Below are 57,671 nucleotides of genomic sequence, written 5' to 3' on the forward strand. Positions count from 1 at the left end.
GAACCACTATTTGGTGGAGTTTCTGTAGAGCCATTATTCGAACCGCCCGAACCATTCTCTGGAGGTGTTTCTATAGATCCATTGTTGGAGCCATCTGAACCACTATTTGGTGGAGTTTCTGTAGAGCCATTATTTGAACCGCCCGAACCATTATCTGGTATTTCTGGTGTACCATCTCCAGGCAGTTCATTTGTACCATCTCCTGGATTTTGTGGCAGATTTGATGGCTGATCATTTACAGAATGGCTTTCCCCTCCACCCCCACATGCAATCAACATTGCTGAAAGCGTACAAATTGTTAAATATTTAAACCTTAAGTGCATCACAGATCTTCCCCAATATTTATAACGACTTATCTCTATCCATGTTTTTTGAGACAAAATTGAAATATTATTTAATTTCAATAACTTAAATATAACACACCAATTTAAATTTCATCATTTTTTTATCATTAACCGACGAAAAACCTATCACAACAGCAAAAGACGATTGTGCTTGTCATCTAGAGTAGTGATTAATCTGAATAGAATACAATTAAGTTTATAATTTTAGTCATCGTTATATTGGCTTTACTACAAGCTTAATCAACGATCAAGTAAGGCAATAATAATCAACCATTTTTTATTATATTATTGTTGAAAATCACGTATCAATAATTCACCTCTTTCGCCACGCCAAATCCATTTTAAATGGCTATCCACAAAGCGCTCTCCCTCAAACCAAACAAACAACCCTTCCATCATTTCAGGCCAATCACTTTGATCAATTTGAGTACGTTTCGAAATCACAGCAATAATTGCAGCAAGAATCGTGTCATGGCTTACAGCTAAACTAATACCATTGCTTACTGTTGGATGTGTTTCATAAATCAATTCAAGCACATCAACTACCCCACGAATTGGATGTTTCATTCCCGGTAGCGCATTATTCACAAAACTATTAATAAAACCGAGTGCACCTTGCTTACGAAAGTATGGCGCAGCTTGCTTAATATCCAGCACGAAACTCCCGGGCTCAACCAATAAACCTTTTTCGATAATTTCAATATGATGGGTATTGGGTTGCGGTGAAACACCATCTGCACCCTGAATCATCAAAGCTGCAGTATCTACACAACGTTGAATCGGACTTGAAATACAATGCTGAATCACACGATCTGTATGATCTATTAAATAAGAGCCCCAAGCATGCGCTAAGTCACGCCCCTGAGTTGTTAATTGTAAATCATAGCCAGCCAAGCCCTGTCCATTGACAACCTCACGAATTGAATGACGTGTAAACAAAGTCACGGGGGTCTGCGCATCTGGCAATAAATCTATTGCTTTCAGCATACTTTTCGGCAATAAATCTAACGCCATATCGACTCAAAACTCTTTTTATACAGGTTTACTATAACATAACTAACAAAGCGTTAAATCATCTATAAAATAGATATCTATATCATCTTAAAAGCTAACATTACCGAGCGCATCTAAAGCGATTTGTTTGGTTTCTTCGTCACGAAATGCAATAAAACCTTCATTTAATACAGTACTTCGTTGATTATAAGTAAACGGTACTGCCGCTAAGCTGACCAATCCACCACCAATACTTTCAAGCAAGCCTTGCCCTGCACTAGTGTCCCATTCCGAAGTTGGATGGAAGCGCGGATAAATATCAATTTCGCCTTCCAGCATCATACAAAATTTATAAGCACTGCCCGCTTCACGCTTAATAACAGGCGACTCTTGTTCTATATAATCAATATACTGCTGATATTTAGGATTTTTACTGCTATGGCTTAAACCAATTTGGATTGCATCTTCTTCAACTTCTTTAAACTTGCAATAACGCTCCCATGTTCCCTGAGTAAATGAATACTTATATGGAAGTTCCGTTAAGTAACCTAAATACATAACTTGTTCAGTCGGCACAGCAATGATGGAAAATATGGTTTGATGATTTTGAATAAGACTTAAATTGATGGTGAACTCATCACGTTCATGAATAAATTCTTTGGTTCCGTCTAAAGGGTCTAGCATCCAGCACACATGCCAAGCATGACGTTCTGAATAGTCACTTTCTTCAGACAACACAGGAATTTCGGGCGTAACTTGTGCCAATTGTTCAATTAAATAAGCATTAACTTTTAAATCAGCTTGGGTTACTGGAGACTGATCATCCTTTTGATCAATATTAAATGCTCGCCCAGCACAATAGTTTTGGTATTCCTCAAGTAAAATTTGACTTGCTTTGGCCAAAACAGGAACCAATTTTGAAATTTGGTCATCTTGTGGTGCTTGAGTAGTGATAAACATTGATCTGACCTGTAGGATGTCTGATTTTTGTGCTTAAGCCTATCATTTTTTTATGTTGAGTGCATGAAAACAGTAGCTTTTAAACAATTAATTGTACTTTAAAGAGATGATATGCTTTTGAATATCATCATAGACTTTTACGTATTTATTTAATTGACTAGACTAAGCTGTCTCTAAAAACTTGAAAAATTATATTCTTACCAAACCAATGATCTTTCAAAATAGATTGATAAAAACACAATAAGCTTCTTTCATAAGTCGTTTTTAATACCATAAATCAACATTAAAGCCCCTGCACCTTAACCTTCTCCCGAAGGGAGAAGGTACTTTCAATCCCCCATATGATTCGGACCACATGATCATTTTTTTGACTCATAAAATCGATCTAATATATTGTTTTATATTTAATTTAACAGAGGAAAACCGTTCTTAATTATATTTGAATTCACCAGCAATAAGTGACTATATACTTCATTCATGAAAGAAAGGTCCTTGAGCGCCTCATTACTCATCCCCAATTAATTCTATTTCAGCCTTAATAAAGTATTCACGCAAATAATCATTCATCATAGTAGAAGCTTCAGATTCGCTCAATTCATCTACGATCCAAAAAATGTATACATTTTTTTTGATGTGAATTATTTTTCTATTATATTTTACTATTCTCTGTAATTTATTATCTTTAACTTTAAAAGATTTATCATGGGAATCTCCCAATAACTTGCATCCATTCCACGGTCCACCAATACAGATGTTCATTTTAATCCATTTTAGCTAAAAATTTGTCTAAATTAAAAATGGTCTACATAACAAAATAACATGTACCATCACACAAAAAACTCCAGTAAAGGAGATAGAAAACACATTAGCAGTCTCTAAGAAGGATTTTCTATTCAAAATACTTTTATCACATTGGCAGAATATGACTATTTCAATTTTTTTCTTTTAAATCAATATTTAAAATTAGTTTATCTAAATAAACTATTTAACTGATATTTTAATTTCAAAGACAAAAATACCCAGTGATGAAGCAAGTTAGTATATGAAATTTAAAAATTGTATGGATTGATCCTAAACAATAGAGTGGACAGTCGATCAATGTTCATTTTTTAACACATTTCTGTGTTTACATTGAAATTCAAGTCTTAATCGAAGCTTATGTCCAAATATCTAAACCTTAGACTTCTCCATTAAAAAGACAGCAATATTGAAAGGCTATTTTCTCTTTGACGACATATGCACAGACACCAATAAGCGATCACGAACAATGATGATTTCAAATCTATCTCTATCATCTCTATCTCTGTTTTTCCATTGTTAGATTTTAACCAACGTTTAGTGAATCCCATGATTTAAGAATTCAAATCTCTTATACTTGGTTGTCATGAGATTTGTTTTTAAATATATGTACACATATGTACATAATTTTTCTTCAAACATACATAACTTTATACGGCTTTAAAAATTTTTAAATCTCTTTAATCCTGAATTATAGAGTTAAAAAATTTAGTATTTTTACATATTATGATGAGCTTTGATGTACTTTAAAAATCTTAGGAGTTTCTTGAATGCAAAAACCGATCATCTTTTTTGACATGGACGGTACGCTCCTCGATTTGGCTTTTGACGATCTCATCTGGAACACCAAACTCCCTGAGCGTCACGCACAAACACATCAATGTAGTTTAGAGCAGAGCCAAAACACCCTGAATACATTTTATCAGCAACATAATCACACACTGTGTTGGTATTCTTCAAAATACTGGTCGGAAAAAGTGGGCGTAGATGTTTTAAAATTACAATATGAATATAAAGACAAAATTGCAACTCGACCAGGTTGCTTTGAACTACTGAAACAATTAAAAGCACAAGGTTATCGTTGCTGGCTACTTACCAATGCAGATTGCGCAGGATTGCAGCTTAAACTTGAAAATATCGACCTAAGCCCTTATTTTGAAGTGATGATCAGTAGTGAAGAAATTGGATATTCCAAAGAGTTTGTCGAATTCTGGGAAATTCTTCAGCAGAAATATCCTTTTGATCCTCAAAATGCTTGTTTGGTTGACGATACTACTCCTGTACTCAAAGGTGCTGAGAAATTTGGTATACAACATTTGATTACGATTACTCAACCATCAAGTGGTCGTGCAGCACGTCATGTCCTTGAGTTGGAATACCCTGCAATTCATCATTTAACTGAGCTTTTACCATTACTCACCAAGTTAAACTTAGAAAATAAGGATGTCGATGTCAAAACAGCCTGAGAAACAACAACTTGAAACAATGCGTGTAGACAAGTGGCTTTGGGCTGCACGTTTCTTTAAAACACGCTCGATTGCCAAAGATGCAATTGAAGGCGGCAAAGTTCATCACAATAATGAGCGTGTCAAAGTTTCTAAAGAAATTCGTGTGGGCATGGAATTAACCATACAGCAAGGATTTGATCGAAAAACAGTGGTGATCAAAGCATTGTCTGCAATTCGTGGCGGTGCGCCTATTGCACAACAACTATATGAAGAAACAGAAGTCAGTGTGGCACGTAGAGAGTTGATTTCAACCCAAAGAAAATTGCATAATCTAGCGCGACCTGATCATCGACCGAGTAAAAAAGATCGACGACAAATAAGCAAATTTAAGCAAGAAAATGATCAGCAATTTGACCAATCTTGGTCCTATGATGATGACTGAATTCGTTTAAGTTAAGTACGACAAAATATGTCGTACTACTGTTTTTAAAGATAGAACCATTTTTAATTTTCTGTCACTATTACTCCTGTGGACGAAAGATCAAATTTAATGACATCCACTTAAGATATTAGTGATATTACATCGTTTGAGGTTTACGAGATGGATGATAACAAAAGCAAGGCACTGAACGCGGCACTTAGCCAAATTGAAAAACAATTTGGTAAAAATACAGTCATGCGTTTAGGGGATAATACTGTACAAGCTGTTGAAGCTGTTTCTACTGGCTCTTTAACACTTGATATTGCACTAGGAATCGGGGGCTTACCCAAAGGACGTATTGTTGAAATTTATGGTCCTGAATCTTCTGGTAAAACCACAATGACTTTACAGGCAATCGCACAATGCCAAAAAGCGGGTGGAACTTGTGCCTTTATTGATGCCGAACACGCTTTAGATCCACAATATGCCCGTAAACTTGGGGTTGATATTGATAATCTTTTAGTTTCACAGCCAGATAATGGTGAACAGGCACTTGAAATTGCCGATATGCTTGTTCGCTCAGGTGCGATTGATCTGATCGTTGTCGACTCTGTAGCTGCATTGACTCCTAAAGCTGAAATTGAAGGCGAAATGGGTGACTCTCACATGGGTTTACAAGCACGTTTGATGAGCCAAGCATTGCGTAAAATCACTGGTAATGCAAAGCGTTCAAACTGTATGGTAATTTTCATTAACCAAATCCGTATGAAAATTGGTGTTATGTTTGGTAGCCCTGAGACCACAACTGGTGGTAATGCATTGAAGTTCTATGCTTCAGTACGTTTAGATATTCGTCGCATTGGTCAAGTCAAAGAAGGCGATGAGATCGTTGGTTCTGAAACCAAAGTGAAAGTTGTTAAAAATAAAATGGCTCCTCCTTTCCGTGAAGCGATTTTCCAAATCATGTATGGTAAAGGTGTTAATCACTTGGGTGAGTTGGTTGATCTTGCAGTTGCTCAAGAACTGGTTCAAAAAGCAGGTGCATGGTATTCTTACCAAGGCGATAAAATCGGTCAAGGTAAAAACAATGTCATTCGCCATTTAGAAGAAAATCCTCAACTGGCGCAAGATCTTGATCGTATGATTCGTGAAAAGCTCTTAACTACAGCAAATGCTGCACCTGTTGAAGAGAAAGAAGAAGAACCTGACTTTTTAGATGTTTAATCTGATCTATCAGTTCTTTATTTTTCCTAAGCGCCTTTCGAGGCGCTTTTTTATACAAATTATTGAATTGAAATTGATTGTGATTTCTAATAAATTTCAGTTATAACTGATTTAAAATGATATTCAACATCAAATACATTTATTCTTATGCAGACAAATATTATAAGATTGGCTGAGTTTTTATTTTTTCAAGGTCCAAGAATTACTCAAGCAAAAATAGATCAACATTTTAAAAATAAGACGATTCTCATTACAGGTGCCAGTTTTGGAATTGGTGAAGCATGTGCGAAAGGTTTAGCACATACTGAATGTACCCTGATTTTAGTTGCGCGAAGTACTGATAAACTTTTACAGCTAAAAAATGAATTAGAACGTGGTCACTGCCATGTTGAAATGGTCAGTGCAGATTTATATGAACTGGAAGCAGCTGAAAATATATTTCAAAGTCTGCAAAATAAAAATTTACACGTTGATATTCTGATTCATAATGCAGGTAAATCCATTCAACGCTCGATCTGGGAGAGTTTAGATCGACCTCAAGATATTGATCGCTGTATTGCAATTAATTACATCAACCCTGCTCAACTCACTCGTTTATTATTGCCAGACTTAAAACTGAAATGTGGGCAAATTTTGGTTGTTTCTACCATTAATGCCAAACTATTCGCTCCCCCACTTTGGTCAAGTTATCAAGCATCTAAAGTTGCTATGCAACAATGGATCCTTGCCATCCAACCCGAACTTGCTATTCAGCAAATTGATACTAGTATCATTTATTTACCATTGGTACGCACACGTATGATTTTGCCAACCAAACACTATAATCACATGCCTGCAATGCAGGCACAAAGTGCAGCAAATGCAATTTTAGATAGCCTGATTGGACATAAACGGCAATGGCAGCCATGGTGGTTAATTTGGGCACAAGTTACATCAAGTCTATTCTCAAGACCAATTTATTATTTTTATCGCTTTATTCTTGGACGGAAAAAGTAAAATGTCATGGCGATTCGTAATCAAATGGTGTCTTAGTCTGTTATTCAGTGTTATGAAACATGGTGTGCATCTATACAGTATTTTAGATGCGCAAACTCGAATTAATAAGAATAAAACGGCATTGATTATCGATGGCGTAGAGGTGAGTTTTCAAGATTTAAAACATCGTACTGATCAACTTATTTGTGAATGGATAAAACCAGAATATCAAAGTCAATTTCCAAATCAACTTGCACTCATGCTTGAACAAGATTTAGATAGCCTGGCTGCTTTATTTGCTTTAAGTCGTTTAGGCAAGGATATTGTGATCATTAACCCCAATTTAATCGAACATAAACTTCAAACGCTGCTGGATCAGAAAAAATTTTATTTGATTAGGCATTTAGCGCGATTAAAAAAAATTAAAGTTCAGCATTATTCAGATATTCCACCACAACACGACTCACAACATTTTCATATCAAACGCTATTTTTTTAACAAAATTAGTGTCTGTTCCTCAGGGTCTACGGGTATTCCTAAAGTAGCAACACGACATTCAAATCCACTACAATGCCTGCCTTTACTAGATCTCATGCTTAGACAATTAAAGTTCTTTAAAATTAAACGGATTTTTGTCATGACACCGATCTGCCATGCTGCTGGCTTAACTGCAGGTTTAATGGCTTTAAGCTTTCATAAGACCGTCATCTTGCAAAATCGCTTTGATGTACAAAGTGCCTGTTTATGGATTAAACACTACCAAATTGATTGTCTAAACTTAGTACCCACAATCTTACATCGACTGATTAAGTCTCGCTCAATGCTCAGCTCGGTCCAGCATATCATTACAGGAAGTTCGCCTTTAAGTGCTCATTTGGTTCATCAAGTTCAACAACACTACCCTTACATTCAATTATTCAATCTATATGGAAGTTCAGAAACTGGGATTAATATGATCGCAACCCCTAAGGATTTAAAAACACATCCGGACAGTATTGGTAGAGCTATTCAAGGTGTAGAGTTAAAAATTACTGATCTATCAGGAGAAATTCTCGAACACGGTCAAATTGGTACTTTATGGAGTAAGTGTGCGTGGTCAATTACCCCTAATCAATGGATTGAATGTGGTGATTTAGCTGTCCGAGATTCGCAAGGGTATTATTATTTAAAAGGTCGACGTGATGATATGCTAATTTGTGGTGGTATCAATGTTTATCCAATTGACTTAGAAAATATTTTATACCAACACTCCCTCATAGAATATGCTCAAGCATATGCGGTAGATGATGTAGATCTAGGACAATGTTTAGCAGTTAAAATCATCCTTAAACAATATTTAGATCTCAATCAATTACAAGATTGGATCAGTCAAAAGGCACCACGATATTTACGACCAAAATCGATTTTTATCATCGATCAGATTGAATCAGACAGTATTGGTAAGCCTATTTAGTAAATTGAATAATATGCCTGACATGACAGTTCACCTATTCATCTATCTGTACAGCTTATGCGCTGTTAAAACCCCAAATAGGCGCTACACTATGACAAATACCAACGAAAGTTATTGTTATTAAAGATATGAGCCAAGCTAAATTTCCTAAGATGCTAGACTACGAAAAACTAAAGCAGCAGTTTGGCGAGGATGAAACTGCACCTCTTCCTCCAACTAGCACAATAAGCAATGAGGTCAATAATGAGCATGCCTTTATCGCTAATCAAGATTGCACACCAGCACCACAGGGCTTAACGGGAACACGTTTACGATCATATGCTTTTGCAGTCTTAACCCGTAAAGAATATTCCAAAGCAGATCTTATTGAAAAACTGATGACTTTGGCACAAAGCCGTGAAGAAGTTTTAACATTAGTGGACGAATTATCTGAAAATAACTATCAAAGCGATCAACGTGTCGCTGAAATGACGGTTCGTAGCCAAGTTCGCAAAGGCAAAGGACCTAATCGAATCAAGTTAGCCTTGCGTGCTAAACATCTCGATAAAAGCTTAGTACGAGAAGATATTGCTGAAATTGATTGGTATGAACAAGCTTATCAACTTAAAGTCAAAAAATATGGTTTTGAGGTAAGCAAAGACCCTAAAATCAAAGCTAAACAAATCCGTTTCTTACAATATCGTGGCTTTGAAATGGACGTGATTATGAAAGCGATTTCTAGAAAAGAAAATGAAGATGGATAATAAATATCTAAAATGAGTTATAGATAAAGTAGCTAGTGATTGGTGGAATAGAAGAAAAAATTATATTTTGGATAATTATTAGATTTAGAAAATCTGGTGGCAACCCTACTAGCAAAATTTCGGCACATCATAGTTCTGATACCGTTGCTACCTTCCGGTCCTGGCGGGGTTTTCAGAGTACAATTGCGAAACCACCAGCAGGGCTACCATTGCAAGAACAGAGTATAGAGATTTTTTATTTTCTTGCAAGCCAAACATTGTGATTTTCTCAAGTTATTCATTCGTTTGCTTATTTCGTCATCAATGTGGTTATTTTTTGCAAAAAAACCATAAAAAAAAGCCATAAAAAAAGTTGAGTGGACTAGACTCGGGCTTTATGGCTTGAGGGGGAAACTTAATCATCATTAAAACGTGTTATGACTTACTCATATTTAAGGATTCACCTGCTCTCTTTAAAAACGATATCCAATGCCTAAATAGCTCATCAATGGATCAATCTGAATTTTAGTTTTGGCATAAATCAATTGTTTTCCAGTATTGTCATTCAAAACTGAAATGGTGGCTGTATTGTCAAGTTTTGCATATGATACAGATGCCGTAGCAAACCAATTCTCTTTAAAGTCATAAGTAAACCCTGCAGAAAAGATCGGAGCAAAAGCATCATTTGCATCTGCTTTAACTCGCATTTTACCTGTTGAAGCTTTACCTTCCAAAGCGGCACCTGCTTTCTGATCATCAATATTTTGAATCATATACCCCGCTGCAATTAAATCATTTTTAACGCCAGCATTGATTTTAATCTCATTGAAATAAGCATACATAAAGCCAAAACCTAGAAATGGTCTTAATTTATTAATACCAGGTCGCCCAAAATAATATTGTGCTTGTAATGCTGGTGTCCAAGCTCGTGCTGAGGCGGCATAGTTATATTGATCTAAATTTGTAATTAACAAATTATTTTTTAAGTATAAATTTCCGGAATCCCCGCCGAATGGTTGTGAGGTCGCTGAAAATGGTGCATATATCTGCCCTTTTCCTTTTAAATCTACAGTAGGTGGAATACCCCCCATCAGCTGAATCGAAACATGTTCATTGATGTTATAATTAAACATTAGCCCAGCCGTATTGACGTTTTTAACTTCCAATCCTGCATTTGCCGTCCATGCACTTAAGCCATTAATTTCAGCGATACCTGTAGCATATTCAAGCGCAGCTTCAGGATTCTCCGCATTTGGTATCATTTCCAAAATATAATCAAGCACATATTTCCCTGTCGTAGGGTCTTGCATATTGACCAAACTAATCAGTTGCGGGTCCATTTGATTGATTCGAGCTTGATCTAAATTTTTAGCAACAGCAGCCCCTGAAATCATCCCTACTTTAGACATTGTTTTTTCAGCAACAGAAGTATTAATCCTGAAAGGTTGAGCATCTCCTGTTGACCGCACATTCAGCCAACCCGCTGAAATGGAAAATCTTTTAAAATCTTGAGCATATACCATATGACTAGCAAATAAGTATGATACGCCAAGTACAATGTTTACATACAATAGCTGATTTTTCATACACTCATCCTTAAATATAAATTTATTTTTACTAAATAATTCACATTAAGAATGTATACAAAAAAACAATTTTGACATTTAAATTCAGACGAAGTGAAAATGATTAATTATAAAAATCTATATATCATTATTATAAAAATTCAAAAATATAATTTAAAATGATTCAAAAATAAAATCATAAATTTATTAAAAATTAAAAACACTTCAATAATTTATCGTTTTTAAAAATATAATCAAAGCATCAACTTCATCAAATATAAAAAAAGTTCACAGTCCCAATATAATACACAAAATAATCATACACTCTCAAACAAAAATGTATTTCTTTTTGTACATAATGATTAAATTTGTGATCTAGACATAAATAAAACTTAAAAAATAATATTAATATTAAAAATTTAATATCAAATATGGAGTAATACACATAAAAATCAAGCTAGCATATTTATATAATGAAAATTTCATAGAATAGCTCACCCTCTTTTCACTTTTTCTCAAAGTTTGACCGATCTCGAAGCTTCCCTATTATCAAAGATAAGAAAGAATACTCAATATGATTAACCAATCATCATTTTTAACAAATATAGTCAAACCGCCTATTTACATACAAGTGATTCATCTTCAATCAACTTTATGCTTTTTATATGAATTTTTAAAAGTTTTGCTTAAACAGTTTTTGTATTTTTGATTTACTGATTGTTTTGCTATCGCGAAGCGACATGGATGGTCGCCATGTTGAGTGGGGATATATGAGCAAAAAAAAAGCACTAGTTTGTTTCCAGCGCAAGAGTGAAACACCATCTACACAAAACAATTTAAACTTTAAATGTAAAACGTGGCATTGCAAGCTTTATATCAGTAAACAATATATTTATCGCATTGATTTTATTGATCTAGAAATTATATTTACTGTATGAGTTTTTCAACAGATTGACTATAAAATGATAAATAATACCTACTCGCACTTGTTCTATTAAATTTAAACATTCGTCAATGCCTAACAAAACTGTGACATCGATCCAGAAACCCATACTGGTTTTGATATAATCGAGAATTCAGACATTTTGATGAGACTTAATTAACAAACTTTACCTTTTAAAATTAAATTGCTTTATCCATAACAAAGATTCAGCGCAACCATGATAAATAAAATGTACTCAATAAATAACAATGGCTTGATTGCAACCACAGTCATTAGACAAATTGCTGTAACACATTCGTCATCTCAAAAGCTTAATTCCCCATTGATCAACGGATTTATTACAAAAAGCCTTCACATTCCACTAGAATTATCTGAACATTGTAAAAGCACCTTGCAATTCCGCTTCTAGCCGTTTTTAATGATCACATTTACTGGTTTTCAAGCAACTTTATTCCTTATTTGGGAAGATTTTGACTTTAATGGATTTTCAATTATGCTAAAAAAGCATGCTCTCTTTTCGATTGCCTTACTCAGTTCAGCATCTTTATATGCGATTCCAATTGAGTCTCGTGGATTAAGCAACGCGTCCTCAGGAAATGATATAGCGAATTCCCCTGCTCCAATTACTGGAAATATGAATTGGGATCTTATTCAAAAGAATCAGCAACTCGAAAATCAGATTCGTGAATTACGTGGCAAAATTGAAGAACAAGATCACGCTATTGATCAGCTCAATAAAGAACTAAGCAATCGCTATACCGACCTCGATCAACGTCTTGAGTTATTGAACCAAAAGTTAGAGCCAGACAATAATTCTCAAGAACAACAAACACCTGCTGAAAATGCACCGACGACAAATCCTACTGTCGAAAATCCAGAACAGACCACACAGACAGCAGCACCGAATCAAACAGCCACACAACAGCAACCTGCAACACAAACAGCTCAAACCTCAGCAACACCTACAAACAGTAACAATACCAGTGATCCTATTGCGCTTGAAAAAGCCGCCTATACTGTTGCTTTAGATGCTTATAAGAAAGGTGGTGCAAAACAAGCCATTGCGCCAATGCAAAATTTTATTAAAAATTATCCAAACAGTATTTATACAGGAAATGCTTATTTTTGGTTGGCTGAGTTTCAATTGGCAATTGATCCACCGAACTACAATGAAGCTAAAAAGAATTACGAGATCGTCGCTGCTAAATTCCCTAACTCGTCAAAAGCACCACGTGCTTTATACCAACTTTATAGTATTGCAAAAGATGTCAATAAAAATACGCAAACAGCAAATGTCTATAAAAGTAAATTGTTAAGCACCTACCCTAAGTCTGAAGAAGCAGGTTATTTCAAAAAGGGCTAAAAACAAAGTCATTGTGTTAGTTATAAAAAATGCCTCATCGTGAGGCATTTTTTATATTTAGCTTTTTATCATGAAATGATTAACGCACAATACCACGTTTAGATTCTAATACAGAATCTATCAGCAATTGTGCTTCTTCAACTTCAGGAAGAATCTCTTGGCGAATGCGTTCAATTGCCTGTTCAGTCGTTAAATTTTCTTTATAGATCAATTTAAAAGACTCTCTTAAGCCTTGAATCACGTTCTTAGACCAGCCTTTACGACGCATTCCTTCAACATTCATACCATATGCATGTGCAGGATTACCAGAAACCATCACATAAGCTGGTACATCTTTTAGAATGAGTGATGCTCCGCCAATCATACTGTAAGAATCAATCTTACAGAACTGATGGATACCCGAGTTTCCACCAACGATAACAAAGTCACCAATATGAACATGACCAGCAATACCAACATTATTTGCAAAAATATTGTTATTTCCAATCTGGCAATCGTGTGCAATATGCGTATTGACCATCAGTAAGTTGTTGCTACCCACTTTGGTTAATCCATGATCTTGTACAGTTCCACGATGTAGACTGCAATGTTCACGAATCTTATTGTTGTCACCGATTTCCAACCAAGTTTCTTCACCTTGATATTTTAAATCCTGACAAACTTCACCGACACTCGCAAACTGAAAAATTTCGTTGTTTTTTCCAATTCGGGTAAACCCACCAATCACAACATGTGAATGGAGTTTGGTACCAGCACCAATGGTCACTTGAGGTCCAATAATACAATAGGGACCAATTTGAACATCAGGTGCTATCACTGCAGAAGCGTCAATAATAGCGGTTGGGTGTATTAAATCGTTACTGCTCATGCCTGCTCTAATTTCTGATGAGAAATGATAATTTCAGCTGTCGCTGCTACCACGCCGTCAACACTGGCAGTACATAAATACTTGTAAATGCCACGTTTTTGCATGAGTAATTCAGATTTTAGCACGAGTTGGTCACCTGGTACGACTTGTTTTTTAAATCGTATTTTTTCAGCGCCAGCGAATAAGAACAACGAACCAGGTCGAGGTTTTTCATTATTCATGATAAAACCAAGCACACCAGAAACCTGTGCCATCGCCTCAACGATCAAAACACCCGGCATAATTGGATAGCCAGGGAAATGACCTTGCATAAATTCTTCATTAATTGAAACGTTTTTGTATCCTACAATCCCATTCTCTGTAACTTCAGTTACACGATCTACAAGCAAGAACGGATAACGGTGAGGAAGATACTCACGAATCGTTTGGGTTTGCATTGGTAATTCAGGAACCGTAAAAGGTAGAGATTTAGACTCAGTCATAATTATTTACGCGACTTTAAAGTTGATTCAATGGACTCGATTTGAGCCTGCATATGATCTATTTGTTTCACCAATTTGGTCAATGGCACATCTGCTAATTGTCTTAAGCGAACAACTGTTCTTTTCCAATGATTTGTTTCAAATTGTCCAGTTCCTGAAGAATAAGAACCTGCTTCAGAAATACTTTTTGTGACTATTGACATTCCAGTAATCGTCACATTATCGGCAATTTTTATGTGACCAACCACCCCAACAGCACCAGCAAAGATACAGTTTTTGCCAATAATTGTGCTGCCGGCGATACCACACTTCGCAGCGATAGCCGTATTCTCACCAATCTGAACGTTATGCGCGATTTGCACAAGATTATCAATAATCACACCATCATGGATAATCGTATCATCCAAAGCACCACGATCCACGCTACAGTTTGAACCGATCCGCACATCATTTCCAATACGGACAGAACCCAACTGCGCGATACGATTCCATTTTCCTTGATAAGGTGCAAATCCGAAACCTTCGCCACCAATTACAGTATTGGCATGAATTCGAACACGGTCTGCAATCTTGGTCTGACCAGTCAGTGTGACTTGAGAATCAATAAAGCAGTCTTTACCAATCTCAACACCATCATCTATTCGAGTATTAGATTGAACAATCGTATTGGAACCGATGACACAATCTTCACCGATCACCACATAATGCCCAATATAAGCATCGTCAGCAATAATCGCAGATGGAGCGATCTGAGCAGTACTTTCAATCCCACGTTTGGTCACTTTAATCTCAAATTGATGCGTAAGCATTGCAAAAGCAAGATATGGATTTGCAACCACAACGAAATTCTGGTGATTGGAAAGTTGCTCTTTTAACGCAGCTGTCACAATTAAAGCACCAGCTTTAGAATTCTGTGCTTCAGCTAAATATTTATCGCCATTGACGAAAGCAATATGATGAGATTGAGCCTGTTCTAAACTCGCAAGTCCACTGAGTAGCAACTTTGGTTGACCAATTAGCTCACCTTGAACAAGTTGAGCTAATTCATCGAGATGAAATTGATTTGATCGCATTGATTATTTAATTGCATTAACCTTTTGGATCATTTTAGCAGTTAAATCATTCTTTGCGTCATACGCAAGTGCTGAATTTTTATTCAAAATAAAGTCTAAACCTGCTTCTTGGCGCAATTGTTCAGCAGCTTGCTTTACGCGCGTTTCAAAAGTCGTATTGGTATTTTGAATTGTGCTCTGAACTTTTGCCTGAACACCTTGCTGAATCGTTTGGAATTCATTTACTTTAGCTTGGTATTGCGCATTGATTTGCTGAACATTTGCACCTTGAGCTTGAGCTTTTTGCTTCAACGCTTCAATATCTTTAGTGATTTGTTCTAATTTAGTGGTTTGCGGTTTAACAGATTGCTCTAAACTTGCATTTTGCTGTTTTAAGAACGTACTACTCTCTACAACTTTTTCCAAGTCAACCACGCCAAAGCCCGCTGCTTGAACCAGTCCAGCAAACCCTAAGCCTAAGCCCATCACCATCATTTTCATTGTTTTCATATGTGTTCCTTATCGTCTTTAAATATTAAAGAAAGATCGCACTTAGAAAGTACGACCAATCTCAAATTGGATATTTTTAGTTTGATCGCCTGGTTTATCGTTCAATGGGTATGCATAACTCAATGAAAGTGGTCCAATCATGGTGATCCACGTAAAGCCTACGCCAACACTATAACGCATGTTGCTTAAATCAAAGTCATAGTTGTCTTTACAATATTGTTTTGCATCTACACCTTGATCTGAAGCCCCACCATTCCAGTACAGTTTTCCAGTTGCCGTACTACAGTTGGTATCAAATACTTGTGCGCCTTCTGCAAAAATCACTGGACGAATCTGGCGTGCCCAGTCCCCTTTGAATGGTACAGGAAGAGCTAACTCAGTACCGAACTGCACTAAAGCATTACCACCGACTTCTTCAGGATCATAATCTTTTGTAAGATTTTCATTATATGTTACACCAGGATATTTGGGACCCAAAGTACTGTTGTCATAACCACGTACCGAACCAAAACCACCTGCATAGAAGTTTTTATAGAATGGTAGATCATTACCATAACCTAACTTACCATAGCCACGTAACACAAAATCACGCCCTAATGGGAAATACGCCTGAGTATCATAAGTGATCTTTTGATATTCAACATCACTGCCAGGTAATGCTATTTCAGCATTCACTCGATGTGCTGTACCACTGGTTGGGAAAATCGGACGGTTTAAGGTGTTGTATGACCAACCTAAATTTAAATTATAGGTTAAATAATCACCCTCAAATGCATTTCCAAAAGTTACAGTTTGCCCTTCTGGACATATTTTCGGTCCATCTGGGTTACTCGGATCTGTAATCAGATCAACAGCACAGCGTGTTCCATAACCACGTGTCTTACCACCATTTTCTAGTAAATAGTCACGAACATAGGTCGAAACATAAGCACCAGTCGTTACCTTGGTTTTATCAATATTTAAACCTGCACTGATGTTTTGATTTTCATCAATTGGATAACCAAAGGTGAGTCCACCACCAATACTGTCAGTGACATAGTTGTTGACGTTATAGTTGTCATTCAGTTTGGTTTTACGATAATACATGTTATAGCCACGGCTTACCCCATCAATGGTAAAGTATGGATCTGTAACACTTAGATTATAATAATCTTGAGTTTCTGAACGAGATAAATCAATTGCAACACGGTTACCTGTACCCATAAAGTTGGTTTGGCTTAACCCTGCTTGGAATGTGATACCACCGTTTTGAGAATAACCCACAGCCAATGTACTGGTCCCTGAATGTTGCTCTTCAACATCAATATTCAAGTCCATTTGATCTGGTGTATTCGGTACACGCACAGGTTTAATATCAACTTTACTAAAGAAACCTGTACGCTCTAAACGCACCTTAGACAAGTCAATTTTTTCATTGCTTGCTAAAGCACCTTCCATTTGACGCATTTCACGACGAAGCACTTCATCAGCAGTTTTGGTATTCCCTGTAAAATTGATGCGTCGAACTGTGACTTGTTGACCTGGATTAATATAGTAGTTTAAATCCACCACATGGGTTTCATTATTGATTTCAGGGACAACATTCACTTCCGCGTAGTAATAACCCGCATTACCATATTTACGAAGTAAGAGTTGTTTCACCGCATTGACTTTTTCTTGTGAATAGGTTGTGCCATCTTTATAAATTTGCAATGCTTTAAGTTCATCAGGTTTATATAACGCATCACCCAAGAATTTAGACTCACCAAATTTAAATTGCTCACCCTCATTGACCGAAACTTCAATAAAGATATGTTTTTTGTCTTCGCTCAAATTGAGGTTTGAACTGTTAATATCGAAGTTGATATAACCTCTATTCAAATACAATGCACGTAGCGACTCTAAACTCGCAGACATCTTTTCACGAGCATAGCGGTCATTACGAGAAATCACAGAAAGCCAACCACTTTCTTTTACAGCAAATGCTTGCTTGATATCATCATCACTAACGACAGTATTACCAATAATATTGATATCAAAAACTTTAGCAGCTTTTCCTTCATTAAAATTGATATTCAGTTCAACACGGTTGTTTGGACGTGCAATTTGTTCAACTTTAATGTCAGCATCATAACGACCTTGCTGAGCATATTGTTGCTCTAATTCAGTTTCCAAAGTTTGTAATGCTGATTTTTTCAGCACTTCGCCTTCAGCCAGCCCCATTTTCTTTAAGCCGTCTGTTAAAGCTTCTTTCGGAATGAGTTTGTTGCCTTTAAAGTTAATCTTTGAAATAACAGGACGTTCAACAACTTTGAAAACCAATACATTATCTTGATTTGAAGCTTGAATATCATCAAAAAGATTTGATGCATACAAAGCACGAATAGACTCTGCGATAACTGGATCACTAACACGGTCACCACTATTTATTGGTAAAAGTGCAAGGACATTTTGTTGCGTTAAACGAACCAATCCATCTACACGAATATCACGTGCAATGAACTCATCTGCCGCGTGTACTTGCTGTACAGCTGCCATTGCACTAACGAGTGCCAATGGCATAAATAAATGTGAGTGCTGCATGCCTATTATTTTCCAGTAAGTTAATCCAGTATCGCGTTATAAACGCATAAAATCATTAAATATTGCAAGAAGCATCATGCTACCGAGCAGTACCATACCAATTTTTAACCCAACCAATTGTATTTGTTCAGAAACAGGCTTACCACGAATTGCTTCAATAATGTAGTAAACCAAATGTCCGCCATCTAACATTGGAATAGGTAATAAATTTAAAATCCCCAAACTTACACTCATCAAAGCCATAAAGGAAATAAAGGTTTGCCACCCCATTTCAGCACTTTGACCAGCAACTTTAGCAATGGTAATTGGACCAGATAAATTATCTAATCCAATTAAGCCACGTACCATTTTGACCATAGAATTCAAAATCATTGCTGAAAGTTGTCCTGTTTTTTCAACAGCAACAACAAATGCTTCAGCAGGATTGTATTGAATGGTTTGCTTATATTCAGCAGGAATAGACAATTTATCGGTCTGTGCTTGCACACCCAACATACCTGTCACATTCCCCATGTTGTCACGTTTACCTTGAGGCATCACTTGTAAATGTACAATTTGCCCTTGGCGTAACACATCCACATTGAGTAACTTTTCAGGTGATTTTTGTACCACATCTACCACATCAAACCAATCTTTCATTTTCACTTGATTGATCGAAATGATTTGATCACCCTCTTTCATCCCTTGGCGAATTGCAGCACCATCTGAACTTAACTTATAGACAGTGGCAGGAATATGCGGTCGATAAGGAGTAAAGCCAAGCACATCAAATGGTGACTGACTTTGATCTTTTAAGAAATCTTTAATGGGTAAAGCAAAACTTTGCGCTTGCCCATTACGCTCCACTTGTACATCAATATGACCCGTTTCGCCAACACGATCAACAATTGCGTAATTCAACTTTTCCCAGGTACTTGCTTGTGTACCATCAATCGCAACAATTTTATCACCCACTTGCATCTGAGCAGTCGCTGCAGGCGTATTCGGTAAAACAGCACCGACACGTGTATTCAGTTGTTCCTGTGCTGGTAAAAATAAAATCCAAAATAATAAAATTGCAAAAATCAGGTTAATAAATGGTCCTGCTGCAACAATGGCTATGCGCTTCCACGGAGATTGACGATTAAATGCAAAAGGCAGATCTTCTGCACTCACATTGCCCTCACGCTCATCCAGCATTTTGACATAACCACCGAGCGGCAAAGCTGACAGTTGATATTGAATACCTGATTTTTTAGAGGTCCATTTTAATAAAGTTGGACCAAATCCAATTGAATAAACAAGGACTTTTACACCAAGCTTTCGTGCTACCCAATAATGTCCAAATTCATGGATTGCAATCAATGGACCCAATAGCAATATCGCAGCGACAATGATAAATAGTACACTCATGATCAGCGTCCCAATTGTATAATGCGTTGTGAAGCAACTTGGCGGGCAAGTTGATCTGTCTGCAAAATCGTTTCAATCGAATCTGCTGAACCATTTTGAACGTGATTTAAAGTATGTTCAACCACTTGTGAAATTTCCAAGAAAGCAATCTTTTCCTGTAAAAAAGCTGCAACAGCGATTTCATTGGCTGCATTCAGAATTGATGGTGCAAGTCCTCCAGACTGCATGGCTTGACGAGCCAACTTAAGTGCTGGAAAACGAACAATATCTGGTGCTTGAAAATCAAGTTGCGAATGGATGAATAGATCTAAAGGTGGGACATGTGTTTCAATCCGCTCAGGCCATGCTAGTGCATGTGCAATCGGGGTACACATATCTGGATTACCCATTTGAGCCAAAGTCGAACCATCCACATACTGAACCATTGAATGAATGATACTTTGTGGATGAACAACAACTGTAACAAATTGTTCTTTAATTGAAAATAAATGACACGCTTCGATTAATTCCAAGCCTTTATTCATCAATGTTGCAGAATCAACAGAGATTTTTTGCCCCATTGACCAATTTGGGTGCTTACAAGCTTGTGCTGGTGTTACGGTTTGGAGTTGTTCAAGCGTATGATTCAAAAAAGGACCGCCTGAAGCGGTCAATAAGATTTGCTTTACCCCTAACAACGGTTCGCCTTGACGCTCAATCTGCAAATAATTTTGTGGAAGGCACTGAAAGATCGCATTATGCTCAGAATCTACAGGCAACAATAAAGCACCATGTTCTTGAGCTGCTTGCAACATCAGATCCCCCGACATCACCAAGGCCTCTTTATTTGCAAGCAATACACGCTTACCTGCTTTTACTGCAGCTAATGTTGGGAGTAATCCTGCAGCCCCAACGATTGCAGCCATCACCACATCCACATCAGGATGTTGTGAAACTTCAATCAAACCTGCTTCATCACTCAAGATTTCAATATCTGTAATCTTGTATGTAGTTAAGCGTTGTTTTAATTCATCAACTTTACTGAAAGGTACAACCACATACTTCGGTCGATACTGTTTGCATATTTCACTCAGTTCTTCTATTCGACTATATCCAGTCACAGCAAAAACCGAATACTGATCTGGATGCTGTTCTAAAATTTTTAAAGTACTGCGCCCAATAGAACCTGTAACACCTAATATACAAACAGATTGTGACATCTATAAATCTACACCAATAAGTTTTAAAACATACATTCCTGCTGCAAAAATAGGAGCTGCAGCAAGCAATGAATCAATACGGTCAAGTACCCCACCATGCCCTGGAAGGATACGACCTGAATCTTTAATTCCAGCGCGACGTTTGATCATAGATTCAAACAAATCGCCTAACACTGAACTAAATACCGTCACAATAGACAGAACAAGGAAAAGAATATGTTGTGAAAGCGTTAAATGTAGGTAAATCGATTGAACAATGACAATAACGATAGCAACTGTGATAATCCCGCCAATTAAACCTTCAATAGATTTATTTGGACTCACATCTGGTGCCAATTTACGCTTACCAAATTTACGACCAACGAAATATGCACCACTGTCCGCACCCCAAACCAGTAAAAACAGGTACATCAGCCACCACGGTGAACTCTTCCACACTTCAAAAATAGCGGTAACAGCAGCACTGATCAGCACCAATCCAACGATATTTAAAGTAACATTGTACCAACCATCATATTCAGGATAATTTTTAACCCAATACAGGCTACACAACCAAGTGAGGATAGATGCACTCCAAAGGATAAGTGCCAAATCATTAAAATATAATGCTAAACCAGAAAAGATAGCGGTGAGTAAACCAAATCCAGCAGCTTTTAACTTGTTTACAGAGTCAGATTCATGTGGCATGAGTTTAAACCACTCATAACCTGCCGCCCCAGCTGCGATAATCATTAACACTAACATCGGATATTGTGATTTTGTTGCAAATATGCAACTCAGCACGACTGCAACCAATACCAATGCGGTTATAATCCGCTCTAACATTATCAGTTCTCTATATGTTCTTGTTGAATTTGTTCAGATGTTTTTCCGAAACGTCTTTCTCGCCCTGAAAAAATATTAAACGCATGATCCAACTCTTGTACCGTAAACTCAGGCCACAAAGTCTGAGTGAAATACAACTCAGCATACGCAGCTTGCCACAATAAAAAGTTAGATAAGCGGTAATCACCGCCAGTACGAATCAACAAATCTACAGGTGGCAAATCGCCCAAACTTATTTGTTGTGCAAATAATTCAGTATTGATTTGATTCACATCAATTTTTCGATCTTTGACTTGTTGCGCAAGCTTACGTGCAGTATCTGTAATATCCCACATACCACCATAACTCACAGCAATTGTTAAAGTCATGTTACTGAACTTAGCAGTCCTTTGTTCAGCATGCAACATTAATTCACGTAGCTCTGGAGAAAGCCGACTACGATCACCAATAAATCTCAACGCAATTTCGAATTTTTCCATACGGGGAATTTGCTCATGAATTGTTTCTTCCAACAATTTCATTAACAAATCAACCTCATACTGTGGTCTATTCCAATTTTCACTTGAAAACGCAAACACAGTCAGGGCTTGAACACCCACTTTGCGGCAATGCTCTACAATTGGGTCAAGGACATTTTTACCTTCACGGTGCCCATCACCTTTTTGTAGTTGTTTCTTTTTAGCAAAACGATTGTTGCCATCCATAATGATGGCAACATGTTTTGGAAGATGGTTGTCTTCAGATGCGGTCATTATAAATCTTAGACCTTCATCAATTCAGCTTCTTTAGCAGCAAGACGTTTATCTACTTCAGCAACAAACTTGTCTGTAATTTTTTGGATATCATCACCTGCACGGCGCTCATCATCTTCAGAAATTTCTTTATCTTTCAATAATGCCTTAATATCACCCAAAACATCACGACGAATGTTACGAATCGCAACTTTGGCATTTTCAGCTTCATTACGTGCAACTTTTTGCATGTCTTTACGTGTTTCTTCAGTCAATGCAGCCATCGGTACACGAATTGCATCAGCAGTTACTGGGTTTAAACCCAAGTCTGATTCACGAATCGCTTTATCAATTGCAGATACCATTGAACGCTCAAATGGTTGTACCAACAAAGTACGTGAATCTTCAACACCAACGTTTGCAACTTGGTTTAATGGCACATCAGAACCATAGTAAGGAACCATAACACCATTGAGGATTGATGGATGCGCACGACCTGTACGAACCTTTGCAAAACCATGTTCCAAAGACTCCAATGATTTATTCATACGGTCTTCAGCGTCTTTTTTAAGATCGTTAATCATATGATCTTCCTTACTTATAAATGTGTATAACGTAAAATTGCAGTAGTATAAAGAGCTTTATCCCACACGTACATTAGTTTGTAACGTGTGTCCCTTCTTTTTCACCCATTACTACAGAAAGTAATGCACCTGATTTGTTCATATCAAACACTTGAAGTGGTACATTATGGTCACGACACAAACAAATTGCAGTTAAATCCATCACACCAAGTTTCTCATCCAATACTTGGTCAAAGCTTAAATGATCATATTTAATTGCATCGTCATATTTACTTGGGTCTTTGTTATAGACACCATCTACTTTTGTTGCTTTTAAAATAAGATCAGCTTCAATCTCAATACCACGTAAGCACGCTGCTGTATCAGTAGTAAAGAATGGGTTACCCGTACCTGCAACAAATACACAAACTTCACCTTGAGTAAGATGACGAATTGCATCACGGCTTGAATAAGACTCTACTACTGCACCAATTGGAAGCGCAGACATTAAACGTGTTTTAATGTTACGGCGTACCAAAGCATCACGTAATGCCAGACCATTCATGACAGTCGCAAGCATACCCATTTGATCGCCTGTTACTCGACCAACAAGCCCATCTTTTTGCAGTTGACTGCCGCGATATAAATTACCACCACCAACAACAATACCGACTTGCACACCTAAACCGACCAAGTGAGCAATAGATAAAGACATTTGATCCAACACAGGAGCATCAATCCCCATGTCTTTATTACCTGCAAGCGCCTCACCCGAAAGTTTGAGCAAAATTCGCTCATAGCGCGGCTTTTTAGAATCTAACATCACAAAACTCCAATACTTATATCTACAATTTTATTCGTATTCAATCAATTTGAAATCAATTACTTTTATGCCGATTTAATTTTAATCAACTTTGCAAATAAATCGTATTCATCTGCATCTGTGATTTCGACTTCAAGTAAGTCACCTGCTTTAATCAATGATTTATCGATATCTTCAACAAATACGTTACCATCAATTTCAGGTGCATCCGCATAAGAACGTGCAACAGCCACAGGGAACTCTTCTTCAAGATCATCCACTAAAACTGTCATGGTTTGACCAATACGTTTTTGTAATTTGGCAGCAGAAATCGCTTGCTGAACTTCCATAAAGCGTTCATAGCGCTCTTGCTTAATTTCTTCTGGAACGTGATCTGGCAAATCGTTGGCAGTCGCACCCTCTACAGGCGAGTAAGTAAAGCAACCAACACGATCAAGCTGAGCTTCTTGCAACCAATCCAGTAAAATTTGGAAATCTTCTTCAGTTTCACCTGGGAAACCGACTACAAATGTAGAGCGAATCACCAGTTCAGGACATTTTTCACGCCATAATTTTAGACGCTCTAATGTATTTTCACTATGGGCTGGTCGCTTCATCAATTTTAAGATGCGCGGACTGGCATGTTGAAAAGGAATATCTAGATATGGCAGGATTTTGCCTTGCGCCATCAAGTCAATCACCGCATCAACATGCGGATATGGATAGACATAATGTAAACGCACCCAAATTCCTAACTGACCTAATGCTTCGCACATGTCATAGAACTTGGTTTTAACAGGCTGACCATTCCAAAAATCAAGCTTATATTTAGTATCAACACCATAAGCAGAAGTATCCTGTGAAATCACCAAGACTTCTTTTACCCCTGCTTTTTTCAATGCTTGTGCTTCACTCAACACTGAGCCCACAGGACGTGATACAAGGTCACCACGCATACTTGGAATAATACAGAACGTGCAACGATGGTTACATCCTTCTGATATTTTTAAGTAGGCATAATGTTTTGGGGTCAAACGAATTCCTTGCTCTGGGACAAGGTCAATAAAAGGATTGTGCTTAGGTGGCTCTGGAACATACTGGTGTACAGCTTCCATCACTTCCTGATATGCAGCAGCACCTGTAACTTTGAGTACATTAGGGTGCATTTGGCGAATCTTGTCTTCGTCTTTACCTAAACAGCCAGTAACAATTACACGACCATTTGCGCTCATGGCTTCGCCAATAGCGTCTAAAGACTCTTGTACTGCAGATTCAATAAAACCACAGGTATTCACAACAACTAAATCAGCACCATCATAATCTGATGCAACATCATAACCTTCAGTTTTCAACTGAGTTAAAATTCGTTCAGAATCTACCAATGCCTTAGGACAACCTAAAGATACAAAACCGACTTTGGGGGACTTCATGAATCTGCGCTCCACTATAATCCGCGTATTGTATGACTTTTCCAGAGATAAAAACAGGTGGAAACACGACTCTTTGTATAATGCACCAAAATACATCCAATCAAATAATAAAATTCCAACATTGCACCATTTTGGAACACTATCATGATAGCTTAATATCATGATGACTGATGTACAGAGAATAAAGGTCGTTAAATGCGCAATTTTTATTATTCATGTAAGAAAACTGCGCAACAAATAAAAGTTGGCGCGCATCTTGCTTTATATGAGCACGATTTATATCAATTCAATACCCTTGATTGGGATAAATAGAATAGAGGTGCAGATGCCATTGCGCTATTTTAAGACAGGAAAGCTCTGCTAATGGATCAATACCCAACCATTGACTATCGACTGCTTGTGGATAATTTAACCACAGCAATCCTTTTGGTCGATTGTAATCTAAATATTTTTTATCTCAATTCATCTTGCGAAGCCCTGTTTGATATTAGTTTGTTTCGCGCCGCTGGTCAGCCTGTAATCAATATCTTGCATGCACCAAACGATAGCTTTAATACTTTGGATGCACTCAACAACACCATTAAAACAGGTCAAGCCTATACACGCCGTGAAGCGATTATCAATGTCAATTTTAAAGACATGCATGTTGATTACTCGGTATCTCAACTGAATACTGGCAAACCCTATCACCCATTATTGTTAATAGAATTGAATCCAATTGATCGGATGTTGAAAATTTCAAAAGAAGAGAATCTTATTCAGCAACACCAAGTCGCACGACAACTCATACGTGGCGTTGCACATGAGATTAAAAATCCATTGGGCGGTATTCGGGGTGCAACTCAGCTTTTAGCACGAAGTTTAAACGATCCTCAATATGCAGAATTCACAGATATTATTATCAGTGAAGTTGACCGCTTAAGAAACTTAGCAGACACCATGCTCGGCTCACGCCAACTTCCAAGTTATGAAGCGGTCAATGTTCACGAACCATTGGAACGCGTTCGTTCACTGATCGTGAATCAAACCAAGAAAAAAATTAAAATTACGCGTGACTACGATCTTTCTTTACCTGATGTAAAAGCAGATCGAGATCAATTGATTCAAGTCATGTTGAATATTAGTGTCAATGCGGTTCAAGCGATGACAGAAAATCGAGAATTCTTCATTGATCATCAACCCGAATTAATATTGCGTACACGCATCCAACGCCTTGTCACCATTAATGGCGTACTAAATAAATCAGCTATTCGTATTGATATCGAAGATAACGGTCCTGGTGTACCTGAGGAAATTTTAGAATCCGTCTTTTATCCACTTGTGACCGGTCGAGCCAAAGGGACTGGACTCGGTTTAAGCATTGCACAAAACATCATGCATCAACATAACGGAATGATTGAATGCCAATCTGTTCCGGGAAAAACAGTATTTAGCCTATATTTACCTTGGGAGTCTAACCATGTCGCATAATAAAATTTGGGTGATCGATGACGACCGAGCTATGCGTTGGGTCTTGGAAAAAACATTCAAAGAAGAAGGTTTTGATGTGACCAGTTTTGAAGAAGCACAATCTGCTTTAGATCAACTGCCAACTGATGCGCCAGATGTCATTCTGACAGATATTCGAATGCCAGGTATTGATGGTCTCACCTTCTTAGGCAAAGTCAAAGGAAGTTATCCAGATCTTCCTGTGATTATCATGACAGCCCACTCAGACTTAGAATCTGCAGTATCGAGCTATCAAACAGGTGCTTTTGAGTATTTACCAAAACCTTTTGATATTGATGAAGCGCTTGCACTGGTCAATCGTGCCATCCTACACATCAATAAATTACAACAACAAGAATCAGCAAAAGCAACCCCGATTCAGTCTACTGAAATCATTGGTGAATCTCCTGCCATGCAAGAGGTTTTCCGTGCAATTGGACGACTCTCACAATCTCATATCACCGTATTAATCAATGGTGAGTCTGGAACAGGGAAAGAATTAGTTGCTCATGCTTTACATCGCCATTCACCAAGAAGCAGCAAACCTTTTATTGCTTTAAACATGGCTGCAATTCCAAAAGATTTGATTGAAACTGAATTATTTGGACATGAGAAAGGTGCATTTACAGGTGCCAACACACAGCGTCAAGGACGCTTCGAGCAAGCCAATGGCGGTACGCTCTTTTTAGATGAAATTGGCGATATGCCTTTTGAAACACAAACCCGTTTGCTACGTGTTTTAGCTGATGGTGAATTCTATCGTGTTGGAGGACATATTCCTGTACGTGTAGATGTACGTATTGTTGCTGCCACACATCAAGACTTAGAAAAACTTGTACATGATGGTCGTTTCCGCGAAGACTTATACCATCGTTTAAATGTGATTCGCATTCATATTCCTAAACTGGCACATCGTTCTGAAGATATTCCAATGCTGGCACAGCACTTCTTGGCACGTGCTGGTAAAGAACTGGGCGTAAGTCCTAAAATTTTACGCCCAGAAACACAAGAATACATCCAGAAACTTCCTTGGCCAGGTAACGTGCGCCAATTGGAAAATACCTGCCGATGGTTAACTGTAATGATTACGGGTCGTGAAGTTTACCCAGAAGACTTACCTTCTGAGCTAAAACAGATTCCAATCAGCAAAACCGACGATCAAGGACAAATTCAAGCAGGCGTTGATCGTATTGCACTACACCATTGGGATGAACTTTTAGGTCAATGGGCGATTCAAAAACTCAAAAATGGCGAGATGAAAATCTTAGACATTGCCACGCCAATGTTCGAACGGACCTTGATTAATGCAGCACTACAACAAACACGTGGACGCAAACGACATGCTGCTGAGTTATTGGGTTGGGGACGCAATACTTTAACCCGTAAACTCAAAGAATTAGGCATGGACTCCACTGAAGATGATGAAGAGGAGGATAAAACTGTATTAGCTGAATAACTGATGTTACACAGTAACTCTAAAATTAAATTTTGGAGCTAGAAGAATGTGGATACGCGGAAACGTCATCCGCAATTGCTTGAGGCAGGACTCCTTCTAATAAGTAAAGTTTCTGCGAAACTTTGAATATTGTGACGATAGTGAACGAGTTCTGCGGATGACAATGGTTTTGGGTACTTTTGACAAAACAAAAGTACCTTGAGCCGAAGGCTATTCCATAAATTTAAACTTTGGATGTAAGACTCCGTCGTGTAAATTTAGCTTTTTCTTTTTTACCTACTTAATTTAAATCAAGTGCGTAACATCAGTGAATAATAAATCACTCATAAATATAAAGTTTACTCCAACCATATTTGCTAAGAATATGGTTGTTTTTTATGTGCCTATCGTTAAGAATAGCCACGTGAAATTAAACTTTATCGCTAGGATAAAAATGAACAAAACTGTTGTTGTTATCGGCTTACTTTCAATCTTGACTGTTGCGTGCTCTAAAAACAAACCGCATGACAATGTAGAGCATCAGGCAGAAAAAGTAGCAGAAGAAAAACCGCTGAAAGCTGCAAATTCAGATGATTGCTTTAAGTTAGAAGCCAATAAACAGTTCACTTTAAACAACAGTGATGAAACTGAGATTCAAATTGTTCCGACGACATTTAACAGTCAGAATGCAATTGCAATTGTGAGACAAGGTGCTGGTGTTCGTACAGATTATATCTACGATCTCACGGGTCGTACCATGTTGGCGAATTTAGATTATGGTATTGCCGCACTGGGTTCAAATCCCAATGACGTATTGGTCAAAACCACCTATCAAGCTCCTCTTCCAACCTTTCCATCTAACCTTAAGCCTCATCAAAAATTTCAGATGACTTATAATGCTGTTATTGAATCTCAACTAGACAATACAGACAAGTCTGAAAATAATAAAACTGTTGATATTGAATTTGTTGGTTTTGAAAATCTCAGCTTAATTGACAATAACAACAATACTTTAAAATTCAACAATGCATGTCATTTTGTCTCGCAAATTGGCGATAGCACGCTAGATGAATGGTATGCTGAAGGTTATGGGCAAATTAAATATATTAAAAGAAAAGCCAATGGTGAAGTGAAAAGCAGTGAAGCTATTGGTGACGATCCAGAACCTGAATCCAAATAAACAAAAAGCCAGTTAAAAATGCTTTAACTGGCTTTTTTCGGTAAAAATACAGCTTATTTCATAAAACCTGAGACTAGGTTCAATACATTCTGAATATCGCCATTGGCTTCATTATGATCCGTAGCATCACCTTGTGGTGTAAGTGAATCAATGATTTGCGGTAGCACTGTTGAAATTGCACCATACACTTCATTGGTCGGAACATTAGCCTGTTGAGCAACTTGTTCAACTTGTTGACCACCAAACAAACTTTGAATTTGATCTACATTTATTCCACTATTGCCTTGTGATGGATCAACCCAACTTTGAACTTGTCCGCCCAAACCTGCACCTTGCAGTTTAGCCAAAGCCCCTTGCAACCCACCATTTTGCTGAATCCACCCTAAAACTAGCGGAACCACTGCAATCAATAAAGAAGAAGCATTAAAACCACTTGCCTTAGGTGCTTGTTGTTGTTGACCACCTGTTAAGCCTCCGAGGACTGAACCCAATACCCCACCCAGTCCACTGCCTTGTGACTGTTGTTGACCACCTAAACCACCAAGCACTGAGCCCAATACACCGCCTAATCCGCCACCAAGCCCGCCTTGTGATTGTTGTTGTCCGCCAAGTGCTTGTTTTGCTAAAATTTCAACAATATTTGTTAAATCTGTCATGAAGTTTTCCTTTTTTAAGTTTTATGACACGACTACAGCATACTTGGCTTTAATATATTCACCAAAATTGGAATTGTTAATTTTTGCAATGTCTTAATGTAATTTTTACCCCACACACACAGACATTACCAACGAAACTTATTCCAGTTTTCAGGGTTTGCCCAAAACTTAGAATTAAACCAGTCTGGTACATGTTTGTAGGTTAAAATATTAAATTGCCATAGTGCAAAATCATTTTCATGTGAGGTCTTGTCAATCAATTGAGTAAAGCCCAGTGATCTAAGCAAATGCTCATCATTGAGCCTGCAAGCCACCACGATTCGTCTTGCCAAAAGATCACGCAACTTCACCAACAGTTGCGATTTATGCAAATCTGAAACACCTAGCATATCTTCTGTATCTAAAACAACAAATCCTAAATCATATCGCTGGGTAAAAGGCAGATTTAAAAACTCAGATACGTTAAAATAGGACCACTGAATTGAATAATTTGTAGAGTATTGCGCCAAATTTTGCCCAATACACAATGCAGTTTGAATTGGCTGTTCTTGCGATAAATCGTCTAGCATTGAAGTGATGACATTTTGCTCAGCCATAACTGCACCTTTTTTGAAGCGAGTAATTAAACATGGAACTACAAGGCATTTGTCATAAAATGCATGCAGGTCTTAAAGACCTTAGTTTAACTGATCAGCAAACACATAAGGCAAATGTTGAATATAAATTTATATTAGATCGCTCAGAAATCGAGCTTCCATTTAGCTTGGGACAAGAAATTGAGATTGAAGCAACTGGAAATATATACTGTGTTTCTTGTGGTGCGAAAACGCCTAAGTCTTATTCACAAGGTCACTGCTTTAAATGTATGAAAACCAAAGCATCTTGTGATATGTGCATTATGAAGCCTGAAACTTGCCATTATCATTTGGGCACCTGTCGAGAAGATGATTTTGCGCATGAAGTGTGCTTCCAACCGCATATTGTATATCTAGCGAATTCAAGTGCATTAAAAGTAGGAATTACCCGCTTAGGTCAAATGCCTACACGTTGGTTAGATCAAGGCGCAACTCAAGCTTTACCAATTATGAAAGTGGGTTCACGCCGTTTATCTGGACAACTTGAAGTGATGTTTGGTTCACAGGTTGCTGATAAAACAGATTGGCGCAAGTTGTTAAAAGGCGAAGCTGAACCGATTAATCTGATTGAAATACGTAATGAGTTGGTACAAGAATTTGCACCTAAAATTCAAACCATTCGAGATGAATTTGCACAACACCTTGAGTTTAACGAGACAGTTGAATTGCTTGAAGAAGAATTACCGCGTGAATTTGTCTACCCTGTTGATATTTATCCTGAAAAGATTAAATCTCACAATCTAGATAAAACACCAATTATTCGTGGCAAATTACAAGGGATTAAAGGTCAATATTTAATTATGGATACGGGTGTGATTAATATCCGTAAATATACAGGCTATGAACTAAAAGTTCGGGCAGAGTAATCATCCATTTTGTGTCGAATTTAATATTTATAAAACTCCTCTCTGATTTAAATCTAGGAGGAGTTTTTTATTAAATTTCTTGCCAAACCAATAGGCTTCCTGAAAACTTGCAAACAACCAATATCAAAAGTCTATAACTCAATATTGCTAGAATTAAATAAATTAATTCAATCATTTAATCAAACGATTAACTTTATAGTCATGATTTTAACAGTGCTAAAATTGCTTGTACTGGATCTTCACTATTTCCTGCCAAAAGCTGCTTATGCATTGTAATCAACTGCATCACCTGAATTTGAGCAGTTTCAATATCCATCAACTTTTCTATCTCATGTGCTAATTTTTCAGGCGTAGCATCTTTTTGAATCAACTCTTGAATTGCTTTCTTTCCCGCAATAATATTCGGTAAAGAATAATAAGGAATTTTGACCAGTAATTTGGCAATCACATAAGTCAGCCAATTGAGTTTATAAAAAGTGACCATTGGTCGATGCAACAATAAAGCTTCCAAAGTTGCTGTACCTGAAGCCAAGGCGACAATATTTGCAGCATTCATAACCTGACGACCAATTTTTGACTCTTTATCGGTATTTTCCAACAAGTGAATTTTTGCGATCAAATCACTTGGATAATGCTTTAATAATGCTTCAATTTGTTGTTTGCGCTGATCATTAATTGCAGGAATAACAAACTGATATTCAGGGTATTTATGATGAATAATATTTGCAGCATCTAAAACCAAAGGTCCAAGTCGTTCAATTTCACCACGGCGACTTCCGGGCAATAACGCAATGTGCTTTTGACTGAGATCCAAACCCAGCTCTTGTTTGGCATCCAAGATTGGATTTTGTAAAGGCAGCTGACTAGCAAGCGGATGACCCACAAAAGCAGCTGGAACTGCAAATTTTTGATAGAAGCTTTTTTCAAAAGGAAATAAACAAAGCACGAGATCGATGCAGGCTTTAATCCCATGTACCCGTCCTTGTCGCCACGCCCAAACGGATGGGCTGACATATTGAACCGTTTTAATTGGCAGATTTTTTTGTTTTAAACTCTTCGACAAACGTAGATTAAAATCTGGAGCATCAATACCAATAAAAATATCGACTGGATTGACTGACCATTTTTCAACCAAACCATCACGTACCGCAAACAGCTTTTTTAAATCTTTAAGGACTTCCACAATCCCCATTACAGATAAAATATCCATTGGATAAAAACTGTTGAATCCTTCCGCGATCATTTGAGGTCCACCAATCCCCTCAAACTCAGCATCTATACCCTGTTCACGAAAACTACGAATAAGTTTAGCCCCTAAAGTATCTCCTGACACTTCACCGACCACAATTCCAATTTTAAGCTTCCGATTTTGCAAGATATTCTTCCCATTTTGCAGTATACATGCATCATAGCATAGTCAAATTAGTTTCACCGCAATGCCTTTATACAATCAGGATAAAGCCTTACATGAATTTGAACGGCTTATAACAATGATATTGGATGACAATTCACTCAGTTTTCTATCATTAATCTATTTTCTATTTATATTTTCAATTAGCCGACTATTGTCTCACAGATAGACAAACAATAAACTAAGCGATAATTATTATCATTTAAGACCACAATGATCAACTCTCTCCCAACCCGCTTTAAACTCTCGCTCATGAGTTTAGCCGTATTCACTGCGCAACAAAGTTTTGCTGATGATTTACAAAACTTACCCACGATTTCCGTTCAAGCGACAGCTGAACAAACGGAATTAAGCTCCGAGCAAAGCAAATCGTATATCGTTAAAAAATCAACCAGCGCTGCCAAGCTGAATATCCCTGTTAAAGAAACTCCGCAAACAGTCAATGTCGTTACACGGCAGCAAATGAATGATTTTGCAATGAATAGTACCAGAGATGCCTTGAGTAATACGCCTGGAATCACTGTCAGCAATCAAGAAACTGAGCGCTCAACCTATACTGCTCGTGGTTTTGAAATCTCAAATCTATTAACGGATGGGGTTGGATTCCCTTCAAGTAGTTATAATTATAACAACACCAATCCAGACACTTATTTTTATGATCGAATTGATGTGATTAAAGGTGCAGATGCACTGACCAATGCCTTCGGTGATCCAAGTGCAACTATTGATTATATTCGTAAACGACCAACGCAAGAGTTTCAAGCCAATGCGGGTATTAGTTATGGTTCTTGGAATACTCAACGTTATGAGGCAGATGTTTCTGGTGCGTTGAATAAAGATGGTAGCATTCGTGGTCGCTTGATGGGCTACGAGCAAACTGGGGATTCTTATCTCGATCGTTATTCATCAGAGAAGAATGGCTTTTCAGGCATCATTGATGCAGACCTGACAGATTCCACCCTACTTACCGTAGGTTATAGTCAACAACAAAATAAACCAAATGCAAATAACTGGGGTGCTTTGCCACTTCTAGGTGCAGATGGAAAGCAACTTTCCTATAATCGTGATTATAACCCTAATCCAGATTGGGCATATTGGGACAACAAAACACAAAATGCTTTTGCAGAGTTAAAGCAAAAGATTAATGAAAAATGGACAGCCAAGCTTAGCTATAATTATACCCAAACCGATCATAACAGTAACTTACTCTATTATTATGGTTATCCTGATCAAAATGGTGGAGATGTCGCTCTTACTGCTTGGGGTGGCAAAGAAAGTCTAAAAAGTCATTTTGCTGATTTGAATGTACAAGGCTCATATTCACTATTTGGTCGTGAGCATGAAGCAACTCTAGGTTATAGTTATCTACAAAACAAGCAATATGATCAACAGACATCAGGCACAATTAATGATAGCAATATCAGGAACGATAATTCATTAGGCTACTTACGCCAATTCACTACAGACTGGGCAAGCTGGACACCTCAATCAGTCACTTGGTCAGCTTTTAGTGAGGCTGCAAACTATACGCAAAAGCTCAATTCAGTATATGCAGCGACACGCGTACACTTAAATGATGATTTAAAACTATTACTTGGTTTAAATTATGTTCAAGCTAAGAGTGAAGGTAAAAGTTATGGCTCATCAATGGCATATGATGAAAACAAAGTATCCCCATATGCTGGAATTACCTATAACTTCACTCCAGAATATACAGGTTATTTAAGCTATACCTCTATTTTCCGTCCACAATCTGGATTAGGAACGGATAATAAAGCACTCAAGCCTGTTGAGGGTGAAAGTTATGAGGCGGGTATTAAGAGTTCATGGCTAGATGACAAACTTACTGGAACCTTGGCTGTGTTCCGTACAGAACAAACGAATTATCCTCTACGCAATTCTGACGGAAACCCACTCAATCGTAAGGTGGAAACCAGCGACTTACGCTCTCAAGGTGTTGAAGTTGGTTTGGCTGGGCAATTAACAGATCACTTAAATATTGCATTTGGTTATAGCCAATTTAGCTTAAAAGATTTAAAAAATGGTGGTGATGCACGGACCTATAATCCAAATCAAACCATTAATCTTTTGACCACCTATACTGTACCTGCACTACCAAAGCTTAAAGTGGGTGCATCATTGCAATGGCAAGAGGCAACCAAGCTGTATGATTCTTCTGTAAATAGTACAATTACCCAAGATGCATATGCGTTAGTGAATCTGATGACCAGTTATGATTTAAACAATCATATATCGCTACAGGCAAATGCAAACAATGTAACAGACAAAAAATATTTATACAGTTTTCCAGATGGTCAGGCATTTTATGGTGCGCCAGCCAACTATAGTGTTGCTGTAAAATTTAAATATTAATCGGAACTCGCCTTAGTCCTAAGTGATTAAGGCGTTTTTAATTGTAAAAAAGTGCCCTTTATGCAAACTGTTCTTTACCCCTTATCAGTGTTATACCGCTTTATACTGGCATTCGGTATTGGCTATGCAGGTAGCTATTTATTATCAGTCGCATTGATTGATGTATTTTATCCTTACTTGGCAAAAGCCGAGTCTATTTATTTGGCCGCATTTATCGCACTGTTTTTTTACATTGTTTTTGTGATTATCAGTTTTTGTGTACGTTCTCTAAAAAAGCTGTCGATAATCAGCCTCATACTCATGATTGCCCTCTTTCTCTTTTCAAAATTCATAGGTTAGCTCATGCATAAATCTGTTCGTCAATCTATGGCATGGTTACACTCTTGGATTGGTCTGAGTTTTGGTTGGTTACTGTTTGCAATTTTTTTAACCGGTACTGTGACTTACTATCGGCATGAAGTGAATATGTGGATGCAACCACAATTTGCCAGTATGCAAGTCAATCAGCAAACGGCTGTGCAATCTGCTTATGATTATCTACAGAAAAATGCACCCAATGCTAAAAGTTGGTATATCGGTATCGCCAATCCGAATAGCCCAGTCAATAAGATTTATTGGCAAAAAGCAGATGGTGGATACGAAAGTAAAACTTTAGATGCCAATAATGGTCAAGAACTCAGTCTTTCTGCAACACAAGGCGGCGATTTTTTTTATAGTTTCCATTATCAGTTATATGGCATTCCCTATGCAATTGGGCGTTTAATTGTTACCTTTGCTGCACTGATTATGTTTATTACCTTAATTTCGGGCATCATTACGCATAAAAAAATATTCACTGAATTCTTTACTTTAAGAGCCTTTAAAGGTCAACGCTCGTATTTGGATTTCCACAATATGAGCTCTGTCATTGCATTGCCTTTTTTCTTAACCATTACCTTTACAGGGCTAGCTATCTTTTTCTACTTGCTCTTTCCTGCGGGTATGAAAAAATCTTATCCAGACAATCCATTTCAATATTTCGATGAGATTCGCAATATTTCAACAACAGCGAAAGACCAAACTGTAATACCTGAAAAGATGAAACCAATTCAGTACTTTCTCCAACAAGCGCAACAACAATGGGGAAAAACCAGTTTTGATCATATCGCTGTGGACCAACCGAACACACAATTAGCCAAAGTAACAGTCACAGCTTTGGAAGACCATTCCATCACTCGAAATCAAGCACAAATGAGTTTTAATGGCGCTACAGGCACAATCTTAGGCAACACGCGTAATAACAGTGCCATCGCAACATTAAATGCGAGCATGTATGGTTTACATATGGCAAATTTTGCTCAACCACTTTTGCGATTAGCTTTGTTCTTTTCTGGCTTGCTGGGCTGTGCAATGATTGCCTCTGGTTTATTATTATGGAGCCTAAAACGCCAACTTCAAAAGAAAAATGACCAATTTCACTTTGGACACTACTTGGTCAATCGATTAAACACAGCACTGATTCTTGGCTTACCGATTGCCACGTTAGGTTACTTATATGCCAACCGAATTGTCAGTATAAAAGCAGATGGTCCTAATTATGAAATCTATACTTTTTTTTATTTATGGCTATTCAGCTTGATTATTGCTCTAGTTTCTAAACAGCAATATTTGTGGAAAACACAGCTTAAACTAATTATTGTAATGACATTAGCATTGCCAATTTTCAATCTCTATTATCTTATTTCAAACCATTATATTCATTCAATCCATGATTATTGGTTATTCCTACGTGTAGATGTCATGATTTGGATGATTGCGTTCTTAGGTATATTTTTACATCAAAAAATTACACCAATTCAAAATAAAGCTGTGGCAAAAATTCAGAAAAAATTAACCCACAAACAAATTCAGGAAATAAGCTCATGATATTTGCTCTTGCATCATTATTGATTTTAATAGCAAGTTATGGACTTTACCTTGTCAGTTCTAAACAGATTAATAAAACACAGAAGAGTCGATTTTCTGTGCTTAGCAAACATGTTAAATCTGTAAAACTCACTGCATTCATTTGCATTGTCATTGCCTTGTTGCTCTATAACCTAGAGTATGGCGATAGCATTTCATTTGTTGCTTTATGTGTGCTCAGCACACCGCTACTGTTTGGATTAATTCTGTCGATAAATGATTTAAAACCTAAAACCAAAAAATAGCAGTACCCTTTCCTCCAAGGAGTTCTTGAGTCTTTATCTTTAAAAATATATGACAAGATAGACAAAAAAACTGAATTACATTTTTACTTTAACAAATAAAACACTGTATGAATAAGCAACAATACAGTGTTTATATGAAACATGGCTGAGTCAAAACCAGTGAATAAAATTCAACCATTTAGTTTACTTTTCATCTATTTTTTACTTATTGTTAAAATAATCGTCTTAGAATAATCCTTATCACTCTTCCCCAATAACAATTTGAATTGCAATTGCACAATTCAACAAGGAATCATCATGACCACATTACAAAAAATCACCTGCGTTGCAGATATGCGTGAAATTTATCATCGACGTGTTCCTAAAATGTTTGTTGATTATTGTGATTCAGGTTCATGGACAGAACAGACATGGCATCAAAATAGTGAGGATTTTAAAAAATACTTGTTCCGACAAAAGGTTTTGGTGGACATGGACAATCGTTCCGTGAAAACCGAAATGTTAGGACAATCTGTTTCCATGCCAGTTGCACTTGCACCAACGGGTTTAATTGGTATGCAACATGCCGATGGCGAAATTCTTGCAGCCAAAGCTGCTGAAAAATTTGGTGTTCCTTATATTATGTCAACCATGAGTATTTGTTCGATTGAAGATGTCGCTGCTGCAACCACACAACCTTTTTGGTTTCAGCTGTACATGATGAAAGATCGACATTTTATGCAACAGCTTATTCAACGTGCAAAAAATGCTAAATGTTCTGCATTGGTGTTAACGGCTGATTTACAAATCATGGGACAACGTCATAAAGACATTAAAAATGGTTTATCAGCACCTCCAAAATTAACCTTGGGCAATCTTATCAATATGTGTACCAAACCCGTTTGGTGCTTAGCTATGCTTAAGACTCCAAGAAGAAGCTTTGGTAACATCGTCGGACATGTCGATGGGATTAGTAATACGGGTTCTCTAGCTGCATGGACAACTGAGCAATTTGACATGAAGTTAAGCTGGAAAGATGTCGAATGGGTCAAACAACAATGGGGCGGTAAACTGATTATCAAAGGCATTATGGAAGTGGACGATGCAATAGCTGCTGTAAATGCTGGAGCAGATGCAATTGTTGTTTCCAATCATGGTGGTCGACAATTGGATAGTGCTCCATCAAGCATTTCAGTTCTTGAGGAAATTGTACTCGCTGTCGGAGACAAAACAGAAGTCTATATTGATAGTGGAATCCGTAGTGGGCAAGATGTTTTAAAAGCCATCGCTTTAGGTGCTAAAGGCTGTTTAATTGGTCGAGCATTTATTTATGGTTTAGGCGCTTATGGAGAACAAGGCGTATATCGCGTCTTGGAAATCATTCAAAAAGAACTGGATTTAAGTATGGCATTCTGTGGGAAAGTGAATATTCAGGACATTGATAAAAGCATTTTAAGATAAGCCTCGCCGACTCACGTCAAATTGGATATTCAACGATTGAATATCCATTTCAGTGATTCAAACAGATCCATCAAAGATATAATTGACATGATCAATAAATCAAATCGTTTTTTTTCGATATAAAAAACTGGTGTAATCCCCACTAAAACGATACAATCAATTTCACTTTTTTACTCTCCCAATATTGCTGAATTTTGCTTAAACTGATTCCAGCATTTCAGTCAATGACATCACTTCACCGCTATAATTTAATCAATCTATAAAATTTCCATGAGGATTTTATGTTGCTGCAATGGTTTGAAAAGTTAGTAGATCCATATCCATCGAAAGGTTTAAACGAACCATTACCTACGACATTCTTTGCTTTTGTTTGGCAGGCTGCCACTGGTGTTAAACGCTATTTATTGATCTTAATACTCTTCACTGCTGCAACAGCCAGCTTTGAAGCACTATTTTTTTCACAAATTGGTCATCTCGTTGATTGGTTGACACAATCAAAACCTGAAGCGTTTTTGACCAATCACCAGCAAAATTTGGTTGTACTCTCACTTATCTTATTAGCGAATATTTTTTTCGCCAATATGCAATCCATTGTCAGACATCAAATTTTGTACAGCAGTTTTCCGATGCGTTTACGTTGGAGATTCCATAATCTATTGCTTCGTCACGGTTTGGACTTTTTCCACAATGATTTTGCAGGGCGTTTGTCAGCCAAAGTCATGCAAACTGCGCTTGCTGTGCGTGAGTTCTGGGTAATCTTGGGTGATATGGTCACTTATGTCGTGATTTACTTTATTACCATCAGTATTGTATTAGGCTCAATTTCTCCAATTTTACTGATTCCACTTCTGGTTTGGTTAGCACTATTTATCAGTGCAGCAAAATATTTTATTCCAAGATTAGGACGTATTTCCAAAGAACAAGCAGATGCTCGCGCAGTGATGACAGGTCGAGTGACCGATGCCTATACCAACATCCAAACTGTAAAATTATTTGCACATGCAGGGCGTGAAAGCCAATATGCAAAAGAATCAATGAAAGAATTTATGCGCACTGTCTTTAAACAAATGCGTTTAGGTACTTCATATGAAATTTGCATTAATTTACTGACTGCGGTTTTATTTTTTGGGGTTTTGGGGACCGCAGTTTGGTTATGGCTACAGGGTCAAGCTGCCATCGGTGTGATTGCCGCAACCACTGCTATGATTCTTAAATTAAACAGCATGGCTGAGTTTATGATGTGGCAAACTTCTGCCCTGTTCGAAAATGTAGGGACAATTCAAGATGGTATGCAAACGCTTGGTCGCCCGATTAACATTCAAGATAAAGAGGATGCAAAACCGCTTGTAGTAAGCCAAGGCAATATCCGATTTGATGATGTCACTTTTGCCTACAACAGTAAAAATGTGATTGATCAATTTAATTTGAATATTCAACCAGGTGAAAAGATTGGTATTGTGGGTCGCTCTGGGGCAGGTAAATCAACACTGATTCAGTTATTGCTACATTTCTACACCATCAATAATGGCAAAATCAGCATTGATGGTCAAAATATTGAAGATGTTACTCAAGACAGCTTGAGAAAAAATATCGCACTTGTGACACAAGACACTTCATTATTACATCGTACAGTTGCCGAAAATATTAAATATGGTCGCCCAGATGCGACTGATGAAGAAATGTATGAAGCAGTACGTAAAGCAAAAGCTGATGAGTTTATTCCTCAACTTTCCGATTTAAGAGGACGTACAGGTTACGATGCCTATGTTGGTGAGCGTGGTGTAAAGCTTTCTGGTGGTCAGCGTCAACGTATTGCAATTGCACGTGTATTTTTAAAAGATGCACCGATTTTAATTTTAGATGAAGCTACCAGCGCCTTGGACTCTGAGGTGGAAGCTGCGATTCAATCCAGCCTTGATGAGTTGATGGAAAATAAAACAGTCATTGCAATTGCTCATCGCCTTTCAACTATTGCACAGATGGATCGCTTAATTGTCTTAGATCAAGGTCATATTGCGGAACAAGGCACACATGAAGAGTTGATTGCTCAAAATGGGATTTATGCTCACTTGTGGCAAAGACAGACTGGTGGCTTTTTACTTGAACCTGAGCAAAAAATCAAACAGGAAGATGAAGAGAAACAAGCAAGCCTGAGTTAGTACAATTAATGAAATGCTAATAAAAAGAAAAGCCACGTCATCTTGTAGACGTGGCTTTTCTTTTGAAGAAAGCGTTTAAACTCTTTTAAACTTCACAGCTTTATTCTTGATCTTCAAGCTCTACACTCTGCATCCCTTTATTTAATTTATTCAAGAAATGCACAAAAGTGACTTTATCATCAAATAAAAAACCATCCATCGCTTGACGATAAAATTCATATACTTTCAGTTGCAACTGATTCCAAAATACGTGCCCCTGTTCTGTTAACATCACTTTCTTAGCACGGCGATCAATTTGATCCGCAAAACGAATGACATGTTGGTCACGCTCTAAACGCTTAAGAACACCATCTAAATTTTGTCGGCTTACTCCAAGATATTCTGTCAAATCAGAAAAAGACATTCCTTCTCTTACCTGCTCTCTTGACAATGCCCCAAGTACAGCCCAATGCACTGGAGAAACACCAAGTTCTTTACTACTCATCCGATCAAGCGTATTGCCGAGTTGAAAGAGTCTAAAGGTTAAACGGTTATTGATGGCATATAAATTAGCATCATGTGCGCTAATCTGTTCATTTGACATTAGACTTGATCCAAACTTGCTTTATCATTTTTAGTCATTAGAGATAGATATCCATATAAATAACCTCTCTAATACAGCTAAGTAAATTTTCATTTCTATCATATTTGTACGATGAAAAATACCGCTCAAATGACTTAAATATTAAAATCTAGCGCCGTTTCTTTCACACAAAGAGATAATTTAAACATCAATCATCACTAGTACCAATTCATCAAAGAAACACCTAAGCCGACATAAGTTGCACGATGATTATAATCAATCAAACTCTCACCATAACCATCAAACAATTGAAAATGCCCACGAAGTTTACCTTTGATTGGAAACGCCCAATCAAATTGCATCGCACCATGTGAATCATCACCACCTTTTAAAGAGTGGCGCAGCATCAGTGAAAAGTCATTATCATTCCAACGGTAGAATGCGGTTAAATCGCCACGCCCGATATAGTTTTTAATATCTGGATTATTATCGTCTTTGAAATCTTCTTCGATGCGATACCATGGACGGACCATTAAGGCAAAATTATCTTTTTCAAAACCAAGATTTAAAATCACACGGTTCCAACTACGTGAAAGCGGATCAGAACGACCATTAGATTGGTGATTTAAGGTTAATCCAAGCAAACGACCATTTAAACCTAATAAATTATAATTGGTTCTAAACATCAAGCTTGCTTCAGGCTCATAGTTTGTTTCACGAAATGGACGAGACTCTTCACTGTTATAAACCTGCCAACGCGAAGATTGTGTATAGCCCAGCCAAAGATCACCATTATTTCCAAACAGATTTTCCACTGCCTTAGTTTTTAAGGAAATTTGGAATTTAGCTTCCATTGATTTTAAATTTTGATTTTCATCTACAGTATTCTGTGGATTTGGACTATGTGGGAATTCATTTTTCTTGCTGGTCCAGAAAGCAGGAAGCAAATAAACAGGTTGATGTGCACGAATATTCCATGTGCCCAACTTACTGTCTTGAGACAACTCCCAACGGCGATCCAATAACGATGTGTTTGGGTCAATCTTATCACCATGAATGGCAAATAAATTTTCAGCAGTTTGCCCAATTTTTTCTTTAAGCGTTACTGGCTCTGGCTTTGCTTTCTCGATGTCCATCGCTGCCCGTTGTTCTGAAACCAGTACTTGCGCAGGAACTGCAGGCGTTTTAAATATCTTATCGTAACAGGCTAAACGATCAGCATTTGATTCTAGTGCCACACAAGCTTGAGTGCTTGCAGGATTCACTTGAGCCGCATCGTCTGCATAAACAGTGGTCACCAAACCAAAACTGAGCATCATTAAGATGCTCAGATTCACTGGTGTACGTTCAAAACTTTTGAACGACATAGATTTCTCCAGAAAGAATTTAGGGGCTGTGGACATTTCATAAATGGCTTGCGTTGTAGGTTAAAATTGAGCAGGTAAGGCATGAAATGAAGAGAATAGCGAGACTATTTTTAAGTTTCATAACGTAGCCTGAGATAATTTTAACCACAACCCTTCGGGACTAGCATGTTTTTTGTCGCTTCTTCGTTCCGAACTACTCATTTAGAATAACTAAATTTCGTATTTCGCGCCTAGAATCGCCTAAAAAACACACCTAGTCGCAAACATAGACGAATTGTCCACAGACCCTTTTTTGAGTTAATTTACTTTTTTAATTTCAAAACCTAATTGTTCTAACAACTCTTTTTTGGCAACTGGTGCTACGACTGCTTTTACAGGCTTTTGCTCAACCAAATAAGTTTGTGTTACACGCTTAAGATCGTCAATAGTAACGTTTAATAATCGTTCACGTAATTGCTTTCTAAACGCAGGAGTGCGTCCATGAAGCAAGGCATAACATGCCGTGATTGCTTCACCTGCTGGAGAACCAGGTTTATCCATACTTGAAACCAACCCCAGAATTGCTTCTTCAAGTTGATAAGCATGCTGCTCCTTGTTCAACAACCAATCCAAACTTGCTTCAAAGTCTTGGAACGTTTCTGCAAGACGAGGGTCGCGATAACTATAAAAGCGGAAAGCACATGCATTGCCATCATAACTCGCTCCACCCCCATATGCGCCGCCTTTTTCACGGATTGCACTGTGTAAGAAGCCATTACGTAAATAACCAGCCAGAACCATCAAAGGTGCAGCATCTGGATGTGAAACTTCCACCGCTTGATACGCAGAGGCACAGAACTGGACATTGGCTTGAATCAACCAAGCTTGATCAGCATGACTGTCATCTTGCTCAACCTTAGACAAATATACTGGTGCTTGATCTACACTCAATTTATCCCAAACGATTTGGACTTCTTCAACCAGACGTTCTGAATGATGTTCTTCACACACCAATAAGAACTGTTTTGGTGCAAGCATTAAACCACGATGAATTGATTTTAGTTCTTCAATGAATTCATCATAAGCCACTTCATCATTTTCAATTTTAGCAACCAGATCACCCAACCAATTTAAAGCACCCAAGCCTGTATTATCATAATCACGTTTTGCCAGAGCACTCATCTGACGCGATGCAATTTGCATTGCATAACTATGACCAGAGCCAGACAAACGTGAAGCCCAACGTGTCTTACGTTGTTGTAACAGTTCGATAATGCGATCTTTCTCATCAAAACGTAATTGCTCAAAAGCAAGCTTGAGTAAACCAATCGCATCAAATCTATCTGTCAATGATTTAGTGGTCAGGGTTAACCAAGCACTAATTTGACCTTTATCATCGGTTTTAGAACGCAATGATGCGCCCATGCCTAAACCGCCACTCACCGCAGTTTGAAGTTGTTGAAGTTGCAAATAATCATATTCACCAGCACCAACTTCCCCCATTAAAACGGACAATAAGTTGAAATAAGGTGATTTTACAATTTGATCAGGAATTTGAATCAGCACTTGTTGATAGTAAATACCATTAGTCCCTGCATGATACAAATTCAATGGCGTATCAACACCATTACAGATAATCTCACGCAATTGACCTTGTACAATTGGCAACTCAGCTGGAATATCTTCCAAACCCACTTTAGGCAATAGATCTAAATCATCGGGAGTCTCTTGACGAACTTTTAAAGCTTCTGTTTGTGCAATAATTTCAGCTTTATCAGCATCCGTTAAAGTTGCACCAATTTTTGCCAAACGTGCTTTCTCTTCTTGTGCTTCCAGTGCAGATTTATTTGCATCTGGTACAAGGGTCATTTGTACACGATGTGGATTATCCAATAAATGAACTTGAATTAAGTTCGATAACCACATTGGATCTTTGAGCTCTTCTTTGACTTCAGCAATAACGGTATCTACGTCCCATGCATGAATTGGATCATTGTGATGAATTGCACTACCTAGACCATTCAAAATCAGTGTTAAACCATATGGAGTACCATCACCACTGATTTCACGTTGATGCAATTCAATTTGATGTAAAATCGCATCAACCATATCTTTGTCAATTGGTTTTGAAGCAACGTCTTGTAAAATGTTCAACACACCTTGTCTAAATGCTTCGGCATGTTCAGGATTGGAGCCTTGTACACCACAATAAAAAGTCATCTCATAGTTTGAATCATCTACACCCATGATTGGACCGGTAGACTGCGCATAACCACAAGTCTCAAGATAATGACGTAGTGGTGAAGCAGAGTTTTCTAATAAAATCCCTTCAACCAAACGCATACCTAAACGTAATTTAACATCACTGGTTTTTGGCAATAACCACGACAAAATATGGTATGTCTTATCTTTTAAATCTTCTGCATCAACCGCATACGTTTCTTGTACTTCAATCGGTGCCGTTAAACGTTGCTCTTCTTTAGAATAGATCGTTTCGCCTTTCGTAAACTTAGAAAGTGCTAACTTTTCAAACTGCTCTTGTAAATGATAGGCAGATTGATCACCAAAAGTCATGAAGATTGCATTGCTTGGGTGATAATGTGATTTATAGAAAGTCACCAACTCATCATAACTCAAGTCTGGAATATCCTTAGGATCACCACCAGAATTATAATGGTAAGTGGTTTTCGGGAATAAATGATGTGCCAACTGGTGATAAAGTTGATCAGAAGGTGAACTCATTGCACCTTTCATCTCATTAAATACCACACCCTTATAAACTGGCTGACCATCTTCCAGCTCAATACGAATGCCTTCTTGTGCAAAATCCAAAGGATTTAAATTAGCAGCAAAAGCAGCATCCATATAAACTTCCAACAGGTTTTGGAAGTCTTTTTTGTTTTGTGTCGCAAATGGATACGCTGTCCAATCCGCCGCAGTAAATGCATTCATAAATGTATTTAAAGAACGTCGAATCATCAGAAAAAATGGATCACGTACAGGGAATTTCTCTGAACCACATAACGCAGTATGCTCTAGGATATGTGCCTCACCCTTTGAATCCATCGGTTGAGTACGGAAAGCAACCAGAAACACATTTTCGTCGTGATCGGTTGCCAAATGGTAGTGCATTGCACCAGTCACTTTATGTTTATATTCAGACACTAAAATGTCTAAAGCTTCTACATGGTGTTGACGTACCAGCTGAAACGCAGGATGAACAGTTTGAGATAAGGTTTCAGTGACATCTACAGTCATGCGATCTCCAATATTAAATGTTTATCTATACGTTTAAGTATAACTGAAACTTAAATAAATGCGATTCATTCCTAACACTAATTCTTAGTAAATCAATCAGGATTAATCAGGACTCGTCGTTGAAATATCAAGAATGAGCAATGAGTTAAATAAAAAAAGTGATGATCAAAAGATTCGATCATCACTGTAAAACTTAAATTTTTTATTGATAATGACTTGAATCTGATTTTTTATATAAGCGTCAGAAACTTTTGGTGATTAGTTTAATTTTTGCATTTTGAATCATCGATGGTCTTTCTATCGTGAGGCGACATGGATGTCGCCATGTTGAGCGTAGATATGTGAGCAAAAACAACGCACTGCTTTGTTTGCAGTGCAAGAATGTTGTTCAACAAAAAAGTGGTTATGAAAAGCGAAGCATCGCCTACACAAACCAATTTAAACTTTAGATATAAAGCTTTGTATTGCAAGCTTTATATCATCAAACAATATCTTTATCGCAATGATTTTATTGATCTAGAAATTATATTTACTATATGGATTTTTCAACAGATTGACTATAGCTTATTGAAAAATAAAATTATAAAAATCAATATTTAAGTTTTGGAGATTAATTTAGATCAATCCCCAAAAGCATAAAGCCCCTACATGAGTTCAGATGATGCGCATGTCTACTTATTGATTCTTCTAATCTTTAATTAAAGGCTCATTATTGGGCAAAGATTTTCAATTCACTATATCAAGTATTTGAAATAGTTATAATTGGGATGATTTTCAACAAATACATAATTTTGCTTTTGATAAAATGGAGCTGCATCTTTTTCGCTATTTAAGCACAGTGCAGAAAAATGAGATTTTGCTTTTTTTTCGAGGTCTTGTAATAAACGCTTACCTATACCGCTTTTACGATATTCAGGTAACACATAGAAACGACGTACACGACCGATTTTATGCTGTGTTTCAGGCTTTTGATTGGTCTCACTATCTTCGCTCATTTGAATATTGAGACCGCCACAAGCAATCAGTTTATCGCCATTAAATGCAACCAGTAAAAATTCACCTTGACGATTAAATTTATTTTTTCCTTGTTGATACTCATCAATCAACCGTTGAATAAATTGAAAACCTTCTTTTTCAGCAACCGCGGCTAAATCTTGAATTTGTGCAGGCAATTGATCAACCTGTTGAATTAAAATATTCACTCAATCTCCAATGTGTTTTAAAACGATAGACCATTGACTCAACTTGTATCTATTCTCGATATATAACCTGATGATATAGCGAACTCAAGATAGAGCTTGTGTTTGAATCTTAGGAACTATTCAACTACTGTGCAATAGCAGAACTTATAAAAATTCATGAATGTACTACTTGAGTCATAAATGAATTTTTTTCAACAATCTACTGTAAAGTTGAGCATTGGTGTAAACTTTAGTTTTTTAACATTGATGTGATGAAGAACATGGCAACAGTTGATCTTTTTGCAATTGGTAATGCATTAATTGACCAAGAATTTAGAGTTTCAGATCAGTTTTTGACTGAACAAAATTTGCAAAAAGGTACCATGCAATTGGCTGATGGTGATACTCAAGCCCAACTCTACAACAATTTAAATGCCAGCCAAGTTTATAAAGGACAAGCTTCAGGCGGTTCTGCTGCCAATACCACAGTTGCATTTAGTGCGCTGGGTTCTTCTGCATTTTATGCTTGCCGTGTAGGCAATGATGAATTAGGTCGCATTTATCTTGACGGCTTGAATGATGCTGGAATCATAACTTCACAAAAATCGATCAGCGAAGGTGTGACGGGAACATGTATGGTACTTGTCAGTGATGATTCAGAACGCACCATGCAGACCTATTTAGGCATCACTGCAGAACTTTCAGCACAACAGATGGATTTTGAGCCTTTAAAAACAGCACAATGGCTCTATATTGAAGGTTATTTATCCACCAGTGATACTGCTCGCTTAGCGGTCAAACAAGCACGTCAAATTGCACGCGAACACAATGTTAAAATCGCCCTTACCCTTTCCGACCCAGCAATGGTGCAATATGCTCGTCAAGGTTTAAACGAATTACTCGACGATGGCGTAGATCTGATTTTCTGTAATGAACAAGAAGCGATGCTGTATACAGAAACGGATACTGTCGAAGCTGCTTTGGCAAAGTTAAAAACCTTGAGCCGAGATGTCGTGATTACATTAAGTGCAAAAGGCGCTTTAGTTTCCAATCAAGATCAACATTTTTATGTCCCTGGTCGTAAAGTCAATGCTGTTGATGCGAATGGTGCTGGCGATGCCTTTTCAGGCGCATTCCTATATGCGTTAAATTGTGGTGAAAATTTACAAACAGCTGCGCAACTTGCTATTCTTGTTTCTAGTGAGGTAGTGGCTAAATTTGGACCTCGTTTAGAAATTGCAGAATATGCGACTCTGCTCGAAACATTCAAAAAGGAATGTGCATAAATGGCTGAAAAAATTGCAATGACCGATGAAATTGAAGAGCGCAAAGCACGTGCCTTCGACACAATGACAGGTGATACAATTTTTATCACTCAACGGGATGGGGCTTTTTATGCCTATCAAAATGTGTGTCCACATCTTCAAACTGAGCTTGAGTTTCTTGAAAATCAATTTTTAGATCAAGATGGCGAATATATCCAGTGTTCAACACATGGCGCTTTGTTTGAAGTCGAAACAGGTGAATGTATTTCTGGACCATGCCTTGGTGATAAATTGGAAAAAGTGAATATTTCAGTTCATTCAGATGGTGGAATCTACATTGTAGATTAATAACCAAGGACAACTGCCATGCTGGAATTCTTATTTGAACATGAATTAATACCCTTTCATTTGAGTGTTTTGGCGTTAATTTTACTTAGCATGGCAGAAACTTTTGGATATTATCTTGGTATCCGACCTAGTACGTTTCTTAAAAAAGTGTCTCCTGATTGGTTGATTGAATCCCCTCTTTTACAAGTAAAATTTTCAAAAGTTCTTATCTTCGTTTTTTTATTGCTTAACTTTAGTTTTGCAGGCTATTTTTTACAATTATCAATATTTGCCAGCAAACAAGAATTTGCTGCTTGGTATTATGTAATTTTACCTGCTTTGGTCATCGCAATTTTTTTTACTGTATTTATGATCCACTGTCTTGATCAAGTGATTAAACCCAAAATCACCACGAATCAAGTGGACTTACTCGGACGCCTTGCAACAGTATCAAGTGGTAATGCACGACCTGGATTTTCCGCACAAGCGCGTGTCCGCGATGAAAATGGTCAACTCCACTATGTCCAAGTCGAACCTGAGTTCGGTGAATTAGAGTTTCAATCACAAATCATCTTAATACGTTTCAGAAAATCACATTATATAGCCAAAAAAATTTCAACATCGAATCAGCTATTTAGCTCAGATCAATATTAGTTCAGCATCTATTTTTGTGATTAGAGTCTGCTGATTGGTCATTCGTACCTAGCACGCGTAAAAAGCGCATCATTTTGCCCATTTTGAAATTTTGCTTTGAATACGCTTAAGATATAAATCGACTTGAGCTTGGCTTAACTTTTCAGCTTTGTAGATAGATAACATGTACAACTGTGAGTTTGGTGCACAGGTACCCAATAATGCAATTTTCAATATCCGTTTTACTGGCTGCTACATAATCAGACGGTCAACCCACCATGGAGACCCCAGTGAAGTTATCGCCAGTGTATATCTTAAATGATTCAATTTAGGCTGAATCGCACCCAAATCAGATGAGTGATTATAAGCAATACCTGGTGCCCAAACTCGATCAAACCAACCTTTAAGTATTGCAGGAAAACCAAACCACCATGTTGGAAAGACCAGTATTAAAGCTTCTACAGAAAGTAAATCAACTATCTTCTGTTTAACAGCTGTTTGATCAAATGCAGGACCGTAATAAGTCAAACGTTCTTCATAGGTCAATGCAGGAGCAAAATCTGCTGCATATAGATCTTCAACCACTACTTCATGACCATTGGCAATTAAACTAGCAATTGCTGTCTTTGCCATGCGATGGCATAAACTATCATTGATTGGATGCGCAATGACAACTAAGCATTTCATAAAACCCCCTCATTTATCCCCAAAATGATGATTAATTAGTTAATATGAATAAAATTTAACCAACCTAGCATACATCAAAAACAAAAAGCAGAACTTATATTTCATAATCAAATAAATGCGACCTCACATTTAAATCATCAGTTTTAAATTTTTTAATCAGGGCTAATAAAGCCTTATAACAATCAACAATTATTTTGCTGATTCTCTAAACTCTATTTCAATAAGAATAAAACACCGGAATTAAACCAACCATTTCGATCAGAATTATTTTTAATCAAGAATAATTCAAACCATTTTGGTTGGTTTAATAAAATCTAAACAATACTATTTTGGTTGGTTTTATTTTTATTAATTCTAAGCATTTTGATCAACTTTAAAATCATTATTTCTTAGTATATTTTTTAACACATTAAAATACCAAGTATTTGTTTTAATTAATTTTAATAATATATTTTTATTTTAAGTGTTTTATCTATTTATTTCTTGTTGCGTTTTGTTTAATAATATAAGCATATTTAAATAATAGGCTTAACGCATGAGCTTAAAACCTAATGATTTAAACCGTCGGTTAGTCAGAGAAATTGCAATCATATTAATAATTAAGATTGCACTTTTAATGACGATCAAACATATCTGGTTTGATGCACCGACTATTCCTAAAGATTTTGATAACCAAGTTGCTGAGCGTATTGCTGGCAGTCCTTCCCAAATCAAGGAGACACGTTGATGATTTCTGAAAGCGTGGTCGATCTTTCGCGGTTCCAATTTGCAATGACCGCGATGTATCACTTTATATTTGTACCTCTTACTCTCGGTCTAGCTTTTATTCTTGCCATTATGGAAACCACTTATGTGATTTCTGGTAAAGAAATTTACAAAGACATGACCAAATTCTGGGGCAAACTTTTCGGTATTAACTTTGCTCTAGGTGTAACCACTGGTCTGACTATGGAATTCCAGTTCGGTACAAACTGGGCGTACTACTCTCACTATGTCGGGGATATTTTTGGTGCGCCACTTGCCATTGAAGGATTGATGGCGTTCTTTTTAGAATCAACTTTTATTGGTTTATTCTTCTTTGGCTGGGATCGCCTTTCAAAAGTTCAACATTTAAGTGTGACATGGCTAGTTGCACTCGGTTCGAATTTATCTGCACTGTGGATTTTAGTTGCCAATGGTTGGATGCAAAATCCTGTAGGTTCAGAATTTAATTTTGAAACTATGCGTATGGAACTTGTAGATTTTGGCGCTTTGATTTTTAACCCTGTTGCTCAAGTAAAATTTGTTCATACTGTTTCAGCAGGTTATGTCACTGGGGCAATCTTTGTTTTAGCCATTTCGAGCTATTACTTATTGAAAAAACGTGATTTACCTTTTGCGCGTCGCTCTTTCGCCATCGCTGCAATTTTTGGATTAGCATCAACACTTTCTGTAATTTTACTGGGTGACGAATCAGGTTATGAACTGGGTGATGTTCAAAAAACTAAACTGGCGGCAATTGAGTCTGAATGGGAAACCCACCCAGCTCCTGCACCATTTACTTTGTTTGGTATTCCAAACCAAGAAGAGCAGCGCACTGACTATGCGATAAAAATTCCATACGCAATGGGTATTATCGCAACACGCTCATTGGATAAAGAAGTAACGGGTCTTAAAGACTTGATGGTTCAACATGAAGCACGTATCCGTAACGGTATGGTGGCTTATAGTGAACTTGAAAAACTTCGTGCTGGTGACCGTTCGCCAGAACTTATGGCTTCTTTCAAAGAAAATCAAAAAGATTTAGGTTATGGCTTACTTCTTAAAAAATATACTGAAAATGTAACTGATGCATCTGAAGCACATATTCAGGCAGCAACGAAAGATACGATTCCTAACGTAACAGCATTGTTCTTTTCTTTCCGTGCAATGGTTGCTTCAGGTTTCTTAATGCTACTTCTATTTATCCTTGCAACTTTTGCAGTAGCAAAACGCAATGCTGAAAATAAACCATGGCTACTTAAATTTGCACTGTTTGCTTTACCGCTTCCTTGGATTGCAGCACAAACTGGCTGGTATGTCGCTGAAGGTGGTCGTCAACCTTGGACCATTGGTGAAGTACTACCTACACACCTATCTGCATCAAGTTTAAGCACTGGTGATGTATGGGGTTCAATCATTGCATTAGCTGCGTTCTATACTGTGCTGTTGATTATTGAAATGTATCTAATGATCAAGTTCTCACGTTTAGGACCAAGTTCTTTACATACAGGTAAATATCACTTTGAAAAACTTGAAGCTCAACAAGCTCAAGCTGGGGAGGCTCAATCATGATCGAATATGAACTTCTCAAAATTATCTGGTGGGTTTTGGTTGGTGTCTTACTGATCGGCTTTGCCCTCACTGATGGTTTCGATATGGGCTCAATGGCATTGATGCCATTTGTAGGTAAAACAGATGACGAGCGTCGTGCAGCAATTAACACGATTGCTCCACACTGGGAAGGCAACCAAGTTTGGTTTGTCACTGCTGGTGGTGCCCTCTTTGCAGCTTGGCCAATGGTTTATGCTACAGCATTTTCTGGTATGTATTGGGCACTGTTACTGGTCTTATTTGCATTATTCCTCAGACCCGTTGGTTTCGACTATCGTTCTAAACTTGAAAATACCAAATGGCGTAATTCATGGGATTGGGGTTTATGCATAGGGGGTGCTGTACCTGCACTGGTGTTCGGTGTTGCCTTTGGTAATATGTTCTTGGGTGTACCATTTACCTTAGATGAAACTGTACGATCAACCTATACAGGTAGTTTCTTTGCGCTACTCAATCCATTTGCTTTAGTTTGCGGTATTGTCAGTTTATCGATGCTTTGTGCACATGGTGGCGCTTGGTTAATGCTTCGTACAGATGGCGTATTACGTCAACGCTCTGCAAAAGCAACTCAACTCATGGGTACAATCTTTTTGGTCTGTTTCTTAGCTGTTGGTGCTTGGCTCTACTTTGGTGGAATCGAGGGTTATACCTTAGTCAAACCATTTGATACAAATGCTGTGGCAAACCCATTAGCAAAAGAAGTTTTGACTACAGGCAACCATGGTTGGATGAATAACTATTCAACTTACCCGATCACAATACTTGCCCCAGTTTCAGCAATCTTGGGAGGCATCCTGATCATCTTCGGTGCAGGAAAAAATAAAGCAGGTATGAGCTTTACTGGTTCGACTCTGGCTGTAACAGGTTCAATTTTAACTGCTGGTTTTGCACTGTTCCCATTCTTAATGCCTTCCAGTATCAATCCTACTGTAAGCTTGACCATGTGGGATGCTGTATCCAGTAAAAATACCCTAACAGTAATGACCGTTGTAGCTTCAATTTTTGTTCCAGTGATTTTAGCCTATACCACATGGTGCTATTACAAAATGTGGGGCGTCATTACCAACAAACATGTTCAAGAGAACTCACACAGCCTGTACTAAGGCTGTGTCTAAGCAAATAGGAGAATATTATGTGGTATTTCGCTTGGATTTTAGGGATCTTGATGGCATGCTTTGCAGGTGTCTTGAGTGCCCTTTATATCGAACATCATCAAGATTTGGATGAGGAATAAACCATGGCAGAGATCGCAATGACAACAAAAGAAAGGAAGCCGAACAAGTTTGCAATGGCCATTTCGTTTTTGATGGCATTGCCACTTGCAGCAGTATTACTCATCCATCCTGGTGCAATGCTTGATGCCAATGGACACTACAACCATAGTGCCCTAATGATGGTCATGATTGGCATTTCAGGTGGGTTTATACATGGTGTAGGATTTCTGCCACAGTTTTGGTTATGGAAATGGTTGTTTAGCCCTTATGTGGCATGGCCACTTATGTTGTGGGGCTATTACACTTGGTTCTTAACCTAATCTAAAAAACAATAAAACCCTGATTTATTCAGGGTTTTATTGTTTCATATCAACTCAAATCCTATCCGCTATGCTCTTTTTCATTTCAACTAAATGTAAACCCACAATGGGGATACCTACATTTACACTTAAAGGATAATCATCAATATGCCCTGTTGATTGATAACCACGGCGCTCATAATATGCAATCAGCTCATGACGAACACTGAGCACCCACATTACAAAATGCGTTAAATCAGGATGAATAGACAGCATCTGATCACGCACATAATGTTCTGCAAAATCAAGTTCCTTCTTACCAACCCCATGATTTTGCATTTTCGGTGCTATACAAAATGTGCCAATTTCGACTTGGATTGGATTAAATGTTGAACCTATACAGCCCACGATCTCTTCAGCGTGCTCAACAACAAATAATTTGAAATGATCATCTGCCAACATTTGTGCCAATTGTTCAGCATTGATTCGAGTGCCAGTGACCATTTCTACTTCACTGGTCCAACTATTTTCCTGTTGTTGCCGATAGGCTGAATTGATCAAATCAATCAATTTCTGAATATCTAAAATTTGTGCAGTTCTAAATTTAAGTGAGTGTTTCATTGAATTTTAGGTCTATCATTTTATTGTAAACAAATGACTTTATAAAACCTAATGGCTATTTTGGAAAGCGGTTTTGAAGAGTAATCTTCACTCGTAGATTTGAATAGAAATATTAAGATCGGATATCTTCTTTAAACAAGAAAATAATTCCTTTAATCAATCAACTCTTAAAAAAGACCATCGAGATGGTCTTTGATATTATCTAAAAAATTTCTACTGTCACAAGCGTCTGCGAAGTGTCAATTGACGCTATTGATCAGCCAACCAAGTCATAAACTTTTGACGTTCTGCTTTGCTTGCTTTTTGCCAAATTTGAATCAATTGTTGATCAGCAGCATTGCTATTGGTTACAGCTGGTACACTTTTTGGCGAAGCATTTGAAACAACTGCGTGAGATGGCGCGGTATATACTGGCGCAGGTTGATTCACAGGCGCTTTATTACTTGTGGTTAAATCAATCACACGCCCAAATACGCCAGAACCAAACCAAGGTTTTGCTTCAGTATTGGCACCTGTTTGTTGAACCACGAGTCGATTATGATTGTCTAAAATTGCAATCGTTGGCTGTTCTGCATATTTTTTTGCATCATCAAAGTTATTTGGAGCACCCACCAGAGCCAACTTATAATTTTGTCCATCTTTTAAATCAGGTGCTGTAATCGTGACCACACCTGATTTTAAAATATCGTGTTCACCATTTAAATGCTCAAAATATTGCTGATAACGTACACTCACAGCAGTCTGACCGGGATCAACTTGATACTCGTTCTTTTTACGAATCAAACCTGAATTGACTTCTTGATCATTCACAGCCAATACAACAATTTCTTCTGGCGCAGATAGCGTAACTGCTGCAAAAACTGACCCACTCAACATTAAACCCAATGCAGCAATTCCGTATTTAAATGCCATGTTGCTCTACTCTTATGTCAAAAATATGTAAAATTTATTGCACTATGCAATGTGGTGATGACAGTTTTATGACAACAACTGGCGTTTTATCATGAAGCTTAAATCATTGGTTTTTTATTTTTGTTTATAGGATTTATTTTTTAGTCACCATATTGATCAAAAGCATCTGATTTGACAGAGATTTACCCCAAGTCTATGTCAATATAAAATCGATTCTTGCTTAAAATATTGAATCTTTATTTGACATATAAAATGGTAATTTTATCCTTGTGCAATTTATCACAACACTTTAAATGATCATACCGACCATATTTTTTAAAAGTGACAGTTTTCATTACATGATTTAAAAATCAGAACAATTTATCGTAAAAATACAACAGCTCTATCGGGTATGCCACATAACAATTGATTTTTGACATCTACAGCATATATCTGATCTTGTATTCATCTGAAATAATACCGTTCATCCCTTTGTCCTAAAAACACATGTCAAAGCTATATTGACTTTACTATAAGTAAACAGGAACTTCGTGTACAAATATTCGAACAAAGAAGTTCATCATTCTAACAAAAACAACAGGGATATATTCACTATGGAACAGAAACCTACTCCTCGATATAAAGCGATATTAATGGCTTGTATCATCGGCATAGCTTCAATTTCAGCAACATCAATCACAACTCAAGTGGTGGCAGCAAAAAGTAATGTAACTTCGATTACACCAGCCCAGCTTTCAAGCGTTGCCTATAGCATGAATGCCAATATGGCACAGCGTAATTTGACAACATCTGAAAGAACTCTGTATCAACAATTGTATAATATCGCCAATAGCCAAAATTCATTATACAACCCATCTATTTTTTCAATCGTTCAGCAGTACGAAAATGTTCGCAGTAAAATCCGTCAACAATTTGCAGTCGTACAACAGTTGGCTGAGAATACCTACGGCACCCGTGCCCAACAGAAAGTTTTACTGGCAACCAATGCATTTATCTTGATGTATTACGATGCACTCAGTCGGAACAATCCCAAATTTTATTGGCCAAATCTAGGAGTTTTCGTCGCTAATGATGTACGTTCTACATATGCATTGAGCTATTCTTTATCCAATGCCTTAGATCCTTTGAATGTCAAAAACGGACAAAATGTTGTCATTGCTGGAATGCCGATCCCAACATTGCAATCGACCATCGCCAAAGCCAATAATGAGTTAATTCAAGGACAAGCCAATGTGATGGCAGATATCGGTGGGCTAAGTGTCATGCATCAGCATTATGATTCAACAATTTTGGCACAACAGCTCAGTGGCTACGGTGCAAACCTGTCTCAAGCATTTAAATTACAGAAACTTGCAGATGAGGAAGCATTGCGATCTGGAATTTACTCATCACAGTTTAAAAAGCTCGCAACCAATGCTGCTATCAGTTTTGGTATACATGAACAGGAAAAAATTTTACAACCGATGTGGGACAAGCCTTTGATGCGAGACTTTGCCAACATCAACAATTTTATGTTGTCATTAAGCCTAGAGAATTTGGGCTTAAGGGGGGATATTT

52 protein-coding genes, 1 other RNA gene and 1 pseudogene (1 of these 54 cut by a window edge) are annotated in these 57,671 nt (G+C 37.5%); 26 read left to right on the top strand and 28 right to left on the bottom strand.

Translation table 11 applies throughout. The features are described 5' to 3' along the window. The 4 genes and pseudogenes from F938_RS24715 to F938_RS11435 form a co-directional block, all read right to left on the bottom strand. Window positions 1-323, bottom strand: a pseudogene (locus tag F938_RS24715) (M66 family metalloprotease); the annotation flags it as partial. Between the two features lie 306 nt (window positions 324-629). Beyond that, window positions 630-1,358: a histidine phosphatase family protein gene (locus tag F938_RS11425; RefSeq protein WP_004830491.1), complete on the bottom strand. Its 729-nt coding sequence runs from the start codon at window positions 1,356-1,358 to the stop codon at window positions 630-632. 87 nt (window positions 1,359-1,445) lie between these two features. Further along, a complete protein-coding gene (locus F938_RS11430; RefSeq protein ID WP_005031926.1) occupies window positions 1,446-2,297 on the bottom strand; it encodes a 3'(2'),5'-bisphosphate nucleotidase CysQ family protein in 852 nt (283 codons plus the stop codon). Between the two features lie 504 nt (window positions 2,298-2,801). Continuing rightward, the gene (locus F938_RS11435; protein WP_005031928.1) at window positions 2,802-3,056 is read right to left on the bottom strand and encodes a hypothetical protein; all 255 of its coding nucleotides are present in this window, start codon (window positions 3,054-3,056) and stop codon (window positions 2,802-2,804) included. An 809-nt stretch (window positions 3,057-3,865) separates the two neighbouring features. Between F938_RS11435 and F938_RS11440 the strand changes: the two genes are divergently transcribed. From F938_RS11440 to F938_RS11465, 6 genes are all read left to right on the top strand, one after another. Next, window positions 3,866-4,561 carry an HAD-IA family hydrolase gene (locus F938_RS11440; RefSeq protein ID WP_005031930.1) on the top strand — a complete coding sequence of 232 codons (696 nt, stop codon included), beginning with the start codon at window positions 3,866-3,868 and terminating at the stop codon, window positions 4,559-4,561. Beyond that, entirely contained in the window at window positions 4,545-4,985 is a 441-nt protein-coding gene (locus F938_RS11445) for an RNA-binding S4 domain-containing protein (protein WP_004830486.1), read from the top strand. The genes F938_RS11440 and F938_RS11445 overlap by 17 nt, the downstream gene beginning before the upstream one ends. Window positions 4,986-5,144: 159 nt before the next feature. Continuing rightward, on the top strand, window positions 5,145-6,188 hold the full coding sequence (gene recA / locus F938_RS11450; protein ID WP_004830485.1) for a recombinase RecA: 1,044 nt from the start codon (window positions 5,145-5,147) through the stop codon (window positions 6,186-6,188). A 147-nt stretch (window positions 6,189-6,335) separates the two neighbouring features. Then, a complete protein-coding gene (locus tag F938_RS11455; RefSeq protein ID WP_005031932.1) occupies window positions 6,336-7,184 on the top strand; it encodes an SDR family NAD(P)-dependent oxidoreductase in 849 nt (282 codons plus the stop codon). Between the two features lies 1 nt (window position 7,185). After that, entirely contained in the window at window positions 7,186-8,616 is a 1,431-nt protein-coding gene (locus F938_RS11460) for a class I adenylate-forming enzyme family protein (RefSeq protein WP_005031934.1), read from the top strand. A 128-nt stretch (window positions 8,617-8,744) separates the two neighbouring features. Continuing rightward, complete coding sequence (locus tag F938_RS11465) at window positions 8,745-9,359, top strand: regulatory protein RecX (protein WP_005031936.1); 615 nt, start codon at window positions 8,745-8,747, stop codon at window positions 9,357-9,359. Window positions 9,360-9,462: 103 nt separating this feature from the next. Here F938_RS11465 and ffs read toward each other — a convergent pair. Together ffs and F938_RS11475 are read right to left on the bottom strand one after the other, a co-directional pair. Then, window positions 9,463-9,559: signal recognition particle sRNA small type (gene ffs / locus F938_RS23825), an RNA gene on the bottom strand. A gap of 252 nt (window positions 9,560-9,811) precedes the next feature. Next, window positions 9,812-10,924: an OmpW/AlkL family protein gene (locus F938_RS11475; RefSeq protein WP_005031938.1), complete on the bottom strand. Its 1,113-nt coding sequence runs from the start codon at window positions 10,922-10,924 to the stop codon at window positions 9,812-9,814. A 1,412-nt stretch (window positions 10,925-12,336) separates the two neighbouring features. On the opposite strand from F938_RS11475, the gene F938_RS11480 reads away from it, so the two are divergent. Next, window positions 12,337-13,209: a YbgF trimerization domain-containing protein gene (locus tag F938_RS11480; RefSeq protein ID WP_026040395.1), complete on the top strand. Its 873-nt coding sequence runs from the start codon at window positions 12,337-12,339 to the stop codon at window positions 13,207-13,209. Window positions 13,210-13,288: 79 nt separating this feature from the next. On the opposite strand, the gene lpxA is transcribed toward F938_RS11480, so the two are convergent. The 12 genes from lpxA to rimO all read right to left on the bottom strand — a co-directional run bounded on the left by lpxA (window position 13,289) and on the right by rimO (window position 25,625). Then, entirely contained in the window at window positions 13,289-14,077 is a 789-nt protein-coding gene (lpxA, locus tag F938_RS11485; protein WP_004830478.1) for an acyl-ACP--UDP-N-acetylglucosamine O-acyltransferase, read from the bottom strand. Continuing rightward, window positions 14,074-14,559: a 3-hydroxyacyl-ACP dehydratase FabZ gene (gene fabZ / locus F938_RS11490; protein WP_004719745.1), complete on the bottom strand. Its 486-nt coding sequence runs from the start codon at window positions 14,557-14,559 to the stop codon at window positions 14,074-14,076. The genes lpxA and fabZ overlap by 4 nt, the downstream gene beginning before the upstream one ends. 2 nt (window positions 14,560-14,561) lie before the next feature. Further along, complete coding sequence (gene lpxD, locus F938_RS11495) at window positions 14,562-15,632, bottom strand: UDP-3-O-(3-hydroxymyristoyl)glucosamine N-acyltransferase (protein ID WP_004830477.1); 1,071 nt, start codon at window positions 15,630-15,632, stop codon at window positions 14,562-14,564. A gap of 3 nt (window positions 15,633-15,635) precedes the next feature. Then, on the bottom strand, window positions 15,636-16,121 hold the full coding sequence (locus F938_RS11500) for an OmpH/Skp family outer membrane protein (RefSeq protein ID WP_005031942.1): 486 nt from the start codon (window positions 16,119-16,121) through the stop codon (window positions 15,636-15,638). Window positions 16,122-16,163: 42 nt separating this feature from the next. Beyond that, window positions 16,164-18,683 (bottom strand): outer membrane protein assembly factor BamA, encoded by a 2,520-nt coding sequence (bamA, locus tag F938_RS11505; RefSeq protein WP_005031944.1) that lies wholly within the window; start codon window positions 18,681-18,683, stop codon window positions 16,164-16,166. Between the two features lie 36 nt (window positions 18,684-18,719). Further along, window positions 18,720-20,075 (bottom strand): RIP metalloprotease RseP, encoded by a 1,356-nt coding sequence (gene rseP / locus F938_RS11510; protein ID WP_005031946.1) that lies wholly within the window; start codon window positions 20,073-20,075, stop codon window positions 18,720-18,722. Window positions 20,076-20,077: 2 nt separating this feature from the next. After that, entirely contained in the window at window positions 20,078-21,274 is a 1,197-nt protein-coding gene (ispC, locus tag F938_RS11515; RefSeq protein WP_005031947.1) for a 1-deoxy-D-xylulose-5-phosphate reductoisomerase, read from the bottom strand. Further along, complete coding sequence (locus tag F938_RS11520; RefSeq protein ID WP_005031949.1) at window positions 21,275-22,099, bottom strand: phosphatidate cytidylyltransferase; 825 nt, start codon at window positions 22,097-22,099, stop codon at window positions 21,275-21,277. Window positions 22,100-22,101: 2 nt separating this feature from the next. After that, a complete protein-coding gene (gene uppS / locus F938_RS11525; RefSeq protein ID WP_004830470.1) occupies window positions 22,102-22,851 on the bottom strand; it encodes a polyprenyl diphosphate synthase in 750 nt (249 codons plus the stop codon). Window positions 22,852-22,859: 8 nt separating this feature from the next. Continuing rightward, window positions 22,860-23,414: a ribosome recycling factor gene (gene frr / locus F938_RS11530; protein ID WP_004830469.1), complete on the bottom strand. Its 555-nt coding sequence runs from the start codon at window positions 23,412-23,414 to the stop codon at window positions 22,860-22,862. Between the two features lie 73 nt (window positions 23,415-23,487). Further along, the gene (gene pyrH / locus F938_RS11535) at window positions 23,488-24,216 is read right to left on the bottom strand and encodes a UMP kinase (protein WP_004830468.1); all 729 of its coding nucleotides are present in this window, start codon (window positions 24,214-24,216) and stop codon (window positions 23,488-23,490) included. Between the two features lie 65 nt (window positions 24,217-24,281). After that, window positions 24,282-25,625 (bottom strand): 30S ribosomal protein S12 methylthiotransferase RimO, encoded by a 1,344-nt coding sequence (gene rimO / locus F938_RS11540; protein ID WP_005031951.1) that lies wholly within the window; start codon window positions 25,623-25,625, stop codon window positions 24,282-24,284. 363 nt (window positions 25,626-25,988) lie between these two features. On the opposite strand from rimO, the gene glnL reads away from it, so the two are divergent. From glnL to F938_RS11555, 3 genes are all read left to right on the top strand, one after another. After that, window positions 25,989-27,095: a nitrogen regulation protein NR(II) gene (glnL, locus tag F938_RS11545; protein ID WP_004830465.1), complete on the top strand. Its 1,107-nt coding sequence runs from the start codon at window positions 25,989-25,991 to the stop codon at window positions 27,093-27,095. Next, window positions 27,085-28,569 (top strand): nitrogen regulation protein NR(I), encoded by a 1,485-nt coding sequence (gene glnG, locus F938_RS11550; RefSeq protein ID WP_004830464.1) that lies wholly within the window; start codon window positions 27,085-27,087, stop codon window positions 28,567-28,569. The genes glnL and glnG overlap by 11 nt, the downstream gene beginning before the upstream one ends. 433 nt (window positions 28,570-29,002) lie before the next feature. After that, a complete protein-coding gene (locus F938_RS11555) occupies window positions 29,003-29,728 on the top strand; it encodes a hypothetical protein (protein WP_005031957.1) in 726 nt (241 codons plus the stop codon). Window positions 29,729-29,781: 53 nt separating this feature from the next. Here the strand turns inward: F938_RS11555 and F938_RS11560 are convergent, their stop codons facing one another. Then, complete coding sequence (locus F938_RS11560) at window positions 29,782-30,384, bottom strand: YidB family protein (RefSeq protein ID WP_005031959.1); 603 nt, start codon at window positions 30,382-30,384, stop codon at window positions 29,782-29,784. 125 nt (window positions 30,385-30,509) lie between these two features. After that, window positions 30,510-30,980, bottom strand: a complete 471-nt coding sequence (locus F938_RS11565) for a DUF6231 family protein (RefSeq protein WP_004830460.1) — start codon at window positions 30,978-30,980, stop codon at window positions 30,510-30,512. A 32-nt stretch (window positions 30,981-31,012) separates the two neighbouring features. On the opposite strand from F938_RS11565, the gene F938_RS11570 reads away from it, so the two are divergent. Next, entirely contained in the window at window positions 31,013-31,885 is an 873-nt protein-coding gene (locus F938_RS11570) for a DUF2797 domain-containing protein (RefSeq protein ID WP_005031961.1), read from the top strand. Between the two features lie 199 nt (window positions 31,886-32,084). Here F938_RS11570 and lpxB read toward each other — a convergent pair whose 3' ends face one another. After that, a complete protein-coding gene (gene lpxB, locus F938_RS11575; RefSeq protein WP_005031963.1) occupies window positions 32,085-33,260 on the bottom strand; it encodes a lipid-A-disaccharide synthase in 1,176 nt (391 codons plus the stop codon). A 249-nt stretch (window positions 33,261-33,509) separates the two neighbouring features. On the opposite strand from lpxB, the gene F938_RS11580 reads away from it, so the two are divergent. From F938_RS11580 to F938_RS11605, 6 genes are all read left to right on the top strand, one after another. After that, a complete protein-coding gene (locus F938_RS11580; RefSeq protein ID WP_005031966.1) occupies window positions 33,510-35,669 on the top strand; it encodes a TonB-dependent siderophore receptor in 2,160 nt (719 codons plus the stop codon). A 60-nt stretch (window positions 35,670-35,729) separates the two neighbouring features. Then, window positions 35,730-36,008, top strand: a complete 279-nt coding sequence (locus F938_RS11585; RefSeq protein ID WP_005031969.1) for a hypothetical protein — start codon at window positions 35,730-35,732, stop codon at window positions 36,006-36,008. Between the two features lie 3 nt (window positions 36,009-36,011). Beyond that, window positions 36,012-37,574: a PepSY-associated TM helix domain-containing protein gene (locus F938_RS11590; protein WP_005031971.1), complete on the top strand. Its 1,563-nt coding sequence runs from the start codon at window positions 36,012-36,014 to the stop codon at window positions 37,572-37,574. After that, on the top strand, window positions 37,571-37,858 hold the full coding sequence (locus tag F938_RS11595) for a hypothetical protein (protein WP_005031974.1): 288 nt from the start codon (window positions 37,571-37,573) through the stop codon (window positions 37,856-37,858). Before F938_RS11590 ends, F938_RS11595 begins: the two co-directional genes overlap by 4 nt. A gap of 297 nt (window positions 37,859-38,155) precedes the next feature. Beyond that, window positions 38,156-39,298: an alpha-hydroxy acid oxidase gene (locus F938_RS11600; RefSeq protein WP_005031976.1), complete on the top strand. Its 1,143-nt coding sequence runs from the start codon at window positions 38,156-38,158 to the stop codon at window positions 39,296-39,298. 284 nt (window positions 39,299-39,582) lie between these two features. Beyond that, on the top strand, window positions 39,583-41,457 hold the full coding sequence (locus F938_RS11605; protein WP_167539467.1) for an ABC transporter ATP-binding protein: 1,875 nt from the start codon (window positions 39,583-39,585) through the stop codon (window positions 41,455-41,457). 100 nt (window positions 41,458-41,557) lie between these two features. Here the strand turns inward: F938_RS11605 and F938_RS11610 are convergent, their stop codons facing one another. From F938_RS11610 to F938_RS11630, 4 genes are all read right to left on the bottom strand, one after another. Further along, window positions 41,558-42,040, bottom strand: a complete 483-nt coding sequence (locus F938_RS11610) for a MarR family winged helix-turn-helix transcriptional regulator (protein ID WP_005031980.1) — start codon at window positions 42,038-42,040, stop codon at window positions 41,558-41,560. A gap of 197 nt (window positions 42,041-42,237) precedes the next feature. Continuing rightward, entirely contained in the window at window positions 42,238-43,386 is a 1,149-nt protein-coding gene (locus F938_RS11615) for a phospholipase A (RefSeq protein ID WP_005031983.1), read from the bottom strand. Window positions 43,387-43,683: 297 nt separating this feature from the next. Next, window positions 43,684-46,623, bottom strand: coding sequence for an insulinase family protein (locus F938_RS11620; RefSeq protein WP_005031987.1), 2,940 nt, complete (start codon window positions 46,621-46,623; stop codon window positions 43,684-43,686). A 734-nt stretch (window positions 46,624-47,357) separates the two neighbouring features. Continuing rightward, window positions 47,358-47,825: a GNAT family N-acetyltransferase gene (locus F938_RS11630; protein WP_005031989.1), complete on the bottom strand. Its 468-nt coding sequence runs from the start codon at window positions 47,823-47,825 to the stop codon at window positions 47,358-47,360. Between the two features lie 260 nt (window positions 47,826-48,085). Here F938_RS11630 and F938_RS11635 point away from each other — a divergent pair, with 260 nt between their 5' ends. The 3 genes from F938_RS11635 to F938_RS11645 are packed head-to-tail and all read left to right on the top strand — an operon-like array spanning window position 48,086 to window position 50,050. Further along, a complete protein-coding gene (locus F938_RS11635; protein WP_005031990.1) occupies window positions 48,086-49,090 on the top strand; it encodes an adenosine kinase in 1,005 nt (334 codons plus the stop codon). An 18-nt stretch (window positions 49,091-49,108) separates the two neighbouring features. Continuing rightward, a complete protein-coding gene (locus F938_RS11640) occupies window positions 49,109-49,417 on the top strand; it encodes a Rieske (2Fe-2S) protein (protein ID WP_010591332.1) in 309 nt (102 codons plus the stop codon). 18 nt (window positions 49,418-49,435) lie between these two features. Continuing rightward, window positions 49,436-50,050: an OB-fold-containig protein gene (locus tag F938_RS11645; RefSeq protein WP_005031992.1), complete on the top strand. Its 615-nt coding sequence runs from the start codon at window positions 49,436-49,438 to the stop codon at window positions 50,048-50,050. 231 nt (window positions 50,051-50,281) lie between these two features. On the opposite strand, the gene F938_RS11650 is transcribed toward F938_RS11645, so the two are convergent. Beyond that, window positions 50,282-50,716 (bottom strand): NAD(P)H-dependent oxidoreductase, encoded by a 435-nt coding sequence (locus tag F938_RS11650; protein ID WP_005031995.1) that lies wholly within the window; start codon window positions 50,714-50,716, stop codon window positions 50,282-50,284. A gap of 535 nt (window positions 50,717-51,251) precedes the next feature. Here F938_RS11650 and cydP point away from each other — a divergent pair. The 5 genes from cydP to F938_RS11675 are packed head-to-tail and all read left to right on the top strand — an operon-like array spanning window position 51,252 to window position 54,602. Then, window positions 51,252-51,443: a cytochrome oxidase putative small subunit CydP gene (gene cydP / locus F938_RS11655; protein WP_004830439.1), complete on the top strand. Its 192-nt coding sequence runs from the start codon at window positions 51,252-51,254 to the stop codon at window positions 51,441-51,443. Next, window positions 51,443-53,029, top strand: coding sequence for a cytochrome ubiquinol oxidase subunit I (locus F938_RS11660; protein ID WP_004830438.1), 1,587 nt, complete (start codon window positions 51,443-51,445; stop codon window positions 53,027-53,029). Before cydP ends, F938_RS11660 begins: the two co-directional genes overlap by 1 nt. Then, window positions 53,026-54,171 (top strand): cytochrome d ubiquinol oxidase subunit II, encoded by a 1,146-nt coding sequence (gene cydB / locus F938_RS11665; RefSeq protein ID WP_004830436.1) that lies wholly within the window; start codon window positions 53,026-53,028, stop codon window positions 54,169-54,171. The genes F938_RS11660 and cydB overlap by 4 nt, the downstream gene beginning before the upstream one ends. A 29-nt stretch (window positions 54,172-54,200) precedes the next feature. Continuing rightward, window positions 54,201-54,302 carry a cytochrome bd-I oxidase subunit CydX gene (cydX, locus tag F938_RS23830; RefSeq protein WP_002120988.1) on the top strand — a complete coding sequence of 34 codons (102 nt, stop codon included), beginning with the start codon at window positions 54,201-54,203 and terminating at the stop codon, window positions 54,300-54,302. Window positions 54,303-54,305: 3 nt separating this feature from the next. After that, entirely contained in the window at window positions 54,306-54,602 is a 297-nt protein-coding gene (locus F938_RS11675; protein ID WP_004830434.1) for a cyd operon YbgE family protein, read from the top strand. Between the two features lie 54 nt (window positions 54,603-54,656). Here the strand turns inward: F938_RS11675 and F938_RS11680 are convergent, their stop codons facing one another. Further along, window positions 54,657-55,202, bottom strand: coding sequence for a GNAT family N-acetyltransferase (locus F938_RS11680; RefSeq protein WP_005031996.1), 546 nt, complete (start codon window positions 55,200-55,202; stop codon window positions 54,657-54,659). A 249-nt stretch (window positions 55,203-55,451) separates the two neighbouring features. After that, the gene (locus F938_RS11685) at window positions 55,452-56,114 is read right to left on the bottom strand and encodes a YccT family protein (protein ID WP_005031997.1); all 663 of its coding nucleotides are present in this window, start codon (window positions 56,112-56,114) and stop codon (window positions 55,452-55,454) included. Window positions 56,115-56,707: 593 nt separating this feature from the next. Between F938_RS11685 and F938_RS11690 the strand changes: the two genes are divergently transcribed. Continuing rightward, window positions 56,708-57,671 carry the 5' portion of a hypothetical protein gene (locus F938_RS11690; RefSeq protein ID WP_005031998.1) on the top strand. It continues 230 nt past the right edge of the window, so the window shows 964 of its 1,194 coding nt (coding positions 1-964); the start codon lies at window positions 56,708-56,710; its stop codon lies off the right edge, out of view.

The organism is Acinetobacter bereziniae LMG 1003 = CIP 70.12 (genome assembly GCF_000368925.1).
GTDB classification, from domain to species: Bacteria; Pseudomonadota; Gammaproteobacteria; order Pseudomonadales; family Moraxellaceae; genus Acinetobacter; species Acinetobacter bereziniae.

What these genes read in the sequence shown, in the direction of transcription:
- F938_RS11425 (WP_004830491.1), bottom strand. Translation starts at nt 1,358, where the DNA reads ATGGCGTTAGATTTATTGCCGAAAAGTATGCTGAAAGCAATAGATTTA.
- F938_RS11430 (WP_005031926.1), bottom strand. Translation starts at nt 2,297, where the DNA reads ATGTTTATCACTACTCAAGCACCACAAGATGACCAAATTTCAAAATTG.
- F938_RS11435 (WP_005031928.1), bottom strand. Translation starts at nt 3,056, where the DNA reads ATGAACATCTGTATTGGTGGACCGTGGAATGGATGCAAGTTATTGGGA.
- F938_RS11440 (WP_005031930.1), top strand. Translation starts at nt 3,866, where the DNA reads ATGCAAAAACCGATCATCTTTTTTGACATGGACGGTACGCTCCTCGAT.
- F938_RS11445 (WP_004830486.1), top strand. Translation starts at nt 4,545, where the DNA reads ATGTCAAAACAGCCTGAGAAACAACAACTTGAAACAATGCGTGTAGAC.
- recA (WP_004830485.1), top strand. Translation starts at nt 5,145, where the DNA reads ATGGATGATAACAAAAGCAAGGCACTGAACGCGGCACTTAGCCAAATT.
- F938_RS11455 (WP_005031932.1), top strand. Translation starts at nt 6,336, where the DNA reads ATGCAGACAAATATTATAAGATTGGCTGAGTTTTTATTTTTTCAAGGT.
- F938_RS11460 (WP_005031934.1), top strand. Translation starts at nt 7,186, where the DNA reads ATGTCATGGCGATTCGTAATCAAATGGTGTCTTAGTCTGTTATTCAGT.
- F938_RS11465 (WP_005031936.1), top strand. Translation starts at nt 8,745, where the DNA reads ATGAGCCAAGCTAAATTTCCTAAGATGCTAGACTACGAAAAACTAAAG.
- F938_RS11475 (WP_005031938.1), bottom strand. Translation starts at nt 10,924, where the DNA reads ATGAAAAATCAGCTATTGTATGTAAACATTGTACTTGGCGTATCATAC.
- lpxA (WP_004830478.1), bottom strand. Translation starts at nt 14,077, where the DNA reads ATGAGCAGTAACGATTTAATACACCCAACCGCTATTATTGACGCTTCT.
- fabZ (WP_004719745.1), bottom strand. Translation starts at nt 14,559, where the DNA reads ATGACTGAGTCTAAATCTCTACCTTTTACGGTTCCTGAATTACCAATG.
- lpxD (WP_004830477.1), bottom strand. Translation starts at nt 15,632, where the DNA reads ATGCGATCAAATCAATTTCATCTCGATGAATTAGCTCAACTTGTTCAA.
- F938_RS11500 (WP_005031942.1), bottom strand. Translation starts at nt 16,121, where the DNA reads ATGAAAACAATGAAAATGATGGTGATGGGCTTAGGCTTAGGGTTTGCT.
- bamA (WP_005031944.1), bottom strand. Translation starts at nt 18,683, where the DNA reads ATGCAGCACTCACATTTATTTATGCCATTGGCACTCGTTAGTGCAATG.
- rseP (WP_005031946.1), bottom strand. Translation starts at nt 20,075, where the DNA reads ATGAGTGTACTATTTATCATTGTCGCTGCGATATTGCTATTGGGTCCA.
- ispC (WP_005031947.1), bottom strand. Translation starts at nt 21,274, where the DNA reads ATGTCACAATCTGTTTGTATATTAGGTGTTACAGGTTCTATTGGGCGC.
- F938_RS11520 (WP_005031949.1), bottom strand. Translation starts at nt 22,099, where the DNA reads ATGTTAGAGCGGATTATAACCGCATTGGTATTGGTTGCAGTCGTGCTG.
- uppS (WP_004830470.1), bottom strand. Translation starts at nt 22,851, where the DNA reads ATGACCGCATCTGAAGACAACCATCTTCCAAAACATGTTGCCATCATT.
- frr (WP_004830469.1), bottom strand. Translation starts at nt 23,414, where the DNA reads ATGATTAACGATCTTAAAAAAGACGCTGAAGACCGTATGAATAAATCA.
- pyrH (WP_004830468.1), bottom strand. Translation starts at nt 24,216, where the DNA reads ATGTTAGATTCTAAAAAGCCGCGCTATGAGCGAATTTTGCTCAAACTT.
- rimO (WP_005031951.1), bottom strand. Translation starts at nt 25,625, where the DNA reads ATGAAGTCCCCCAAAGTCGGTTTTGTATCTTTAGGTTGTCCTAAGGCA.
- glnL (WP_004830465.1), top strand. Translation starts at nt 25,989, where the DNA reads ATGGATCAATACCCAACCATTGACTATCGACTGCTTGTGGATAATTTA.
- glnG (WP_004830464.1), top strand. Translation starts at nt 27,085, where the DNA reads ATGTCGCATAATAAAATTTGGGTGATCGATGACGACCGAGCTATGCGT.
- F938_RS11555 (WP_005031957.1), top strand. Translation starts at nt 29,003, where the DNA reads ATGAACAAAACTGTTGTTGTTATCGGCTTACTTTCAATCTTGACTGTT.
- F938_RS11560 (WP_005031959.1), bottom strand. Translation starts at nt 30,384, where the DNA reads ATGACAGATTTAACAAATATTGTTGAAATTTTAGCAAAACAAGCACTT.
- F938_RS11565 (WP_004830460.1), bottom strand. Translation starts at nt 30,980, where the DNA reads ATGGCTGAGCAAAATGTCATCACTTCAATGCTAGACGATTTATCGCAA.
- F938_RS11570 (WP_005031961.1), top strand. Translation starts at nt 31,013, where the DNA reads ATGGAACTACAAGGCATTTGTCATAAAATGCATGCAGGTCTTAAAGAC.
- F938_RS11580 (WP_005031966.1), top strand. Translation starts at nt 33,510, where the DNA reads ATGATCAACTCTCTCCCAACCCGCTTTAAACTCTCGCTCATGAGTTTA.
- F938_RS11585 (WP_005031969.1), top strand. Translation starts at nt 35,730, where the DNA reads ATGCAAACTGTTCTTTACCCCTTATCAGTGTTATACCGCTTTATACTG.
- F938_RS11590 (WP_005031971.1), top strand. Translation starts at nt 36,012, where the DNA reads ATGCATAAATCTGTTCGTCAATCTATGGCATGGTTACACTCTTGGATT.
- F938_RS11595 (WP_005031974.1), top strand. Translation starts at nt 37,571, where the DNA reads ATGATATTTGCTCTTGCATCATTATTGATTTTAATAGCAAGTTATGGA.
- F938_RS11600 (WP_005031976.1), top strand. Translation starts at nt 38,156, where the DNA reads ATGACCACATTACAAAAAATCACCTGCGTTGCAGATATGCGTGAAATT.
- F938_RS11610 (WP_005031980.1), bottom strand. Translation starts at nt 42,040, where the DNA reads ATGTCAAATGAACAGATTAGCGCACATGATGCTAATTTATATGCCATC.
- F938_RS11615 (WP_005031983.1), bottom strand. Translation starts at nt 43,386, where the DNA reads ATGTCGTTCAAAAGTTTTGAACGTACACCAGTGAATCTGAGCATCTTA.
- F938_RS11620 (WP_005031987.1), bottom strand. Translation starts at nt 46,623, where the DNA reads ATGACTGTAGATGTCACTGAAACCTTATCTCAAACTGTTCATCCTGCG.
- F938_RS11635 (WP_005031990.1), top strand. Translation starts at nt 48,086, where the DNA reads ATGGCAACAGTTGATCTTTTTGCAATTGGTAATGCATTAATTGACCAA.
- F938_RS11640 (WP_010591332.1), top strand. Translation starts at nt 49,109, where the DNA reads ATGACCGATGAAATTGAAGAGCGCAAAGCACGTGCCTTCGACACAATG.
- F938_RS11645 (WP_005031992.1), top strand. Translation starts at nt 49,436, where the DNA reads ATGCTGGAATTCTTATTTGAACATGAATTAATACCCTTTCATTTGAGT.
- F938_RS11650 (WP_005031995.1), bottom strand. Translation starts at nt 50,716, where the DNA reads ATGAAATGCTTAGTTGTCATTGCGCATCCAATCAATGATAGTTTATGC.
- cydP (WP_004830439.1), top strand. Translation starts at nt 51,252, where the DNA reads ATGAGCTTAAAACCTAATGATTTAAACCGTCGGTTAGTCAGAGAAATT.
- F938_RS11660 (WP_004830438.1), top strand. Translation starts at nt 51,443, where the DNA reads ATGATTTCTGAAAGCGTGGTCGATCTTTCGCGGTTCCAATTTGCAATG.
- cydB (WP_004830436.1), top strand. Translation starts at nt 53,026, where the DNA reads ATGATCGAATATGAACTTCTCAAAATTATCTGGTGGGTTTTGGTTGGT.
- cydX (WP_002120988.1), top strand. Translation starts at nt 54,201, where the DNA reads ATGTGGTATTTCGCTTGGATTTTAGGGATCTTGATGGCATGCTTTGCA.
- F938_RS11675 (WP_004830434.1), top strand. Translation starts at nt 54,306, where the DNA reads ATGGCAGAGATCGCAATGACAACAAAAGAAAGGAAGCCGAACAAGTTT.
- F938_RS11680 (WP_005031996.1), bottom strand. Translation starts at nt 55,202, where the DNA reads ATGAAACACTCACTTAAATTTAGAACTGCACAAATTTTAGATATTCAG.
- F938_RS11685 (WP_005031997.1), bottom strand. Translation starts at nt 56,114, where the DNA reads ATGGCATTTAAATACGGAATTGCTGCATTGGGTTTAATGTTGAGTGGG.